This window comes from Salinifilum aidingensis, assembly GCF_054782015.1.
Map to the genome: position 1 here is coordinate 114469 of NZ_BAAGTH010000013.1, position 57159 is coordinate 171627.

Consider the following 57159-nt stretch of genomic DNA (forward strand, 5'->3'; position numbering starts at 1 on the left):
CATGGGCTCGGTCTGCGCCTCCACGCTGTCCCTGCTCAACGCCGGTGTGCCGCTGAAGGCCCCGGTGGCGGGCATCGCGATGGGCCTGGTCTCCGACGAGGTGGACGGTGAGCGGCGCTACGTCGCGCTGACCGACATCCTCGGCGCGGAGGACGCCTTCGGCGACATGGACTTCAAGGTCGCCGGCACGCGCGAGTTCGTCACGGCGCTGCAGCTGGACACCAAGCTGGACGGCATCCCCTCCGAGGTGCTCGGCCAGGCGCTGGAGCAGGCCCGCGACGCGCGGTTCACGATCCTCGGCGTGATGTCCGAGGCCATCGGCGAGCCGGACGAGATGAGCCCGCACGCCCCGCGCGTGACCTCGGTGAGCATCCCGGTCGACAAGATCGGCGAGGTCATCGGCCCGAAGGGCAAGATGATCAACTCGATCACCGAGGAGACCGGCGCCGAGGTCACCATCGAGGACGACGGCACGATCTACGTCGGCGCGGCGGACGGCCCCTCGGCGGACTCGGCGATCGAGAAGATCAACTCGATCGCGAACCCGCAGCTGCCGAAGGTCGGCGAGCGGTTCCTCGGCACCGTGGTGAAAACGGCCGCGTTCGGCGCGTTCGTCTCCCTGCTGCCCGGCAAGGACGGCCTGGTGCACATCTCCAAGCTGGGCAACGGCAAGCGCATCGGCAAGGTCGAGGACGTCGTCAACGTCGGCGACAAGCTGCGCGTGGAGATCGCCGACATCGACAGCCGCGGCAAGATCAGCCTCGTCCCGGTCGACGAGGGCGAGGGCGACGCCGAGGGCGATGCCCAGGCCGGCGCGGCGCAGGAGGAGTCCGGCGAGACCGCGGAAACCGCGCAGTGATCGGCTGACCCCGACGTGACCGGTGGAACACCGGACGGAACGGCCCGCTCGGAGCATCCGGGCGGGCCGTATCGTTCGACGGGACGATTCGGGTGAGCGCCAACCGCGGTGGACGTGACGGGACGATGGGGCGAGAAGAGCAGCGACCTGGCAGCGCACGGGTTGTGGTGCGCTCGGACACCGCTGCGGTGCGCCGCACCGTGCTGCCGAGCGGGTTGCGCGTGGTCACCGAGCAGGTGCCCGGTTCGCGGTCGGCCGGTGCGGGCCTGTGGGTCGACGTCGGTTCCCGGGACGAGACGCGCCCGCAGGCCGGCGCGGCGCACTACCTGGAGCACCTGCTGTTCAAGGGCACCGAGCGGCGTTCCGCGGCCGGGATCGCCGCCGAGGTGGACGTGGTCGGCGGTGAGCTCAACGCGTTCACCGCCAAGGAGCACACCTGCTTCTACGCGCAGGTGCTCGACGAGGACCTGCCGATGGCGGTCGACGTGCTCTGCGACGTCGTGTTCGCCGCCCGCAACACCGCGCGGGACGTGGAGCTGGAGCGCCGCGTGGTGTTCGAGGAGATGGCCATGCGCGACGACGACCCGGAGGACGCGCTCGGCGAGCTGTTCACCGAGTCGCTGTTCGGCGGCCACCCGCTCGGGCGCTCCGTGCTGGGCACGGAGGAGTCGGTGCAGGGCATGAGCCGCGCGCGGGTGCACGGCTTCTACCGGCGCCACTACCGGCCGGAGCGGATGGTGCTGTCCGCGGCGGGCAACGTCGACCACGAGCGGCTGGTCCGGCAGGTGCGGCAGGCCCTGGGCGAGCGCTTCCCGGCGGGGCAGGTCCCGCGGCCGCTGCGGACCGGTGGCGGCAGGTTCCCGCGGCAGCGCCCGCTGGTCCTGCAGCCCTCGGACACGGAGCAGGCCCACGTGCTCGTCGGCTGCCGCGGCCTCGACCGCTACGACGAGCGGCGCTACGCCCTCGGCGTGCTCAACGCCGCGCTCGGCGGCGGCATGAGCTCGCGGCTGTTCCAGCAGGTGCGGGAGCGCCGCGGCCTGGCCTACGCGGTGCACTCGGACAGCACCGCGTTCTCCGACAGCGGGATGTTCTCGGTGTACGCGGGGTGCGCGCCGGACCGCCTCGGCGAGGTGTGCGCCCTCGTCCGCGAGGTGCTCGGTACGGTCGCCCGGGAAGGGCTGTCCGAGGAGGAGGTCCGCCGCGGTCGCGGGCAGCTGCGCGGCGCGCTCGTGCTCGGCCTGGAGGACACCGCCGCGCGGATGGTGCGCGTCGGCAAGCGCGAGCTCAACCACGGGCAGCACGAGAGCGTGGAACGCGCGCTGGAGCGCATCGACGCGGTCACCGCCGAGCAGGTCGCCGCACTCGCCGGGGAGCTGCTCACCCGTCCGCTGGCGACGGCGGTCGTCGGTCCGTACGAGCGGGAGGCCGACCTGCCGGACGGGGCGGTGGGGCCGGCGCGGGGCGGTCGCCGCGGTGCGCGGCGGCAGGGCGCGGGAACAGCGCAGGCAGGACGGGTCAGCAAAGGAGACGTGACGTGAATTCCCCCCTCAAGGTCGGCGTGCTGGGTGCCCGCGGGCGCATGGGGTCGGAAGCGGTCCGGGCCGTGGGCGAGGCGCCCGACGCGGAGCTCGTCGCCGCGATCAACCGCGAGGACCCGCTGTCCGGACTGGTCGACGCGGGCGCGCAGGTGGCCGTGGAACTGACCCGCCCCGAGTCGGTGCTGGAGAACGTGCGCTTCTGCGTCGACAACGGCATCCACGTCGTCGTCGGCACGAGCGGGCTCGGCCCGGACGAGCTGGAGGCGGTCCGCGGCGTGCTCGGCGAGAACCCCCGGGTGGGTGTGATCGTCGCGCCGAACTTCGCCATCGGTGCGGTGCTGTCCATGCGCTTCGCCGAGATCGCGGCGCGCTACTTCGAGTCGGCCGAGATCGTCGAGCTGCACCACCCGAACAAGGTGGACGCGCCGTCCGGCACGGCCACCCGCACGGCGCGCCAGGTGGCGCAGGCGCGCGCCGAGGCGGGCGTGGGGCCGGCCCCGGACGCGACGAGCAGCCAGCTGGACGGCGCCCGCGGCGCCGAGGTGGACGGGGTTCCGGTGCACGCGGTGCGCATGGCCGGGCTCGTGGCGCACCAGGAGGTGCTGTTCGGCACGGACGGCGAGACGCTGACCATCCGGCACGACTCCTACGACCGGCGCTCCTTCATGCCCGGCGTGCTGCTGGCCGTGCGCGAGATCGGGCAGCGCCCGGGGCTCACGGTCGGCCTGGACGCCCTCATGGGGCTGTGAGCGGGGGATGCGCGTGAGTGAGCAGCAGGTGGGGCAGCGCCGGTGGTGGACGCCGCGGACGGCGGCTTTCGTCGCCGCGTTCGCCCTGGTCGTGTACCTCGTGCTCATGGGTGAGCGGGCGTTCGTGCTCATCACCAGCGGGCGCTGGGCGTTCGCCCTGTTCGGGGTGGGCGTGCTCGTGCTGCCGCTGATCGGTGCGCTGCTCGTGTACGACCAGCTGCGCTTCGGCGTGCGCACCGAGCGGCTCGCACGGCGGTTGGACGCGGAGGACGCGCTGCCGGACGTCTCCCACCTGCCCCGCCGCCCGTCCGGCCGCGTCGAGCGCGAGGCCGCCGACGCGTGGTTCGAGCAGAAGCAGTCAGAGCTGGAGCAGGACCCGCAGGACTGGCGCCGGTGGTACGCGCTGGCCGAGGCCTACGACCTGGCCGGTGACCGCAACCGCGGCCGGCGGGCGATGCGGCGCGCGATCGGGCTGGAGCGCGGCTCGTCCGAGCGGTGAAGTGGCGCGGCCCTCCGGGACGTGCGCCGCTCGGGGTGGTCGCGGAGCGCGGTGCCCGCGGGGCGCGCGTCCTCACGCCGCCGAGCCGTGCACCAGGGCGGGGGCGGCGGTGAGCACCCCGAACCGGACCAGGCGGCCGGTGAACCCGGTGACGAGGAACAGCGCCAGGGACACGCGCGCCCAGCCGGCGACCGCCGCGGTCGCGGCGAACGGCGGGACGCTGGCCGCCGCGCTGGCCAGCAGCACCCCGCCGCTCCAGGCCGGGCGCTGCCGGCAGGTGTCCCGGAACCGCTCGAGCAGCGCGGCCGCGCGCGTCCGCGCCCGCCGCCGGGGGAAGCGGCCGGTGCGGCGCAGCAGCCCCGGCAGGCGCACGGCGCCGCGGGCGGCCCCGTAGTGCAGCGTCTTGCCCGCGATCTGCCCGACAGCGATGACCAGCGCCAGCGCCCACCACGGCACGTCCGCACCGCCGAAGAGCACCCCGAGCGCGAAGATCTCGACGCTGATCAGGGGGAACACGGCGGAGACGACCGCGACGCCGAGGGCGGCGCCGAGCAGCCCGAGCACCGCGGCCACCGCACCCTCCTCACCTCGCGCCGCAGCGCCGAGCCCGCCGGGCGCGGCGCGCGGACCGCGTTCAGCACGCGCCGCCGCTGCGGCGGCGAGCACACCGCGGTGCTCACTGGCCGGGCAGGTCGAACAGGTCCTGCGCCGCCCCGACGGCGTCGATGTCGGCGGTGCCCGATGCCGCGGGGTTCCCCTCCCGCAGCGGGACGTCCCACCCGCCGGACAGGCGCATCTCCCGGACGATCTGGCCGTCGGCCTCCAACGTACGCACGGTACCGTCCGGCGCCCAGCCGAGGCGGCGGAAGAAGAACATCGACGCCGAGTCGGACTCGGCCGTCCACGTGATGCCGCGGGTGATCCCCTCCTGCCGCAGCACCTCGCCCGCGCGCGCGACGAGGCGCCCGCCGTGCCCCCGCCGGCCCCAGCGGGGTTCGACCAGCAGTGCGCTGAGCAGGGCCACCGCGGAGGCGTCCGCGGCCGGCGTGCCGTCGGCCGCGGCGGACTCCGACTCGGGGGCGGTGCCGGCGGCGCAGAACCCGACGGCCCACGGCCCTTCGGTGGCGAGGAGCACGTGGGCGGGCCCGTCGGCGATCGTCTCCGCCCAGTGCTGCGCGACCTCCTCCTCGTCGAGGCGTTCCCACGCGGTGGCGGGCAGCAGCTCGGCGTAGGCGGTGCGCCACGTCGACAGCTGGATGCGGGCGATCTCGGCGGCGTCCGCGGTCGTGGCGGTACGCACCTCGGCATCTGCCATGTGGTGAACCTAACGCGGACGGCCTCCCCGCGTCACCGCCCGGTCACCCCGGGTGCACCGCGGGGTGTCGGTGGACGGTGGCACGATCTGCGGCGTGCAGACGATGAACACCGGCACCGCGCGCCGCACCGCGCTCGCCGCGCAGGGGTTCGCCGATCGCCGCCCGTCCGGCTCGGTGGACCGGCGGCACCTGCGCCGGGTGCTGTCGCGGATCAAGCTCATCCAGCTCGACTCGGTCAACGTGGCCGTGCGCGCGCACTACATGCCGCTGTTCAGCAGGCTCGGGGCGTTCCCCGGTGAGCTGGTGGACGGGGCGGCCTGGGCGCACTCCGCGCGCCGCCCGCGGCTGCTGGTGGAGTACTGGGCGCACGAAGCCTCCCTGGTGCCGGTGGAGGACTGGCCGCTGCTGCGGTGGCGGATGCGGGAAGCCGGCGGGGCCTGGCGCACCCGCCTGGCGGAGGTCGCCGATCGCGAGCCGCAGCTGGTCGACGACGTGCTCGCCGCGGTCAAGGAGCGCGGGCCGGTCGGGGCGGGCGAGATCGAACGCGAGCTGGCCGGGCAGCAGCGGCCCCGGCGCGGCACCTGGTGGGACCGCAGCGACACGAAACAGGCCTGCGAGCTGCTCTTCGCCCGCGGGGAGCTGACAGCGGCCACCCGCACCGGCCGGGGTGCGGGCGAGGCCGCGGGTTCGGCGGGCGGGTTCGAGCGCAAGTACGACCTGCCCGAGCGGGTGCTGCCGCCGGAGGTGCTCACCCGCGAGGTCGCCGAGGGCGAGGCGGTGCGTGCGCTCGTCGACCGCGCCGGGCAGGCGCTCGGCGTCGGCACCGAGACCGACCTGCGCGACTACTACCGGCTGCACCCGGAGCAGTCGCGCCGCGCCGTGGCCGAGCTCGTCGAGTCCGGGCGGTTGGAACCCGTGGCGGTGCGGGGGTGGCGCAACCGCGCCTACCGGCACACCACCGCGCGCGCCCCGCGGGCGATCACCGGCCGCGCCCTGCTCGCGCCGTTCGACCCGGTGGTGTGGGAACGCGCGCGCACCGAGCGGCTGTTCGGCTTCCGCTACCGCATCGAGATCTACGTGCCCGCCGACCGGCGCGAGTACGGCTATTACGTCTTCCCGTTCCTGCTCGACGGCGAGCTGGTGGCCCGCGTGGACCTCAAGGCCGACCGCCGAGCCGGCGCGCTGCGGGTGCCGGCGGCCTTCGCCGAACCCGAGCGGCGGTGCGCCCGCGTGGCCGGTGAGCTCGCCGCCGAGCTCCGCGCCATGGCCGACTGGCTCGGGCTGGAGCGCGTCGCGGTCGGCGGGCGCGGGGACCTCGCCGGTCCGCTGGCCCGCGAGCTGCGGGATGCGGTGCAGTGATCCGCCCAACTGCGCCAGAGCACCCACCCGCAGCGGGCAGAACGACTCGACACCGTCCCGACCAACAGACCGCGGATCGGCGGTCGGGTGCTTGGCCGCAGCGGTCCGCCGGGTAAGCGGCGCAACCGCTTCCTCCCTCGCACGCAGACCGACCCGCCGGAGGTTCCCCACCCGACCCGCGGCGCCAGCCGATCCGCGGACTCCCCGACGCTCACAGCGCCGAGGTGAGCACGACGTCGCCCGTCCCCGTCCGCCCGTACACGTGCAGCTCCGGGGTCGTGGCGGGCGGTTGGTCGCGCACGTCGAGGTCGCTGCGCGCCGAACCGGCGCTGGAGGTCAGGTCGACCTCGGCACTGCGCCCGCGGCGCAGGGCCACCTGGATCTCCCCCGATCCGGTGATCAGCTCGAGCTCCCCGGCGGCGGCGTCGGTGACGCTGAGGTCGCCGCTGCCGGAGCGCACGAGCACGTCGGCGCCGACCTCGCCCAGCCACACGTCCGCGCTGCCGGTGACCACCGAGGACGCGGCGAGCACGCCCGCGATCTCCACGTCGCCGCTGCCGCTGCGCGCGTGCACCCCGCCCTTCATCAACCCGAGGCGGAGCTGGCCGGAACCGGTGCGCACCGTGGCGCGTTCGGTGGAGCCGGCCAGCGAGACCGCGCCGCCGCCGGACTGCACCTGGGCGCGCACGGCGGTGCCGGTCACGGTGACGTCGCCGGAGCCGGCCTGCACGGACAGCTCGGAGTGCGCCGGGGCCCGCACCCGCACGGCCACGGGAACGTTGCGCAGCGGGGCGCCGCTGGGGGTGCGCACGACCAGCCGGTTGCCGGTGAGCTCGACGCGGGTGTTGCGCACCGCTTCGGTCGCCGGTTCGCGCTCGCGACCGCGGTCGGGGTCCCGGCCGGTGCGCGCGCCCGCCTCGCCGAACTGCTCGGTGACCCAGTTGAGCAGGCCCGCGAGGCCGCCGCGCCAGTCGGGCGCGTCCGCGTCGGGATCGTGCCGCACCTCGACCTGGGTGACCGCGGTGTCGGTGAGCTCGACGGTGACGGGACCGTGGTTGTCGCCGATGTCGAGGGTCAGCGGCTGCGGCGTGTCGAAGTCGAGGCTGCGGACCAGGCCGGGGGACTCGCCGGCGTCGTCCGCGCGCGCCCCCGCGTCCTGCGGTTCGTCCGGGCCGGTGGGGTCTTCGTCGGTCATGGCCGTGTCCTTCCGTCTTCCCGGGGTTTCCGCCGTCCCGGCGTCAGTTCTCCACCCAGCCGTGGATGCGGGAACCCGCGCCGTCGGAGCCCTCGTTCCACCAGGTGCGGTCGGTGTGCGGGGCCCGCGCGGGGCGGCGGCCGGGACGGTGGTGGTCCCACGGGCCGCGGGGGCGGCCGCCGTGCAGCGCCTCCTGGACCGCCTGGGCGACCCACGCGTTCAGCGAGACGCCCTGGCCTGCGGCGGCCTGCTCGGCCTGCGACTTGATCTCGTCGAGCAGCCGCAGCGTGATCCGGCTGACGTCGCCGCCGTCGGCGCTGGGCGGCGGTGGCGGCGGTTCGCCGGGTCCGTCCTCCTCGGCCGGTACCGCTCCGCTGACGACGACGCGCACGTCGCGGCCGTCGAGGCGCAGCTCCACCACCGGACCGTCGAGCTGGGTGGTGATCTCGGCGGCGAGGTCGGACAGCGCGTTCATGATCGCCAGGCGCGCCGCGGGCTCGAGGCTCGCGGACAGCGCGGCGGCCGCGTGGCGCGTGTGGTCGTCACCGGCCGAGGCGGCCGAGCTGAGGTCCTCGCGCAGCTGGTTGATGTACGGGCTGAGGTCCATGACATCACTATGACGCTGCTCGTGACACCGCACAATCCCGCGGCGGCGTCACCGGACCGGCGCGGGCGGTCCTCGGCAACCGCGGCGGTGCCCGCCGCACGAGCAGCGGCGCGCGGTGGGGACCGGCGGTGCGCCGCGGGGTCTCCGCCCGCGGCGGTTACCCTCGACGAGGACGAAGGGGAGTCGACGCGCCTGCTCCTCGGGGGCGGCGCGGCGCCGTTGCGCCGCGCATCCCCGGCAGCCGCAGCGAAGGAAAGGGGTCCGCCCGCCGTGACCGAAATCGTGCCGCCGAAAGTGCAGCTCATCGGCAAGACCGAGTTCTTCCCGCCGGAGGACGTGGACTGGTCGACCGATGCCGACGGCGGACAGGCCCTCGCGGAGTTCGCGGGCCGGGCGTGCTACCAGTCGTGGCACAAGCCCAACCCCGCCACCGCGACCAACGCCGGGTACCTGCAGCACATCCTCGAAGTGGGGCACCTGTCCGTGCTGGAGCACGGCACGGCCACGTTCTACCTCACCGGCATGTCGCGTTCGCTGACCCACGAGCTCATCCGGCACCGCCACTTCTCCTTCTCGCAGCTGTCCCAGCGGTACGTCCCGGAGCGGGACGCGGCGATGGTGGAGCCGGACGTGATCGCCGAGGACCCGGAACTGCACGCCAAGTTCGAGGCGGCCACCCAGGCCAGCGTGGACGCGTACACCGATCTGCTGCGGGCGCTCAACGAGAAGTTCGCCGACGAGCCCAAGGCCACGTTGCGGCGCAAGCAGGCCCGGCAGGCCGCGCGGTCGGTGCTGCCGAACGCGACCGAGACCCGCATCGTCGTCAGCGGCAACTACCGCGCCTGGCGGCACTTCGTCGCGATGCGGGCCACCGAGCACGCCGACGTGGAGATCCGCGCGCTGGCCGTGGAGTGCCTGCGGCAGCTGCAGAAGGTCGCGGGCAACGTGTTCGGCGACTTCGAGATCACCGCGCTCGCCGACGGCAGCGAGGTGGCCTCCAGCCCCTACGTCAACGAGGGCTGACGCCGGTCGCGGCGGTGCCGTTGCCGGGGCGCTGACCGCGGTGGCCGGTGCGCCGTTCCTCGAGGAGCCTCGCGCGTGCAGCGGGGCGGAGGAGCCGCGTGCGGGGCTGACCGCATCGGGCTGCGCCGGTCCCCGACACGCCGGGTGGCGCCGGTGCGCTGCTGGTGGGGGCGGCAGCGGTGATCACCTGCGGCGTCCCGGTGGTGGTGCTGGCTACAGTGGTCCCATGGGTGTGGCCAGTGACGAACGTCGACAGCTCTGCGATCTCCTCGAACAGGTCGGGCCGGAGGCACCGACCCTGTGCGAGGGCTGGGCCACCAGGGACCTCGCCGTTCACCTGGTGGTGCGGGAACGGCGTCCGGACGCGATGGCCGGACGCGTGGTCAAGGCGCTGGCCGAGCGGGGCCAGCGGGTGGAGCGCGAGCTCCACGACCTGCCGTGGCACGACCTCGTCGACCGGGTGCGCGGGGGAGCTCCGAAGTGGCACCCGTTCGCCGTCGGCGCGGTCGACGAAGCGGTGAACTCCGCCGAGTTCTTCGTGCACCACGAGGACGTGCGGCGGGCCCGGGAGGGGTGGCTGCCGCGCGCGAGCGACCCCGAGCGGGAGGAGGTGCTGTGGAAGGCGCTCGGCCGCGTCGCCCGCGTCTTCTACGGGCGCAGCCCGGTCGGTGTGGTGCTGCGGCGGCCCGACGGCACGGAGATCGCCGCCAGGCAGGGCCCGCGCACCGTGCGGCTGCTCGGTGAGCCGGGCGAACTGCTGCTGCGCGCGTTCGGGCGCAAGCAGGCGCAGGTGGAGTTCGAGGGGAACGAGGCGGACATCGCCGCCGTCGAGGACCTGCGGCGCAGCTTCTGAGCGCCCCGCCGGCGGATGCGGGCGTGTGCCCGCTTCCGGGTGGTGTCCGCTTCCGGGGCGCGGTCGTCGCGGTACGGCCACCGGGACGCCGGTGCCGCGCCCCGGCCCGCCCCGCGGGTGCCGCGCGGAAACCTGCCGGACGAGGACGGTTGCGCCGCAAGAGAATCCGCGGTCGGGGCCGCTCGCCCGCGGAGTTTCCGGTGCCCCCGGGCAGCGGCCCCGGATCGGTCGACGCGGGTTGAGACGGGCGCGCTGACCTGCGGCCCGACCAGGTAGCGTCAGGAGTTATGACCGACAGCTCCACTACCACTCCGAGTGCGACCGCGGGGCGGCCGTTCGGTCGCGTGCTGACCGCGATGGTGACCCCGTTCGACCAGGACGGAAAGCTCGACGTTCCGGCTGCCCAGGAGCTCGCCACCTACCTCGTGGACCGGCTCGGCAACGACGGGCTCATCGTCAACGGCACCACCGGGGAAAGCCCGACCACCTCCGACGAGGAGAAGGAGCGCCTCGTGCGCGCCGTGGTCGAGGCGGTCGGTGACCGGGCGTCCGTCGTCGCCGGCGCGGGGACGAACGACACCGCGCATTCGGTGGCTCTGGCCAAGTCCGCCGCGAACGCCGGCGCGCACGGGCTGCTCGTGGTGACCCCGTACTACTCGCGTCCGCCGCAGGAAGGGCTGTACCAGCACTTCTGCGAGGTCGCCGACGCGACCGACCTGCCGGTGATGCTCTACGACATCCCGCCGCGCTCGGTGGTGCCGATCCAGGTGGACACGCTCAAGCGCCTCGGTGAGCACCCGCGCATCGTCGCGGTCAAGGACTCCAAGCACGACCTGCTCGCCGGCAGCGAGGTCATGGCCAACACGGACATCGTCTACTACTCCGGTGAGGACCCGCTGAACCTGCCGTGGCTGTCGGTCGGTGCGGTCGGCGTGGTCAGCGTGATCGGTCATGTCGTGGCGGACCGGCTGCGCACGTTGATCGACTTCCACGAGGCGGGCGACGTGGCCGGGGCGCGCCAGGTGCACAACGGCCTGCTGCCGGTGTACCGCTCGATGAGCGTGGCCGGCGGCGTGCTGTTCGCCAAGACCGCGCTGCGGTCCTGCGGAGTGGAGACGGGGCAGCCGCGGTTGCCGATCCCGGTGGCGACCGACGACCAGGTTCGCCTGATCACGAGCGACCTGTGGGAAGCTGGTCTCGTACTGGTGAATCCGGACACGGCGGCAGAGGGGACCCAGCGGTGAGCGAGAAGTCCACGGAGAGCGGCCAAACCGCGGCCGTGTCGAAGTCGGCGTCCGCGCCGGGCCCGCTGACCAGCGGGGGGCTGCGCGTGGTGGCGCTCGGCGGGATCGGCGAGGTCGGCAGGAACATGACGGTCTTCGAGCACGAGGGCCGCCTGCTGATCGTCGACTGCGGTGTGCTGTTCCCGGAGGACGACGCACCGGGCGTGGACCTCATCCTGCCCGACTTCGGGTTCGTCGAGGAGCGCCTCGACGACGTGGAGGCGATCGTGCTCACCCACGGGCACGAGGACCACATCGGCGCCCTGCCGTTCCTGCTGCGGCTGCGCCCGGACATGCCGATCGTGGGCTCGAAGTTCACGCTGGCCCTGGTGGAGGCCAAGTGCGCCGAGCACCGGCTCGACCCGGTGCTCGTCGAGGTCGCCGAGGGGCAGCGCGCGCAGCGCGGGGCGTTCGACCTCGAGTTCTTCGCGGTCAACCACTCCATTCCGGACGCGCTCGCGTTGGCGATCCGCACGCCCGCCGGGACGGTGCTGCACACCGGCGACATCAAGCTCGACCAGCTGCCGCTGGACGGCCGGCTGACCGATCTGGCGGGTTTCTCCCGCATCGGTGACGAGGGCGTGGACCTGTTCCTCGTCGACTCGACCAACGCCGAGGTGCCCGGCGTGGTGACCCCCGAGCGGGAGATCGGCCCGGTGCTCGACGGGGTCATCGGCAAGGCGCAGCAGCGCGTCATCGTCGCGTGCTTCTCCAGCCACGTGCACCGCGTGCAGCAGATCCTCGACGTGGCCGCGGCCCACGGCCGCCGCGTGTGCCTGGTGGGCCGGTCGATGATGCGCAACATGAACATCGCCGCGGAGCTGGGGCTGCTGCACGTGCCCAAGGGGCTGCTGGTGGACCTCGACGAGGCCATGGACATGCCCGAGCAGGAGGTCGTGTTCGTCTCCACCGGTTCGCAGGGCGAACCGCTCTCGGCGCTGTCCCGCATGGCACGCGGCGAGCACAAGCAGATCAGCATCCGGTCCGGGGACACGGTGGTGCTGGCCAGCTCGCTCATCCCCGGCAACGAGACCGCGGTGTTCGCCGTCGTCAACGGGCTCGTGCGGCTCGGGGCGCAGGTGGTGCACCAGGGCGGTGCGAAGGTGCACGTGTCGGGGCACGCCTCGGCAGGCGAGCTGCTGTACCTGTACAACGCGGTGCGCCCGGGCAACGTCATGCCGGTGCACGGCGAGTGGCGGCACCTGCGGGCCAACGCCGAGCTCGCCGAGCTCACCGGCGTCGGCAGCGAGCAGGTGCACATCGCCGAGAACGGCGTGGTCCTCGACCTGGTCGACGGCACCGCCGGCATCGCCGGGCGGGTCGAGGTCGGCCACGTCTACGTCGACGGGCTCTCCGTCGGCGACGTGGGCGAGTCCACCCTGTCCGACCGGCTCATCCTCGGCGAGGGCGGGTTCATCTCGATCACGGTCGCGGTGGAGTCGGGCACCGGTCGCGCGGTGTCCTCGCCGACGATCGCGGGCCGCGGGTTCTCGGACGACCCGAAGGCCCTGGACGAGGTCGTGCCGATGGTGGAGATGGAGCTGGCGCGCACCGAGGCCGAGGGAATCACCGACACGCACCGCATCGCCCAGGCGGTGCGCCGGGTGGTCGGCCGCTGGGTCGCCGAGACCTACCGCCGCCGCCCGATGATCGTGCCGAACGTGCTGCCCGTGCACGAGTGACACCTCGCCCGCCTCGCGGTGGCCCGCCGCTCCTGGGCGCGAGGTCCGGGCGCCAGGCGGTCGTGCTCACGGATGGTTCAGCGCACCGAGGGCGCGCCGCAAGCGGTCGAGCGCCTCGCTGATCCACGGCAGCGCGCACGGGTCGTCGCTGCGCAACGCCTGCCAGCGCTGCTCGGTCGTGCTGCCGTAGAGCAGGCTCGTGGCCGCGCGGAAGCGCAGCGCTCGGTCGGTGTCGCCGAACTCCTCGCCTGCGAGCACGCCGATGCCGTGCTCGGTGAGCAGGTGATCGGCCAGGTCCCGTCCCGTGCTGACCCCCCGTGCGGCCAGCGCCGGGCGCAGCGGTTCCAGGTCCGGGTAGAGGTAGAAGGCGGCGCGCGGGGAGCGGCAGTGCGCCCCGGCCTCGAGGAAGAGGCCGTGGACCCGGTCGACGACGCGTCGGTGGAGCGCCCGGGAGGCGGCGACGTGCTCGGTGATCTCGGGCGGTTCCCCGAGAACCCACGCAGCCACTTCCTGCATCGGGGCGGCCAGGCCGGACCACACCTCGCTGGCGAGCCCGACGAGGTCGTCGCGCGCGCCCTCCATGTGACCGGTGCGGGGAATGCGGGCGAAGCCGATGCGGTAGCCGCCGAGCGCCGTGCTCTTGCTCAGGCCGCTGGTGACGATGGTGCGTTCGGGCAACATCCACGCTGGGTCGGGGAAGTCCGGTGCGTCGGAGAGGTCCCGGTAGATCTCGTCCGCGAGGACGGTCAGCCGGTGGCGCGCGGCGACGTCGCAGACGCGGGCCACCAGCGTCCGCTCGGCTACCACGCCGGTGGGGTTGTCCGGGATGGTGAGCACGAGGCAACCGGGCGCGTTCCCCTCCCGCTCGGCGGCGCGGAGGACCTCGTCGAGCCGCTCGGGGTCGGGGACGCCGCCGCTGCCCTCGGCGACGGGCACGTCGAGCACGTTTTTGCCGGCCAGTGCGGACTGCGCCGCGTAGCTCACCCAGGAGGGGCGCGGCAGCGCGACGTCACCGGGAAGAACGGACAGCAGGCCGAACAGGAGGGCTTTGCTGCCGGGGGCGAGCATCACCTCGTCCGGTTCGGTGGGCAGGCCGCGGCGGGCGAAGTACCCGGCTGCAGCCGTGCGGGCGGTCACCGAGCCGGCTACGGGCCCGTAGGCGTTGTGGCCGGACGCCCCGGCGAGTCGAGCGGCCACGTCGGGGTGCACGGGCAGTCCGGCTTCGCCGAAGCCCAGGTGCAGGACGTCCTCTCCCGCTTCCCTGCGGGCGCGGAGCCGTTCATCGAGGGCGAGCGTCGCCGAGTGCCGTACCACCGTGCACCTCCCGCGCGTCTCGTTCGCGCCGAGCGTTGCACAATCTTATTTGCGTTTCAATAAATAAAAGCAACTACGGTTGCGTCAACGCTCCTCTTCGTAGGCGCCGAAGGTCTCCAGCAACTGCTCGTCCTCCAGCAGCTCGGAGCGGCTGCTGGTGCCCAGTTCGATGGCCGTGGCCGTGGCCAGGGCTTGCACGACGGAGGTGAACCCGGTGAGCGAGCGGAAGAGCGTGACCCCTTCGCATTCGACGAGGAGTACGTCGTCGGCGACCGCGGCCAGCGGTGAGGCCGCGTCGTCGGTCAGCGCCACCGTGTGCAGGCCCCGCTGGCTCGCCACCTCGAAAGCGCGCACCGTATCGGCGGTGTAGCGGCGGATCGAGGCGGCCAGGAACAGTTCCCCGGCGGCCAGATCGCGCACTTCGTCCACGAGGCCCCCGAGCGCCGGTGTCACGAGGTGCACGTCGCGCCGCACCATGTGCAGCAGGTAGCTCGCCAGTTGGGCCACCGAACGGCATTTGCGCAGTCCCATCACGTGCACCCGCGGAGCCTGCGCCAACCGCGCGACGATCCGCTCCCACTCCGCGGGGTCGATGCGGGAGAAGGTGCGGGTGAGGTTGTCCCGGTCGTGCTCGACGACGGCGGTCAGCAGCTCCTCGGCGGAGGTGTGCCGGCTGGCCTGTTCGAACCGGGTGACGAGGTGGGCCTGCTCGGTGAGCCGGTCGCGGCAGAGCTGGACGAGGTCGGGGTATCCGGCCAATCCGAGGGAGTTGGCGAAGCGCACGAGCGAGGACTGGTGCACCTCGGCGGCGCGCGCGGTCTCGCTGATGCTGCGGAAGGCCGTGCTCTCCGGCTCGGTCAGCAGCACGCGGGCGATGCGCTGCTGCCCGGGGGCGAGGGAGCTCATCCGGGTTTGCAGGGCCTCGCGCAGTTCCGTGTAGTTCCGCGGGGCGGTCACGACGACCTCCAGGGCTGTGCGCGCTGATCGTTCCAGCCTCGCACAGCGGTCGCGGGCGGCCGCGCCGCGCTTCCTCCCGGCGGGCGCAACCGAATCAGAGCGACGCATCTATTGTTGCACAACTCACGATTAAGGCAATCTGCATTGCATGCCTGAGACGACTTCCCCCGACGCGCCGCCGGGCGAAGCCCGGCTCGCGCGGGTCATGGGGCCGAAACTGCTGCTGCTGTTCGTCGTGGGCGACATCCTCGGCGCGAGCATCTACTCGCTGACCGGGAAGGTCGCCGGCCTCGTCGGAGGCGCCCTGTGGGTGCCGTTCGTCGTGGCCTTCGTCGTGGCGTTCCTGACCGCGTTCAGCTACTTGGAACTCGTCGGCAAGTACCCGCGAGCCGCGGGGGCTGCGCTGTACACGCACAAGGCCTTCGGCGTGCACCTGCTCACCTTCCTCGTGGCCTTCGCCGTGATGTGCTCCGGGATCACCTCGGCGGCCTCGGCCGCCGACGCGTTCAGCGGCGACTACCTGCAGGAGTTCATCAGCGCACCGGAAACGCTGGTTTCCTGCGCCTTCCTCGCGCTGCTGGCGTGGGTGAACTACCGCGGCGCGAACGTCTCCGTGAAGCTCAACGTGCTGCTCACCTGCGTGGAGATCACCGGTTTGCTGATCGTCGTCGCCCTCGGTCTCGGCGCGATCGCGCAAGGAGCGGGCGAACCGCACCGGCTCGTCGAGTTCAACGGCGAGGCCGGGGCGTTCTTCGGGGTCACCTCGGCCACCGCACTGGCCTTCTTCTCCCTGGTCGGCTTCGAGGACTCGGTGAACATGGTCGAGGAGACGCACGATCCCGTGCGCACCTTTCCCCGCGCCGTCCTGCTCGGCATCGCCGTGTGCACCGGCGTCTACGTGCTCGTCGCCACCACCTCCGCGGTGCTCGTGCCCACCTCGGTGCTCGACGGCTCGACCGCGCCCCTGCTCGAAGTCGTGCGCGCGAGCGCGCCGTGGTTCCCGCTGCTGGCGTTCGCCGCGATTGCCCTGATCTCGGTCGTCAACTCCGCGCTGATCAACATGATGATGGCCAGCCGACTGCTCTACGGGATGGCGCGCGAGCACCTCGTCCCCCGCCAGTTCGGGCTCGTGCACCGGCAGCGCCGCACGCCGTGGGTGGCGATCCTGTTCACCAGCCTGCTCGGCGTCGGACTCGTCGCGGCGTTGGACATTTCCGTGCTCGGCGGGACCACCTCGTTGTTGCTGCTGATCGTGTTCACCGTGGTCAACGTCGCGGTGCTCGTGCTGCGCCGAGACCCGGCGGAGCACGAGCATTTCCGCGCCCCCACGGCCGTGCCCGTGCTCGGTGCGGTGTGCTGCGCGTTCTTCGCGAGCCCGTTCACCGGCCGCGACACCACCGAGTACGTCGTCGCCGGTGTGCTGCTCGGTTCGGGGCTGGTGCTCTGGGTGGTCAACAACCTCGTGCTGCGGTGGTGGTCCTCCGCGCGCCCGGCCGAGCCCGCCGCCCCGGAGCGGATGCCCTGAGCCGGGCGGCAGCGGCCCCGGCGTCACTCCCGCCAGGGGCAGGGTTTCCCGGTGGCCGGCCGGGTGGGATCCCGGTGGCGCGGCCGTTCGGGTTCGTCCGCGCGCAGCCGCGCCACGCCCGCGGTGAGCGCGCGCATGATCCGCGCGTGCGCGCGGGCGGCGTCGCCGGCCCGGCCGGGGTCGAGCCCCTCGAGGTCCACCGCGGGCCCGAACCGCACGCGCAGCGCGGGGCGCCGGCGCACGCCGCGCAGCCAGCTGCGCACCACCGTCCAGGCCTCGGCGGCGGTGGCGACGTGCGGGAGCTCGTAGGGCAGGATCTCGTGCGCGCCCCACTGGCTGACCGGCACGACCGTGGCGCCGGTGGCCAGGGCCGTGCGGGCCGCGCCGGTCTTGCCGCGTTCCGGCCACATCCCCGGTTCGGTGGTGATCCGCCCCTCCGGGTAGACCACGATCGGACGCGGGTCCCGCCGCAGCGTCTCCACCACGACCGCCAGCGCGGCGGTGACGTGCCGGCTCCCCCGGTCGGCGCGGACGTGCCCGCAGCGCCGGAGCACGGTGCCGAGCACGGGGAAGTCGAACAGCCCGCCGGTGGCGAGGAACCGCGGTGCCAGTCCGCGTCGGTGGCAGGCGGCGAGCACGACCAGCGCGTCGGCGTTGCCGATGTGGTTGGGCACGAGCAGCAGCGGCCTGCCCGGGCTGGGTTCCGGCGGGGAACCGGTGATGTCGAGCCGCCCGGTCGCGGCGACGATCCCGCGGTCGAGCCGGGTGAGCGCCCGCCACAGCAGCGGCGCCTCGGCACGGCCCCGCGCTGCGCGGCCGGGGCGGCTCCGGTACTGCTCCTCCGCCGCCGGGCGGGTCGGTTCATCCGGTGCGGGTGGAACGGCCACCATGCCCACAGGATCGCACGCCGGCCGGCTCCGGGTGACCTGCCAGCCGGGGTCCGCGGCCGACGTGCCGCGGCGCGGTCCTCCGCGCGCGGGCGCGGTTGCGGTGGTCGACGAACCCCGCGGCCTGCTCCCACCGACACCTCCGCGCGCGGGCGGGGTTGTGGAGCTGCCGCAACGCCGCCGCGATCCGTTCGGGCTGGCACCTCCGCGCGGGCGGGGTTGTGGCTGGTGTGACGGCAGTGGTGCAGCGGGATACCGTGTGGGGCATGGCGAGCCGAACTTCGGGAAGCGCGACGCGTTCCACCGGCTCCCGAGCGAAGGGCACGGGGCCGTCGAAGAGCGCGGGGTCGTCGCAGGGCGCGGGGTCGAAGAGCACCGGCGGGAGCGGCGGATCCGCGCGCGGCCGTTCCACCGGTGCGAAGGGCGGTGGCTCGTCGTCGAAGGGCGGCTCGTCGGCGCGGAAGTCCCCGCCGAAGAACTCCCCCGCGAAGTCCTCCGGGGGCGGTGGGCGGTCGCGGAGCTCCGCGCCGAAGAGGACGCACCGCCCGAGCGGTGCCGCGCGCGCCGCGGGCCGGGTGCTGCGCGCGCTCGGCCGCACCCGCGACATCGACCCGGCGCACCGCCGGGACGGTCTGGCGCTGCTGTTCCTGACCGTCGCCGTGATCGCGGCGGCGGGCGTGTGGGCGCACGCGGGCGGACCGGTCGGCGAGTGGATGGATGGCGGTCTGCGCGCGGCCGTGGGCTCGGCGGTCGTGGTGCTGCCGATCGTGCTGGCGCTGACCGCGGTGCTGCTGATGCGCACCGAGACGGACCCCGAAGCGCGCCCGCGCGTCGTGGTCGGCTCCGCGGTTCTGGTGCTGGCCACCCTCGGCGTGCTGCACATCGTCCGCGGCAACCCCTTCCGGCCGGAGCTGTGGCCCGAGGCGGGAGGTGCGCTCGGTTTCGTGGCCGGCGGCCCGCTGGCGCGCGGGCTGTCCGGGTGGGTGGCCGTGCTCGTGCTCGTGCTCATCGGCCTGTTCGGACTGCTCGTGCTCACGGGAACTCCGGTGCGCGAGGTGCCGCGTCGGCTGCGGCAGCTGGCCGAGCCGGAGGAGGAGACCGGTGGTTCGCCGCGCCGCGGGGACGGCGGGCGCGGCGAGCTCGAGGAGGCCGACCCCTCCGCGGTCTCGCTGCGCCGCCCTTCGCGGCGCCGCCAGGCCGCCATGGCCGAGGACCGCGAGGGCGCCGGGGACACCGCCGCGGCCGAGGAGCACGCGGCGACCGCGCGCACCGCTGCGGCGGAGGACGCCGGAGCGGCCGCGGCGAAGGGGAAGCAGAGCGCACCCGTCGCCGAGGGCGCCGGTGCCGAGGGGACCGGTGCCGCGGACGACGGCGCGGACGACGGGGGCAGCAAGCTCCGCATCAGCCGGACGGTCGAGGGCGACTACCAGCTCCCGCCGCTGGACATGCTCGAGGAAGGTGCCGCGCCGAAGACGCACAGCAAGGCCAACGACGCGGTGATCGAGGCCATCACCGGGGTGCTGCAGCAGTTCAAGGTGGACGCCCAGGTCACCGGCTTCACCCGGGGGCCGACGGTCACCCGCTACGAGGTCGAGCTCGGGCCGGGGGTGAAGGTCGAGAAGATCACCCAGCTGACGAAGAACCTCGCCTACGCGGTGGCCAACGACAACATCCGGCTGCTGACCCCGATCCCCGGCAAGTCGGCCGTCGGCATCGAGGTGCCCAACTCGGACCGCGAAGTGGTGCACCTGGCCGACGTGCTGCGCTCGCCCGAGGCCGCCAAGGACCCGCACCCGCTGGTGATGGGCCTGGGCAAGGACATCGAGGGGCAGATGCTCACCGCGAACCTGTCGAAGATGCCGCACCTGCTCGTGGCGGGCTCGACCGGTTCCGGCAAGTCCAGCTTCGTCAACTCGCTGCTGGTGTCGTTGCTGGCCCGGGCCACCCCGCAGGAGGTGCGGGCGATCCTCATCGACCCGAAGATGGTCGAGCTGACCCCCTACGAGGGGATTCCGCACCTGATCACGCCGATCATCACCCAGCCGAAGAAGGCGGCGGCCGCGCTGGCGTGGCTGGTCGAGGAGATGGACCAGCGCTACCAGGACATGCAGGCCAACCGGGTGCGGCACATCGACGACTTCAACGCGAAGGTCCGCTCCGGGGAGATCACCGCGCCGCCCGGCAGCGAACGCGAGTACCGGCCGTACCCCTACATCCTCGCGATCGTCGACGAGCTGGCGGACCTGATGATGACCGCGCCGCGCGACGTGGAGGACGCGGTCGTGCGGATCACGCAGAAGGCGCGCGCCGCCGGGATCCACCTGGTGCTGGCGACGCAGCGGCCGTCGGTGGACGTGGTGACCGGTCTGATCAAGACGAACGTGCCGTCGCGGCTGGCGTTCGCGACCTCCTCGCTGACCGATTCGCGCGTGATCCTGGACCAGCCGGGAGCGGAGAAGCTCATCGGCATGGGCGACGGGCTCTACCTGCCGATGGGGGCGTCGCGTCCGATCCGCGCGCAGGGCTCCTACGTCTCCGACGAGGAGATCAACCGCCTGGTGGCCTTCGCCAAGGACCAGGCGGAGCCGGACTACGCCGACGGCGTCACCACCGCCAAGGCGAGCGGGGAGGGCAAGCAGGTCGACTCGGACATCGGCGAGGACCTGGAGGTCCTGCTGCAGGCCGCGGAACTGGTGATCACCAGCCAGTTCGGGTCGACGTCGATGCTGCAGCGCAAGCTGCGGGTCGGGTTCTCCAAGGCGGGGAGGCTGATGGACCTGCTCGAATCGCGCGGTGTCGTCGCCCCTTCCGAGGGGTCGAAGGCGCGCGAGGTGCTGATCAAGCCGGAGGAGCTGGACAGCGCGTTGACCGCGATCCGCGGCGGCCCGGCCGAGGATTCCGGGGAGTGAACCGGAGGTCGGCCGGGCCCGCCGTGCGGTGGCCTCAGCGCGCGGTGAAGGTGACGGGATCGCCGGACTCGTCGACGGCCCGGAAGCCGACGATGCGGCCGTCGGCGTGCACCGGCCGGATGCGCGCCCGCTCGACGGCGTCCGATGTGGACGTGGCGACGTCGCCGAACTCCCGCACCGCCCAGTAGTAGACCTGCGCGGTGCCGTGGCACAGCGGGTTCACGCCGCACGTGCCGGTCATGTCCGCGCGGAAGTTCTCGTCGATGCGGGCGCGGTTGTCCTCGCTGAACCGCTGCTGCAGCTGGTAGTTGCGGTAGCCGAAGTCGTGGCGCCAGCAGCTGGCGGTGAAGTCGAAGCCCAGCGGCTCGTCGGGGGCCACCGAGCACCCGTCCGAGGACCAGTCGAGCTGGTCGGCGTGCGGAGCTCGTTCGTGCGCGGCGGCGAAGTCGTCGAGTCCGGTGTGGAACAGGTACTCGTCGGTGGCGGCCCGCAGCTGCGGCGGGTCGAGGGCGGCGGAGGCGACGGGGCCGGTGACGGGCAGGCTCGCGGCGGCGGCGACGGCGACCAGGCCGCGGCGGAGGCGTCCGCGCGTGCGGGTGCTTCGCTGAGTGGTCGTGATCACGGACGGTGTTATACCGCGTCGCGATCATGCTGTCTGCGTGTTCGCGGCCGAGATCGCCGGAACGCGGGATGCGCGGCCGCGTCGAGCTGGTCCGCCCGGGTGATCGCGCGGTTCCGCGCTCACCCGCCGTCGAGGTCGAGCAGCATGCGCGTGTTGCCGAGGGTGTTGGGCTTCACGTGGGCCAGGTCGAGGAATTCGGCCACGCCCTCGTCCTGGGAGCGGCGCATCTCGGCGAAGACCTCGGGGCTGACCGGGGCGCCCTCGATCGGCCGGAAGCCGTGCCGCGCGAAGAACGCGGTTTCGAAGGTGAGCACGAACAGGCGGGGGAGGCCGAGTTCCTCGGCCAGACCGATGAGCCGTCCGACGAGGTGGTGGCCCACGCCGTGCCCGCGGGCGGCGGGGCTCACCGCGACGGTGCGGATCTCCGCGAGGTCCTCCCAGAGCACGTGCAGGGCACCGCAGCCGAGGAGGGCGTCGCCGCGCTCGGCGACCCAGAACTCCTGGACGTCCTCGTAGAGGGTGACGAGCTCCTTGGCGAGCAGGACGCGACCGGCGTAGGAGTCGACGAGGTCCTTGATCCCGGGGACGTCGTGGATCCGCGCACGCCGGATGTTTATGTCTGACCCTGCATAGTCATTCATGCGCTCATCGTAGACCTCGCGTCGAGCCTCCTCCCGGCGCGTCCCGGCACGCGCTCCGGCGCGGGGGTCTCGGTGCGCGTCCCGACGCGCGGGCGGCCCCGTGCGGATGTGGCCCGGTGCGCGCGCTCCGGGGCCTTCGGAGGTGGCAGGGGTGCGCCTGCCGCGCGGCCGCTACGCCGCGTCGAGTTCGAGCAGCATGCGCGTGTTGCCCAGCGTGTTGGGCTTGACGCGGGTGAGGTCGAGGTACTGCGCCACGCCTTCCGAGTGTGCGGGCTCCGTGGCGCCGTCGGCGGGCAGCGGCGTTTCGCGCACGGACTGGAAGCCGTGCCGGCCGAAGAACCGGGTCTCGAAGGTGAGGGCGAACAGCCAGCGCAGGCCCCGTCCGCGGGCGCGCTGCAGCAGCAGGTCCAGCAGCGCGCGCCCGATGCCGGCGCCGCGGTGCTGCGGGTCGACCGCCACCGTGCGGATCTCGCCGAGCTCGGGTCGGAGCACGTGCAGCGCGCCGCAGCCGACGAGGGTGCCGCGGAGCTCGGCCACGGAGAACTCCCCGAGGTTCTCGTGCAGCGTGGCCAGGTCCGCGCCGAGGACGGCCGTGCCGGCGTAGTGGTCGACGAGCCCCTTCACGGCCTCGACGTCAGCCGCTCGCGCTGGCCGCACCTGTACCGATTCATTCACGTTTTTCCAGGGTAACGTGCCGAATGGCGGGCGATGCGGGTGGTCGGAACTGCGGCGGCGGGCCCCGCGCCCGGCAGCGGCGCGGTCCGAGGAGGACCCCCGACGTGGACGCTCCGGGACCCGTGCTCGATCCTGGGAGGGTCGCCGATGGGCGAAGTGTCACGCTGCCGCGTGATCGCCGGCGACGCGGCGTGATCACGGAAGGGCGAGCGGCACCCGTCGGAGCACGAGTGGTGACCGCGGTCCCAAGAGCACGGTTCGGGGAGTGACGATGACGGCCGACCGCGCGGCATCCGACCCAGCAGCCGGAGGGGCTGGTGGGTCCGGGGCGTCTCCCGTGCCGCTGCTCAACATCGCCAACGTGCTGACCGTGGTGCGGCTCGTGCTCGTGCCGGTGTTCCTCCTCGCGCTGTTCTGGGCGGGCGGGCACGACGCGCTCTGGCGCGTCGTGGCCACTGCCGTGTTCGTGCTCGCCGCGATCACCGACCGCGTCGACGGCGACCTCGCCCGCAGGCGGGGGCTGGTCACCGACTTCGGCAAAGTGGTCGACCCCATCGCGGACAAGGCGCTGACCGGCTCCGCCCTGCTCGGGCTCAGCGTGCTCGGCGAGCTGTGGTGGTGGGCCACCGCGGTGATCATCGGGCGCGAGGCGCTGGTCACGGTCCTGCGCTTCTGGGTCATCCGGCACGGTGTGATCCCCGCCAGCCGGGGTGGCAAGCTCAAGACGCTGCTGCAGACCGTCGCGATCGTGCTCTACCTGGTCCCCGTGGACGCGCTGGACCCCGCGCGCTGGGCGCTGCTCGCGGCCGCGTTGCTGGTGACCGTCGGCACGGGCGTCGACTACGCCGTGCAGGCGGTGCGCCTCCGCGCCGCGAGCCGGCGGGGCGGGGAGGGCCGATGAGCCCGGAGGCCCTCGGGCTCGACCCCGCAGCGGTGGCGCGCGTGCTCGACCGGTTGCGCGCGCGGGGCGAGACGGCGGCCACCGCCGAGTCGCTCACCGCGGGACTGGTGACCGCGGCGCTGACCGGCGTCGCCGGTGCGAGCGAGGTCGTCCGCGGTGGACTCGTGGTCTACGCGACGGACCTGAAGGCCGAGCTCGCCGAGGTCGACCGCGCGGTGCTCGACGAGCACGGCGCGGTGCACCCGCAGGTGGCCCGGATGCTCGCGGCGGGAGCGCGCCGTCGCTGCGCAGCGGACTGGGGAGTGGGGCTGACCGGGGTGGCCGGCCCGAGCGAGCAGGACGGCGTCCCGCCGGGCACGGTGCACGTCGGCGTGGCAGGTCCGGACACGAGCGCGGTGCGCAGCGTCCGCCTGCCGGGAGATCGGCACGAGGTCCGCGCTGCCGCCGTTCGGGTGGCGTTGGAACAGCTGGACCGGTCGGTGCGTTCTACCCAGTAGTGTGGGCGGGACGGGGCACCGCCTCCGCCGCCGTGCCGAGGTGGTGGGGCCTGCCGAGGTGGTGCCGTGCGGAGTCGACCGACGCCGCAGCGAGGATCGCGAGACGGAAGGGTTGTGCACGCGTGCGAGTCGTTCGCCCTCGGCGGACTTGGCTTGGATCGTTCTCGTTAAGGCCGCTGGATGAGTAACGTAGGGTGCGTTCACACGTCGCGACGGAGGCGACGGACGAAGGGAGGCGCGCGATGACCGTGATGTTGCGGGAAGCGGTCGGAGAACGGCTGCGCCGCGCCAGGGCCGCTCAGTCCCGCACCCTGCGGGACGTCTCGCACGCGGCTCGGGTGAGCCTCGGCTATCTCTCCGAGGTGGAGCGAGGACGCAAGGAAGCCTCCAGCGAGCTGCTCGCGTCCATCTGCGACGCGCTGGACCTCCCACTTCCGGAACTCCTGGTGACCGTCGCCGGCGATCTGGACAAGGGCGTGGTCGCGCCGGAGGTCGTCGGCCAGGGCGCCACCGGGGGCGACCAGCTCGTGCCGAGCCTGCTCGGTGCGCAGCTGCCCGAGGGGGAGCTGGCCGGTGCCGCCGCCCGGTCCGGAGCGGCCGGTTCCGACTGGGCCGACGAGCTCGTCGATGCGGAGCCACGGGCCACCGCGGACGGGAGCGCCGGAGACCTGTACCTCCAGTCGATGCTCAGCCACCGCATCGACGCACCGGTGCGCAAGGACGTCGTCGTCGCCGCCTGAGCGGCGGCACCCGGCGCGGGGCGCGCTGCGTCCCGCGCCGGGAAGCGCCCGTGCCGGGCGTGCGTTCCGCCCGGGGCGGTTCCTGCGGGGAGTTCGGCGGGCCTTCGCGCTGCGGGCTGTCGCTCCGCGGTGCGGGGCTGTCGCACTGACGAGCGAAACGAGGCCCCTGCGGGCGCGCAGTGGTGATCCTCGTTAAGCTCGCGGCAAATTTCCGAAGATCTTCCCGGCTCGGTGGAAGCGGTGGCGGTCACCTGACACGATGGACACGTGGGGCAGCCCACGTGCACGGGGTCGTGCTGTGGTCCGGCGACGGCAGCCGAGCAGGGGACAGAAGGCAGGCGGAGGAGATGGCCAACCCGTTCGTGAAGTTCTGGAAGTACCTGATGGCGTCGTTCTCGTCGAAGGTCGACGAGCACGCCGATCCGAAGGTGCAGATCCAGCAGGCCATCGAGGAACTGCAGCGGCAGCACCAGGACCTCTCGCAGCAGGCCGCCTCGGTCATCGGCAACCAGCGGCAGCTGGAGATGAAGCTCAACCGCCAGCTCGGCGAGGTGGAGAAGCTCCAGTCCTCGGCCAAGCAGGCGCTGCAGATGGCCGAGGACGCCCGGGCGCAGGGCGACGAGGAGCAGGCGCAGAAGTACGAGCAGAGCGCGCAGCAGTTCGCGAGCCAGCTGGTCAGCGCCGAGCAGAGCGTCGAGGACCTCAAGTCGATGCACGACCAGGCCCTGCAGGCCGCCGAGCAGGCCAAGCAGGCCGTGGAGCGCAACTCCCAGCAGCTGCAGCAGAAGATCGCCGAGCGGACGAAGCTGCTCAGCCAGCTGGAGCAGGCCAAGATGCAGGAGCAGGTCTCGTCCTCGCTCAAGCAGATGAACAACATGAACACCGCGGACAGCAGCACGCCGACGCTCGACGAGGTGCGGGACAAGATCGAGAACCGCTACAGCACCGCCCTCGGTGAGGCCGAGCTGGCGCAGAACAGCGTCGAGGGCCGGATGGCCGAAGTCGAGCAGGCCTCGATCGACGCGGCGGGGGCGAACCGGCTCAACCAGCTGCGCGCCTCGCTGGGCAGCAGCGGGACGAAGGACCAGCAGCAGGTCACCGGTGGCGCGAGCGGCGCTGCGGACGAGCCGGCGGCGCAGCCGCAGCAGCGGCAGAACCCGCAGGCCGACCAGGCCTGAGGGGAGTCGTCGTGGGCCGGGGTAAGCGCGAGCTGGTCGAGTGGGGGTTCTCCACGGCCACCCGCGTCGGCCAGGAGGTGCTGCCCGAGGTGCGCAAGCGGGTCGCGCGGTGGCGCGACCCCCGCGCGCGCTTGCTGCGCAAGCGCCGCTGGGCCAAGCGCACGGCCACCGGTGGCGGTCTCGCGACGGGTGTGTTCGGCGCGGGCGCGGTCGGTTCGGGGATGGCCGACTTCGTCCCGGCCCTCCTGCAGTACTCCGCGGCCACGGGTTTCGGCGGTCTGGCCGTGCTCAGCGGCGCCGGTGCCGTGGGGGCGGGCCTGCGCTACCGCAGGCTCAAGCGCGAGCCGCTGCCCGAGGCCGCGCCGGAGCCGGTGGAGCTGCCACCGAGCGACTCCGCGGCGCGGGAGCCGATGCGCCGGCTGCGCGACGCGGAGCAGAGCCTGCACCAGGCCTTGGAGCGGTTGCGCGGGGCCGCTGTCGTCTCCGACAGCGTCGCGGTCACCGAGGCGCGGGGCACGGCGGACGCCACGGCCCGGGAGTTGCGGCACGGTGCGGACCGGCTCGTCGCCGTGGAGGCCGCGCGCGAGCACGTCCCGGACGAGCAGCGGGCGCAGCTGGACGAGGACGTGCGGCGGCTGCGCGGCGAACTGGACGAGGGCGTCGAGGAGTACGGCAAGCTCGTGGCCGCGGCCGGGCGCGCGGTCGCGGCCAGCGACGCGCCGGAGCAGCGGGACCTGCTGCAGGACGCCACCGACCGGTTGGCCGGTCTCGCCGCGGGGTTGCGCGAGGTCCTCGGCGATGCGGGCGCGGGAGGAACCGCGCCGCCGCTGGAGCGTCCCCCGCGGGGGGAGCCGCTGGAGCGGCCCTCGCAGGAGGACGAGTCCCGCTGAGTCGCCGCAGGGGCTCCGGCACCAGGGCCCCGGCATTCGGAGGCCGACGCGCTCGGTCACTCGTCGTAAACCAGTGTGGTTCTCCTCGCCTACCTCAATGGCTTGATTGTGTGAGCTGATCGAGTAATCTCCCCGATGTCGCTACTAGGCGTGACAGCTCGTCGTTCTGATGCCTGGAATGTGTCGGGGGAGGCAACGTGGCGTTGTGGACCGTGCACGGCAACGGTCGGCGCCCGCTGCGCGATGCTGTCGTCGCTACCGAGGAGCGGCTGAGCTGGCCGGTCACGATCGGTTTCGGGATCCAGCACGCGGTGGTGATGTTCGGCAGCACGATGCTGGTGCCGCTGCTGACGGGCTTTCCCGCGTCCACCGCGCTGCTGTTCTCCGGACTGGGCACGCTGCTGTTCCTGGTCCTCACGCGCTACCGCGTGCCCGCCTACCTCGGTGCCTCGCTGGCGTTCGTCGTGCCGCTGAACGCTGCGGTGGAGCACGGGCGGGCCAGTCCGGCGGCGCTGCTCGGCGGCATCGTGACGGTGGGGCTGGCCGTGGTCGCCGTGGGCGTGGCCGTGAAGGCGCTCGGGGTGCGCCTGCTCGAAGCCGCCCTGCCACCGGTGATCACGGGGACCGTGGTGCTCATGTTCGGGGCCAGCCTCGCCCCCCGCGCGGTCTCCGCGTTCGACGGCCGCGCCGCTCCGGGAGTGGTCACCGTGGGCACCATCCTGCTCGTCACCGCGTGCAGCCGGGGCGTGCTGCTCCGCAGCGGCGTGCTGCTCGGCGTCGCGGCGGGCTGGGCCCACGGCGCGCTCACCGGAGCGGTCCCGGCCGAGCGGGCGGCGCGGCTGGACGCGGCGCCCTGGGTGGGGCTGCCGGAGTTCGTCGCGCCGGAGATCCACCTGACGGTGATGCCCTACCTGCTGCCGCTGGTGATCGTCCTCGTCGCCGAGCACGTCGCGCACATCAAGGCGGTCGCGGTCAGCAGCGACCGGGACCTCGACCCGCACATCGGCAACGCGCTCATCGGGGGCGGGGCGGCCACGGCGCTCTCCGCCGCGGGCGGTGGTGCCGCGCTGAGCAACTCCGGGCCGAACGTGGGGCTCATGGCGGCCACGCGCGTCTACTCCACGGCCGCGTGCTTCGCCGCGGCCGTCGTGGCGGTGCTCGTGTCGTTCTGCCCGAAGGTCAGCGCGCTGCTGAACACGATCCCGCCCGGCGTGGTGGGAGGCGTGCTGCTCGCGCTGGGCGGTCTGCTGGCGCTGGTCGGGGTGCGGGTGCTCGCCGAGTCCGGAGCGGACCTGGCCGATCCGGTGAACCTCCTCGTGCTCGGGACGGCGCTGCTCGCCGCGGTGGGCGACCTGACGCTGTCGCTCGGCGGGCTGCGCATCCCCGGACTGGTGTGGGGCTCGGTCGGCATCGTCGTGCTCTACCCGCTGCTGCGCCGGATCGCCGACCTGCGCGGCTGAGCCGCACCGCCCCCTCGGCGCCCCGGCACGTCAGACCTCGAGGTCCTCCTCGTCGGGTTCGTCGTCCTCCGGCGCGGCCTCGGAAGCGGGCCGGCCGCCGGCGCGCAGGGTCCGGGCGAGCAGCAGGTTGAAGCCCAGCGCGATCTCCCGGGCCCCGGGGGTGTCCCAGCGGTGGATCGGCACGCAGGCGCCCTGGGTCTGCTGCACGGCGAGCCGGTCCGGCAGCGACACCGGCATGACGAGCGGGCCGAAGATCTCGCGCAGCTCCTCCACGCGGAACTGGTGCTCCTGCGAGCGCGCGCGGATCCGGTTGACCACGACCCCGAGCGGCTGCAGGTCCGGGTTGCGCGCCTCCCGCTCGGCCTGCACCGCTTCGAAGGCGCGCTGGACCCCGGACACGGCGAAGATGGTCGGTTCGGTGACGAGCAGCGCGCGGTCGGCGGCGACGAGCGCCGCGCGGGTCGTCCGCTCCAGCGAGGGAGGGCAGTCCACCAGGACGAGCTGGTAGGGCGGTTCGTCCTGCTCGGCGGCCAGCGCCGACAGCGCCGCGGTCAGCCCGGTGAGGTGCGCGCCGCCGTCGCCGTCGTGCTGCGCGCCGCCCTCGGAGCCGACGAGGACGTCGACGTCCTCGTCCCACGAGGTCGGGCTGATCGCGGCGCGCAACGTCGCCGCGCCGGGATCGGCGAGGACGTCGCGGAGGTCGGCCTCGGTCTCCCCGGGTTCCAGGCACGCCGTCGCGTTGCACTGCGGGTCGAGGTCCACCACGAGGGTGCGCACACCGCGGCGCATCGCGGCCGAAGCCAGTCCGAGCGTCACGGTCGTCTTGCCTACGCCGCCTTTGAGGCTGAGCACTGCCACCGTCTGCACGGTTCCGCAGCCTACGGGCCGCTCGGGAGTGTTGGGCAGGCGTCGTGATCGCACCGGCACGCCGCCGCCAGGTGCGCTGCGGGCTCGGATTACGCTCGGGCCATGCGATCCGACGCAGTCCACCGCGTGCTGGAAGACGAACTCGCCGAGGCGCGGCACCGCAGGGGAGGTGACCCGCCCCAAGTGCTCGACGTCGGTGGTGGCAGCGGCGTGTGGGCCGTGCCGCTCGCAGCGACGGGCTGCGTGGTCACGGTCGTCGACCCCAGCCCGAACGCGCTGGCGATGCTGCAGCGCCGCGCGGCGGAGGCGGGCGTCTCCGAGTGGATCAACCCGGTGCAGGGGGACACCGATGCGCTGGAGAACCCGCCCCTGCAGGGCGGGGCGGACCTCGTGCTCGGCCACGGGCTGCTGGAGTACGTCGACGACGTGGCTGCTTCGCTGCGCACCATGATCGCGGCGACCGCGCCCGCGGGTGCGGTGTCGGTCCTCGTCGCCAACCGGTACGCGGCCGTGCTGGGGCGCGCTCTCGCGGGGCGCCTGCCGGACGCGCTGAGCCTGTACCGCAATGCCGACGGACGGGTGCCGGACTCGGCCGAGCCGCTGCAGCGGCGGTTCGACACGGAGAGCCTCACCGCGGCGCTGACGGAGTCGGGGCTGGACGTGGAGCTGATCCAGGGGCAGGGCGTGCTCAGCGACCTGGTCCCGGGTTCCACCGTTGAGACCAACCCGAAGGCGCTCGAGGCGCTGCTGGAGCTGGAGCGCGCGTCCTCGGCGCAGCCCCCGTTGCGGGACATCGCGACCCGGTTGCACGGCATCGGACGCGTGGTCGGCTGATCCCGGGCATCCCCCGGTTGCGCTGGCGTACCGCCGCGATGGCAAGATCATTGCCCCGAGGGGATGATGTCGGCAACCTCGCACCGCCTCGGCACCGGGACCGGGTAGTCGTCGCGTCGCGGGCACCGTATCCTCGTAAATGACGCCCCCAAGCGTTCGCCGGACCGGCTCGCACCCAGCTGGTGGTGCGGGTTACCGGCGCCACCGACAGACCTGTGCCGGAGGAGGAGCCATGCCACTCTCCGAGCACGAGCAGCGAATGCTCGACCAGATCGAGCGCGCGCTCTACGCCGAAGACCCGAAGTTCGCGTCCACCGTCCGTGGACGAGTGCACCGGCCGTCCCGCCGGCGCCGCCTGCAGGGCGGCGTCGTGTTCGCGCTCGGCCTGGTGCTGCTGGTGGTCGGTGTCGTGATACCGGTCAAACCGGCAGACATCCCCGTCGTGAGCGTGGTCGGCTTCCTCGTGATGTTCGCCGGAGCGGTGTTCGCCTTCACCGCCATGCGCGGTGGTGGCGACGAGGAGAACGGCGCACAGGGAACAGGTGAGCGAGAGGGCGGGGGTGGACGAAAAAAACGTGAGCCACGTGCTCGCGGTTCGCTCTCGCAGCGGATGGAGGACCGCCTCCGACGGCGGTTCGAGCAGTAGGGCCCCGGCGGCAGCAGGAACCCCGACGACAGCAGAGCCCCGGTGACAGCGGAGTCCCGGTAGCGCCGTCCTCGCCGGCCGCGCCGAGTCGCGGCCGGCGAATTCGTGCGCGCGGCGAGCGCTCCAGCACCGCGGGAGGCCGGCACCGCGGGAGGCCGGCACCGCGGGAGGCCGGCACCGCGGGAGGCCGGCACCGCGGGAGGGATCAGCGCCGGGGGAGGAGACCGCGCCGTCCCACCAGCACCGACCGGGGGAACAGCCGCCGGTGCCACGGCAGCGGTGCGGCCCGGTGCAGCCCGTCGAGGACCGCGTCCACCGCGGTCCGCAGCTCGTCCGGGGCGGGCTGCGGCACGGCGGGCGTTCCGGCCGGGGCGTACCAGGCGTGCTCGGTGACGTGGACCAGCTGCCGCAGCGCGCGCCGGCTCGGCTCGTCGAGCCCGTGCTGCTCGGCGAGCCGAGCCGCGGCCGTCCGCGCCGTCTCCGAGGAACCGAGCACCGACCCGCGGTCGGCGAACGCGTCCTCCACCTCGCGCCACGCCTGCCCCGCGGCCTCGGCACCGCCAGCTGCGGCGTCGCGGCGCCGCCGCTCCCGCCGCAACCGCCGCACCCCGGCGGGAACGCCGCACGCGGCAGCGGCGAGCACGAGCACGCTGGCGAGCACCGCAGGCCAGGCGGGCGCGTCGCCGCGCCCTCCCGCGGCGTCCGGCTGCGGAGGCTCGGGGCGGTCCTGGGGCGCGGGGGTGCCGGTCTCCTCCGGTGGGGGGGAGTCCTCCCCGCTCGGCGGGGTGCCGTCCGGCGGGGGCGGCGGCTGCTGGTCGAGGTACTGCGGCACGTCGGTGCGCCCGTCGTCCAGCGGTGTCGGGTCGAACGTCTGCCACCCCCAGCCGGGGAAGTAGGCCTCCACCCAGGCGTGCGCGTCCTGCGTGGTGATGCTGCGCTCACCCTCCCCGTTCGGCGTTCCGGGGGTGAAGCCGACGGCGACGCGCGACGGGATGCCCACTTCCCGCAGCATCGCCGCCATCCCGGAGGCGTACTGCTCGCAGTAGCCGCGCCGGTTGCGGAACAGGAACTCGCTCAGGCCGTCGGTCCCGGAGGCCGGTCCGGTGCTCTCGTCGTAGGTGAAGCCGTTCCGCGAGTCGGTGAAGAACCGGTTGAGCGCGACCGCGCGGTCGAAGTCGGTGGGCGCGTCGGCGGTGATCCGCCGGGCGAGGTCGCCCGCCCGGCGCGGGATCCCGCGCGTGTCCAGGTACGCGGGCGCGACCGCCACCGGGCCGTCGGCGTTGCGCAGGTCCTCGGCGCTGGGAGCGGGCAGCACCATCCGCTCGGTGTAGGCCTGGCTGTCCTGCTTGCGCTGGGTGAACACGATCCCGGCGGCGGGGTCGTAGCGCCACCCGGGCCCCATGCCGGACACGCCGGTGGGGGTGCCGAAGACCGGCAGCCACGGGTCGCGGTAGCTGACCGGCTGGATCCGCACCCGGGCCCGCTCGCCCTCGGTGATCGAGGTGCCCTCGGGCGTCGGCAGCTGCGGGCCGGCCGGGACGCCGCGGGTGAGCCCCGCCAGCGACCAGCCCCGGCGCGGGTCGAAGTTGCGCAGCGTCATCGCGCGCAGGTACGTGCCCTCCGGAAGTCCGCGCACGCGGAACAGCTCGGTCGGGTCGTCCTGGGTGAGCTGGCCGCGCAGCGAGGTGAACGGGCGCAGCCCGATGCCCTCGGTGCGGGTCGTGCTGTTGGGGCCACCGACGGGGAACCGGCCCTGCGTGCCCACTCCGGTGAACACCACGCCGCTGAGGAGGCCGAGGACGGCGGCGATCGCCACCGCGCTCAGCCCGGCGGGGCCGAGCAGGCCGCGGAGCACGCGACCGGGGCGCTCCCGCGCGCGCCAGTGGTGCTGCCGCGGGTCGGCGGTGAGCAGCAGGGAGAACCCCGCGGCGGCCAGCGCGAAGGTCCACCACGGCAGCAGGTCGCCCGACAGCGCCGAGGGGATCGCGAACACGCACAGCAGCACCAGCCCGGCCACGGCCGCGGAACGGGCGGCGACGACGATCGCGTCCACCGCGACCGCCACGATCCCCAGGCTCAGGCACAGCAGGCAGCGCAGCGCGCGCTCCGCCGGGACCGGGGGTGTTCCGGTGCGCACCACCTCGCCCGCCCGGCCGAGCAGCTCCGCGAACTCGCCGAGGCTGTCCGCGGTGGGCACGAACCCGAGCAGCGCGCGGTCGGAGAACAGCGCGCTCAGCAGCAGCGCCAGCCCGACGAGCTGGGCGAGCACGACCAGCGCCGGGTGCCAGTGCAGGGCGCGGGCGAGCACGCCGACGAGCACGACGCCGAGCACGGTGCCGAACGCCGGGGCCACCCAGGAGACGTCGGCCAGCACACCGGCGAACGCCGCCGAGGCGCACAGCACGGCCGCCGCGCCGGCGAGCGCGGCCAGCAGCGACGTGTCCAGCCGCCACGAGCGCGGGTTCACAGCGTCACCCCTTCCGCGGCCTCGGCGCCCTCGGCCGAGCACAGCAGCTGCCACGCCGCCGCCACGGACGTGCCGGGCGTGGCGACCACCGCGGTCCAGCCGCTCGCCCGCAGCCGGTCCGCGGCGCGGTACGGATCGGCACCGCCGAACGGCTGCCCGGACCAGCGGCCCACGTCCAGCAGCAGCGCCAGGCTCTGCGTCCCCTCCGGGCGCAGCCGGCTGAGCTCGGCCACACCGGGGGCGGTGAGCTCGCCGAGCACGGCGATGAGCTCCTGCCCGTCACCGGGGTCGTCGGTGAAGCCGAGGTCGCGGTGCGCGCTGGTGCGCACCCCGGCCAGCGCGTCGAGGACGCGGTCGTCGCCGTTCGGTCCGGCGGCCGCGGTGTCCAGCTGCTGGTCGTCCTCGGTGATCAGCTGCACCGGGCGGCCCGAGGCGCGCAGGTGCAACCAGATGCTCGCGGCGGCCGAGACGGCCCACTCGACGCTCGACTCGGCGCCGCTGCCGCGGTGGGCGGGGCCCCGGCGGTCCAGCAGGACGGTGGTGCCGCCGTGCCAGGGGTGCTCGTCGACCCGCACCATCAGCTCCTGGCGGCGCGCCGTGGACTTCCAGTGCACCCGGCGCATGTCGTCGCCGCGGCGGTACTCGCGCACCATCGCGTCCTCCACGCCCTGCCCCGGGTGCGGGCGGCTGCGCCCGCGGGCTCCCTGGCCGTGGCCCGCGCCGGGCGACATCCCCCGCAGCGGCACGGTCCGCGGCAGCACCGTCAACCGCGAGGGCCCGGCGATCTCCTCGCGCGCCTCGGACATGCCGAGCGGGTCGGCCACGCGGGTGGTCAGCGGCCCCAACAGGTAGTGGCCCCGCAGCCGGGGGTGCACGGTGTAGTGCACCGCAGCGGGGGCGTGCCGGGGCAGCGCGTCCAGCCGGAAGTGGCTCGCCGCGGGCAGGCCGTGCGGGGTGTGGTCGGACAGGACCAGTCCGCCGGAGGGCAGGCGGCTGGTGGCGGTGATCTCCAGGCGCACCCGCACCGGCTGCCCCGCTTCCACCCGCGCCGGTGCGACCTCACGCCGGGCGCGCAGCGCGCGCCGGGTGCGCAGGGTCCACGTCGCGGCCAGCAGCGGGAGGGCGAGCACGAAGGCGGCCACGCGCAGCAGGTCGCGCTCGTCGAGCAGGAGCGCGCTCACCACCGCGGCCAGTCCGGCCGCCAGCAGGCAGCGCCCGCGGAGCGTCAGGCCCGACAGCATCAACGATCAGTCTCGCCCCTCATTCGGATCGCACGCGGTGGGATGGTGGTGACGCCGCCGGAGCCCGGCACGCGCACTCTATCCCGCGTTGCGCGGCACCGGGACATCCCGGAGCATCCGCCGCACCAGCTCCGCTGCCGACTTGCGCGCGGAGCGGGCCTCGCTGGTGAGGACGAGCCGGTGCGCCAGCACCGGCACGGCGATCTCGTGGAGGTCGTCGGGGATGACGTAGGAGCGCCCCGACAGGGCGGCGTGCGCGCGGGCGGCGCGCACGAGGTGCAGCGTGGCGCGGGGGGAGGCGCCCAGGCGCAGCTCGGAGAGCGACCGGGTGCCCGCGACGAGCTCGACGGCGTAGCGGCGCAGCTCGGTGCTGATGTGGATCACGCGCACGGCCCGCGCGAGCTCGTGCACCCGCTCGGCATCGGTCACCGGCGAGAGATCCTCGAGGGGCTGGTGGCCGGAGTGCTCGTCGACCATGGCCAGTTCCGCCTCGGCGGTCGGGTAGCCGACCGACACGCGGGCGGTGAACCGGTCGCGCTGGGCTTCGGGCAGCGCGTAGGTGCCTTCCAGCTCCACCGGGTTCTGCGTGGCCACCACCATGAACGGCGCGGCCAGCGGGTACGTCTGGCCGTCCACTGTGACCTGATCCTCCTCCATGCACTCCAGCAGCGCCGACTGGGTCTTGGGGGAGGCGCGGTTGATCTCGTCGCCGACGACGATGTTCGCGAAGACCGCACCCGGGTGGAACTCGAAGGAGTCCGAGTTGCGGTCGTAGACCGACACGCCGGTGACGTCGCTGGGGAGCAGGTCGGGTGTGAACTGGATGCGGCTGACCGAGCAGTCGATCGAGCGCGCCAGCGCCTTCGCCAGCGAGGTCTTGCCGACCCCGGGCACGTCCTCGATGAGCAGGTGTCCCTGGGAGAGCAGGGTGATCAGGGCGATGCGCACGACCTCGGGCTTGCCGACGACGACGCGTTCCACGTTCGCGGCGATGCGGTGGATCGTGTCGGCCAGGGCCGCCGCGTCCGGTTCGACGCCCCGGTCGGTGCGGCTGCTGCCGGTCCCGGTGGTGCTGCCGGACTCCGCGTTGTGCCCGGACCCGGCGAGGGGTTCGGTGCTCTCGCCGCGGGCGCGACCGCCGGAGGGCGCCGACTGCCCGCTCGTCTCGGCGAGACGGGAGGGGAACGGGTCGCGCATGGGTGGCCTCCAAGGACGGGTCGGACTCGGGCGGTCGTGCTCGGCGAGGGTGCTCGCGGCCGCGCTGGTGCACCGGGCGTGCTGCGTTGTGCTGTTGCTCGGCCGGTGACGCGGCGTCCCCGCCGTCCGCCGGCGACCGGTCCGAGGGCGACAGCCGAGCATAACCGCCGGAGGTGCCGCCCGGATCATGCCGTCGGCTCCGCGGGGGCGCGGCGCTCGGGTCCCGCGCCCGCGGTCGCGACGCGCCGGGCGGCGGAGCTCCCCACCGCCGCCCCGCTGTCTCCCACCTGCTTTCACCAGCACAAATGCCTCGAAGGAGTGCGCTCGTGCCGCGGTGTTTCGTGTTGACGGTGGAGCGAAGTGGGGTACTGTGGTGCGCAGTGGGGAGATCGAATCGCAGGCTGTCGGTTCACGGGGTGGGTGCCGGTTCACGAGGTTCCGGTCCAACCGGGAGTGATCGAGGTTCCCGCGGACGGTAGTCGGTGCGTCCGCCGTGCTCGGGTCGTCCGGGGCGCCCCGGGTGGTCGGCGCGTTCGTCCGGAGCGGTGCGGAGTGTCCTCACTGTGGGGAGGTGGCCCGGGATGTTCCTCGGAACCCACCACCCACGACTCGACGACAAGGGCCGGCTCACGCTGCCGGCGAAGTTCCGGGAAGCGCTCGCAGGGGGGTTGATGGTCACCAAGGGGCAGGACCACTGCCTGTTCGTGTTCCCCCGCGCGGAGTTCGAGCAGATGGCGCGCAAGCTCGCCGAGGCCCCGTTCACGAACGAGACCGTGCGGGCCTACCAGCGCTACCTGTTCGCCGGGACCGACGAGCAGCAGCCCGACGGGCAGGGCCGCATCTCCATCGCTGCGGAGCTGCGGCGCTACGCCGATCTCCACAAGGAGTGCGTGGTGATCGGCGCGATCAACCGCCTCGAGGTCTGGAACGCCGAGCGCTGGCAGTCCTACTTGGACGAGCACGAGGAGGCGTGCGCGCAGGCGCAGGAGGAGGTGTTGCCCGGCGTGTTCTGAGGCCGGGACTTCCGGCGCGGCGCCACCGTTTCGGGTGCCGTTAGGCCTCGGTCCGCTCGGTTATCGCACGCCTGACGCACCTTCCCCGGCGTCAGGACGCGACGAGCGGGCGGGGACCTGGCGGTATCCGTCACGCGAGGACGAGGGCGCCGGCACGCCATCGGCGTGCGCGCAGGTGGGAGGTTCCGCGTGCAGGCGTGTTCGGTGGGTTGCGCGGCTCCGGGTGCAGCGTCCCGCGAGCACGCCGCGGAGCACGTCCGGAAGTCGCGCCCGCCGCGCGGGAGCGCCGCGGCAGGGCGCGTCCGCGAGCCCGCGGGGGAGCGTCGCGGGCCGAGCCGAACAACAGCGCACCGCACCGGCGAGGGGCCGGCAGGTGCACCGCATTCCGGCGCACGGGAGAGAAGGGGGACAGCCGTGGCCGAACGACGAGACGAGGGGGGATCCGGCGCCTCTCCTGCGGACCGGCACGTTCCGGTCCTGCTGGAGCGCACGCTGGAACTCCTCGCGCCGGCGCTGCGGCGGGAGTCCGCCGTGGTCGTCGACGCGACCCTGGGCATGGGCGGGCACGCCCTGGCGCTGCTGCAGGCGCACCCCGGTGTCACGCTGCTCGGGCTGGACCGCGACCCGGCGGCGCTGCGGATGTCCGAGCAGCGGTTGCGCGGCTACGCCGACCGGACGCGCCTGGTGCACGCCCGCTACGACCGGCTGGCCGAGGTGCTCGCCGAGCACGAGGTGTCCACGGTGGACGCCGTCCTGTTCGACCTCGGCGTGTCCTCGCTGCAGCTCGACGAGGCCGAGCGGGGTTTCTCCTACGCCCAGGACGCGCCGCTGGACATGCGGATGGACACCACGGCTGAGCGCACCGCTGCGGAGGTGCTCAACACCTATTCCGCCGGGGAGCTCACCCGCGTGCTCAAGACCTACGGCGAGGAGAAGTTCGCCGCGCGCATCGCGCAGGCGATCGTGCGGGGGCGCGCCGAGGAGCCGTTCGAGCGCAGCGAGCGCCTCGTGCGGCTGATCTACGACGCCGTGCCCGCCGCAGCGCGCCGCACCGGTGGCCATCCGGCGAAGCGCACGTTCCAAGCGCTGCGCATCGAGGTCAACGGCGAGCTGGAGGTGCTGGCCGAGGCGCTGCCGGCGGCCGTGGACGCGCTGGCGCCGGGCGGTCGGATGGCAGTGCTGTCGTACCACTCGCTCGAGGACCGGGCGGTCAAGCGCGAGTTCGCCGAGCGCTCCCGGTCCCGCACGCCGGTGGACCTGCCCGTCGAATTACCGGGGCACGGCCCGGAGCTGCGGTTGCTGACCCGCGGCGCCGAGCAGGCCGGCGAGGAGGAGAGAGCGGCCAATCCACGAGCGGCGTCAGTGCGGCTCCGTGCTGTCGAGCGCATTCCGCCGGACGCCGACGACGCTACGGAGGCGTGATGACCGCACCGACGCGGAACAACCGGACCGGGCAGAAGCGCTCCCAGTCAGCCCGGAGCACCACCGAGGACACCGCTCCCCGCGAGGAGCGCCGGTCCCGCGCGAACGCGGGGCAGCGCACCTCGCGCCGCGGCGGGCGGAGCGCGCCCTCGGGGAAGGGGCGGGGAGCCAAGTCCGCGGAGCGGACGGCGCAGGGCACCAAGTCCGCGGGGCGGACGGGGCGGGGAGCCAAGTCCCGGCAGGCGGTGAAGGGGACGCCGCAGGGCGCGCAGCGGTCGGCGCGGTCCCAGCGCGCGGCCCCGCAGTCCTCCCCCGCGGTGCTGCGGCTGCGCAGCGCGGTTGACCGCATCCCGCTGGTGGGCGTGGTCATGACGCTGCTCGGCGTGGGGCTGGCCGCCACGCTGTGGTTGTCGATCGCCGCGGTCAGCGGCAGCTACCACCTGCAGCAGGGGCAAGCCGAGTTGAACTCGTTGAGCGAGCGCAAGGAGGAGCTGGTGCGCGAGGTCAACACGCTCAACTCGAGTCCGATGATCCAGCGCCGCGCCGAGCAGCAGGGCATGGTTCCCGGTCCGATGCCGGCGCACCTCGTGCAGCGCCCGGACGGTTCCGCGCAGGTGATCGGTGAGCCGGAGCAGGCGCAGGCCCCGGCACCGCCACCACCACCGCGCGAGCCCGCCGGTCAGCGGGGCGAGCAGAGCGGTCGCGGGGGCGGGCCGCAGTCCGATCAGGACGGTGGACGACCTGCGCAGGACGCGCCGGACCAGGCCGCCGGGCCCGCCGGCGACGGCCGGGGCGCCGACGGCGGGAACGCGCGGGGCGCTGCGCGGTCCGCCTCGGGTGCGCAGGAGACCCCCGGGACGCGTTCCGCGGGAGCTCCGTGATGGCGCGTGGCAGGCGGGGTTTCCCGCGGCGCAAGAAGTCCGGCCGGCCCGAGGTCGGGGGCAGCCGGCTGCGGCTGCGCACCGCGTCCGTGGTCATGGTGACGCTGCTCGCGCTCACCACGGTCAAGCTCGTGCACGTGCAGGCCTTCGAGGCCAGCGCGCTGTCCGAGCAGGCCGAGCAGCAGCGGGTCAGCAAGCAGGACGTCCCGGCCGAGCGCGGCACGATCAGCGACCGCCACGGCGCGGTGCTGGCGTTCAGCGGGGAGAGCCAGCAGCTGTACGCGAATCCGCAGCAGCTGACCGAGACGCTGCGCGAGGAGCGCGCCAAGGACCCGTCCTCGCCCACGCCGAAGCAGTACAAGGACGAGATCGCGCGGTTCGTCGCGAAGGTGACCGGCGGCCGGATCCCGGTGAAGGAAGTGCGCACGGCGCTGTTCAACGACGACCAGTTCACCTACTTCGGCACGCCGATCGACTCCGGCCAGGCCCGCAAGATCACCGAGGAGTACCCGCAGATCGGCTCGGAGTACCGGGCTTCGCGGGAGTACCCGGCGGGCAGCGTGGCCGGGGACATCATCGGTGGCGCGAACTGGCGCATGGACGAGCGCAAGATCCGCGGGCTGATCGGGTTGGAGATGTCCCTGGACGACGAGCTCGCGGGCAAGAACGGGGTGCAGATCGCCGACACCGCGCGCGGCACGTCGGACGTGGTCATCCCGGGGACCCAGGAGTTGGAACCCGCGGTTCCGGGGTCGGACTTCCGGCTCACGATCGACGCGGACCTGCAGTTCATGGTGCAGCGCAAGCTCGCGGACTACGCGCGGCGGGTGCAGGCCGAGAGCGGCAGCGCGGTGGTGCTGGACGCCGAGACGGGGCAGGTGCGCGCGCTGGCCAACGACCGCACCTTCGATCCGAGCTCGAACGACTGGGGCGGGGACGGCCTGGGCAATCCGGCGGTGAGCTCGCCGTTCGAGCCGGGATCGGTGAACAAGGTGATCACGGCGGCGGCGGCGATCGAGAACGGCATCGTCCGCCCGAACCAGGTGCTGCAGGTGCCGGGGAAGATCAAGGTGGCGGACCGGACGATCGGCGATGCCTGGCAGCACGGCACGATTCCGCTGACGTTCACCGGTGTGCTCGGCAAGTCCTCCAACGTGGGCACGCTGCAGGTGGCGCAGGAGCTGGGGCCGGAGCGGTTCAACGAGATCGCCGAGAAGTTCGGGCTGGGGCAGAGCACCGGCATCGAACTGCCCGGCGAGTCCGCGGGCACGTACCCGGACCGCGAGGACTGGTCGGGCACCACGTTCGCCAACCTGCCGATCGGGCAGGGGCTGTCGATGACCGCGCTGCAGATGGCGAGCATGTACCAGGCGATCGCCAACGACGGGGTGCGCGTGCCGCCGCGCATCATCCGCTCCGAGGAGAAACCGGACGGCACGACGGTGCGGCACCAGCCGCCGGAGGGCGTGCGCGTGGTGAGCCCGCGGACGGCGAGCACCGTGCGGGACATGCTGCGCGCGGTCGTGCAGTCCCCGAACGAGGTGCAGGAGGGCACCGGGTCGGACGCGGCGCTGCCCGGCTACCAGGTCGCGGGCAAGACCGGCACCGCGCAGCAGGTCGACCCGGAGTGCGGCTGCTACAGCCAGTCGAAGCACTGGATCACGTTCGCGGGGATGCTCCCGGCGGACAACCCGCGGTACGTCATCGGGATCATGCTCGACAACCCGCGAGCGGGCGGCCACGCCTCGACGACGGCCGCGCCGCTGTTCCACGACATCGGCGCCTACCTGGTGCAGCGCCACCACCTGCCGCTGTCACCGCCGGCGCCGGAGCAGAAGCTGCGCGCGGACAAACCTCTGTGAGGCCCGGTCGCCGCGGCGGCGGGGCTCAGCCCTCGTCGCCGAGGTAGCGCGGTCGGCACATCGCGGGATCCGGCAGCCCGTGCTGCCGGCACCGTTCCCGGGTCCGCGACGCATCGGGGAAGGGACCCGGGTGGTGCAGCAGCGTGCCGTCCCCGGTGGACAGCTGGTTCACCGGGGCGTCGAGCTCGTGCTCGAGGCGCTGCTGCCGCTCGGCCAGGCGGTGGGCGGTCCCGCCGCCCGCCGCCTCGCTGTTCGTGATCGCGTTCAGCATCCGAGGACACGAACATTTTTGCCGCGCGCTCTTGCCGCGCCGGGTGCGCTCCTGGTTGTCTCGCCGTGCACAACGGGTCCGCCGGAAGCAACGGAGAGGCAACGGATGAGCACCTCGCGGCGCAGCGCGGAATGGTTCGGCGCGTTCGGACGTGCCGGGATGCACGCGCGGTCGTGGTTGAAGAACCAGGGCCACACCGACGACGTCTTCGACGGCCGCCCGGTCATCGGCATCGCCACCACCTGGTCCGAACTCGCGCCGTGCAACGCGCACCAGCAGCGCATCGCCGAGTCCGTCAAGCAGGGCGTGTGGCAGGCCGGCGGGTTCCCCCTCGAGTTCCCGAACATGGCCCTCGGCGAGACGCTCATGCGTCCCACCGCGATGCTCTACCGCAACCTGCTGGCCATGCAGGCCGAGGAGACCATCCGCGCCAACCCGCTCGACGGTCTGGTGCTGCTGTCCGGTTGCGACAAGACCACTCCCGGGCTGCTCATGGGTGCGGCCAGCGTCGACCTGCCCACGGTCGTGCTCACCGGCGGGCCGATGCTCAACGGCAAGTACCGCGGTGGCGAGATCGGCTCCGGAACGGCCGTGTGGCAGGCGGAGAACGACCTCATCGCCGGGCGGATCACCCAGCAGGAGTGCTACTTCCTCGAGGGGTGCATGTCCCGCTCCAACGGGCACTGCATGACCATGGGGACCGCCTCGACCATGGCGAGCATCGTCGAAGCGCTCGGCATGCAGCTGCCCGGCGCCGCGGCCTGGCCCGCCGTCGACGCGCGCCGCTACGCCACGGCCCGGCGCACCGGCCAGCGCATCGTCGACGCGGTCGACGAGGACCTCAAGCCCTCCGACCTGCTGACCCGCAGCGCCTTCGACAACGCCGTCCGCGTCAACGCCGCGATCGGCGGCTCCACCAACGCGGTCATCCACCTCATCGCCATCGCGCACCGCGTCGGCGTCGACCTCGGCGTCGACGACTTCGACCGCCTCGCCCGCGAGGTGCCCACCCTGGTGAACCTCATGCCCAGCGGCGAGCACCTCATGGAGGACTTCTGCTACGCGGGCGGCGTGCCCGCGGTCATGCGGGAGATCGAGGACCTGCTCGACACCGGGGCGCGCACGGTGACCGGAGCGACGATCGCCGAGAACATCGCCGACGCCGAGGTCCACGACCGCCGGGTGATCACCTCGCGCTCCGAGCCGTTCCAGCCGGAGGGCTCCGGCACGGCCGTGCTGCGCGGCAGCCTCGCCCCGGACGGCGCGGTGGTCAAGCAGTCCGCCGCCTCGCCGCGGTTGCTGAAGCACGAGGGCGCGGCCCTCGTCTTCGACGACGTCGACGACTACTACGCCGTCTGCCGCGACGACGACCTGGACGTGGACGAGAACAGCGTGCTCGTCGTGCGCAACCTCGGGCCGAAGGGATTCCCCGGCATGCCCGAGCTCGCCAACGTCCCGGTGCCGAAGAAGGTGCAGGACCGCGGGTTCGACGACATCGTGCGGATCTCCGACGGGCGCATGAGCGGGACCGCCTACGGCACCGTCCTCCTGCACGTCACGCCCGAGTCCGCAGCGGGCGGTCCGCTGGCGTTCGTCCGCACCGGTGATCGGGTCGTCATCGACGTGCCGGGCCGCACGCTCGACCTCGACGTCCCCGCCGAGGAGCTCGAGCGGCGGCGGGCCGCGTGGCGCGCTCCGGAGAACCCCTACCCCCGCGGTTACCAGCGGCTGTACTGGGACCACGTGATGCAGGCCTCCGACGGCGCCGACCTGGACTTCCTGCTCGGCGGGTCCGGCAGCTACGTCCCCCGCGACGGGCACTGAGGCGGCACCTCGCTCGGGTGATCCCCGGTGACTTCTGCGGTGACCTTGCGCAGGTGCTGCCGAGGTCGACCGGTAGTCTTCCCAGACGTGCCATCCCCGGTCGCGACAGCCCCGCCCAGGCCCCGTCACGTCGTCCCCGTCGACGTCTCGGCCCTCGCCGAGACCGTCGGCGCGCGCCTCGTCCCGCCCGAGGGCGGCCCGGCCGGAACCGCGCGCGCCGTCACCGGGGCGACCCTGCGCGCCCAGCACGTGCAGGGCGGCGATCTCTTCGCCGCCCTGCCCGGCTCCCGCGCGCACGGGGCGGACTTCCTCGCCGACGCCGTGCGGGCCGGCGCCGCGGCGGTGCTCACCGATCCGGCCGGCGCCGAACGCGCCCGCGGCAGCGACGCGGTGCGCTCGGGCGAGGTCGCGCTGCTGGTGCACGAGGACCCGCGCGGCGTGCTGGGACGCGCCGCTTCCGCCGTCTACGGCGACCCCTCGCACCGGCTGAGCGTGGTCGGTGTCACCGGAACGTCCGGCAAGACCACGACGACATACCTCGTGGAGTCCGTGCTGCGGGCGGCCGGGCACACCACGGGGCTCGTGGGCACCGTGGAGACCCGGGTCGCAGGCGAGCGGTTGGACAGCGCGCTGACCACGCCGGAAGCACCGGACCTGCAGGCGCTGCTCGCCGTCATGGTCGAACGCGGGGTGACACACGTGCCGATGGAGGTCTCCAGCCACGCGCTGGCTCTCGGCCGCGTGGACGGAACGCGCTTCGCCGTCGGCGCGTTCACCAACCTCTCCCAGGACCACCTGGACTTCCACCGCGACATGGAGGACTACTTCGCCGCGAAGGCGCTGCTGTTCGACGGCCGCGCCGCCCGCGAGGTGGTCGCGGTGGACACCGGGTGGGGCCGCAGGCTCGTCGGGCCGGAGACCACCACCGTCACCGCGCGGGCCGCGGAGGGGCCGGAGGACGACGGCCGGACGGCCGACTCCCCGGAGGGCTCCGCCCCGCGGGCCACGTGGTCGGTCTCCGACGTGACCGCCTACCCCACCGGGGAGCAGACCTTCACCGCGCACCACCGCGCGGGCCGCTCCCTGGCGGTGCGCCTGCGGCTGCCGGGGACGTTCAACATCGCCAACGCCGTGCTGGCCGTGGCGGTGGTGGACGCGCTCGGCGTGCCGTCCGAAGCGGTCGCCCGCGGGCTGGCCGAGGTCGACGTGCCCGGCCGGATGGAGCGTGTCGCGGTCGGGCAGGACTTCACCGCGGTGGTGGACTACTCGCACAAGCCCGGTGCCGTGGCCGCCGTGCTCGAAGCCGCGCGGGCGCAAGTGGCCGGGCGCGTGCTCGTCGTGCTCGGCTCGGGCGGCGACCGGGACACCGCGAAGCGGCCGCTGATGGGCGAGGCGGCGGCGCGGCGGGCCGATGTGCTCGTGGTGACCGACGACAACCCCCGGGGGGAGGACCCGGCCGCGATCCGCCGCGCGGTGATCGACGGGGCGCACGCGGTGCCGCGGGCCGAACGTGGTGAAGTGTGGGAGATCGGTGACCGGCGCGCGGCGATCGCCGAGGCGGTCGAGCGCGCCGCGGCCGGCGACATCGTGGTCGTCGCCGGCAAGGGACACGAGACGGGGCAGGAGGTGGCCGGCGTGGTGCACCCGTTCGCGGACCGCGACGAGCTCGCCGCGGCGCTGCGGCGAGCCACCGGCCCGGCCGCCCCGCACACCGCCGGGGACGGCCCCGAGCTGCTCACCCGGGGGCAGGGCGATGAGGAGGCAAGGTGATCCGGCTCAGCCTCGCGGAGATCGCACGGGCGGTCGACGGAGAGCTCGTGCACGCGGACGGTTCCGAGACCGTCACCGCGAGTGTGGAATTCGACTCCCGCGAGATCCGGCCCGGCGGCCTGTTCGTGGCCGTGCCGGGTGAACGGGTCGACGGGCACGACTTCGCCGCGCGGGCGGTGGCCGACGGCGCGGCCGGGGTGCTCGCCGCGCGCGCGGTGGATGCTCCCGCCGTGCTGGTGCCGCCGGTGCCGTCCGGCAGCGCGGACGTGATGGCGCTGGCGGGGGACGCCGATGGTTCCGGCGCGGCCGTGCTGCACGCGCTGGCGAAGCTGGCCCGGTACGTGGTGGACCGGCTCGACGAGCTGACGGTCATCGGTCTCACCGGTTCGTCCGGGAAGACCTCCACGAAGGACCTGGTGGCCCAGCTGACCGAACCGCTGGGGCCGACCGTGGCCCCGCCCGGCTCGTTCAACAACGAGCTCGGCCACCCGTGGACCGTGCTGCGCTCCGACGAGGACACGCGGCACCTGGTGCTGGAGCTGTCCGCGCGCGGCGTGGGGCACATCGCGGCGCTGACGCGGGTCGCGCCGCCGAAGATCGGCGTGGTGCTCAACGTCGGTCACGCCCACGTCGGCGAGTTCGGCTCCCAGGAGGCGGTGGCCCGCGCCAAGGGGGAGCTGCCCGAGTCGCTGCCCGCCGACGGCGTGGCGGTGCTCAACGCCGACGACCCGCTGGTCGCGCCGATGGCCGAGCGCACCGCCGCGCGGGTGGTGCTCTTCGGCGAGTCGCCGCAGGCGCGGGTGCGCGCCGAGGACGTCCGCATCGACGAGCAGGCGCGGCCGCGGTTCACGCTCGTCGTCCCGGACGGCCGGGCCGCGGTCGCGCTGCCGCTGCACGGCGAGCACCACGTGAGCAACGCGCTCGCCGCGGCGGCGGTGGCCACCGAGCTCGGTGCGAGCGCGGAGTGGATCGCGCAGCGGCTCGGCGAGGTGCGCCCGGTGTCGGCGCGGCGCATGGAGGTCGTCGAAACGCCGGGCGGGGTGACCGTCGTCAACGACGCCTACAACGCCAACCCGGAGTCGATGCGGGCCGCGCTGAAAACCCTCGCGGAGATGACGCGGCACGGTCCGGGCCGGTCGTGGGCGGTGCTCGGACCGCTGGCCGAGCTCGGCGAGGAGGAGACCGAGGCCCACGACGGGATCGGCCGGTTGGCCGTGCGGCTCAACATCGAGCGCCTGGTCGTCGTCGGCGAGCAGGCCCGGGCGATGCACCAGGCCGCCTGCCACGAGGGGTCCTGGGGAGAGGAGTCCGCACTGGTGCCGGATGTCGACGCGGCACTCGAGCTGCTGCGCAACGAACTGCGCCCGGGTGACGTCGTGCTCACCAAGGCGTCGAACTCCGCCGCGCTGTGGCGGGTCGCCGACGCGCTGCTCGCGAACCAGGAGGGCTCGGCGTGAAGGCAATTCTGGTCGCCGCCGCGGTCTCGCTGGTGGTGTCGATCCTGTTCACCCCCTACCTGATCCGGCTGTTCTCGAGGCAGGGCTTCGGGCAGGAGATCCGGGAGGAGGTGCAGGCCTCGCACTCCTCCAAGCGGGGCACGCCCACGATGGGCGGCATGGCGATCATCGTCGCCATGTGGGCCGGCTACATCGTCACGCACCTGAGCGTGAGCATCGAGCCGCCCAGCGTGACGGCGCTGCTCGTGCTGGGGCTGACCACCGCGCTCGGCCTGGTCGGCTTCCTCGACGACTTCATCAAGATCCGCAAGCACCGCAACCTGGGGCTGAACAAGACGGCGAAGCTCCTCGGGCAGCTGGCGGCCGCGGTGCTGTTCGCGGTGCTGGCGATGCGGTTCCCGGACGCCAACGGGGTGACCCCGGCCTCGGAGCACCTGTCGTTCATCCGCGACATCGCGGTGATCTCGTTCGGCGCGGTCGGCTTCGTCATCTTCGCCTACGTGGCCATCAGCGGCTGGTCGAACGCGGTGAACTTCACCGACGGCATGGACGGGCTGGCCGCCGGCACCGCGGCGATGGTGCTGGCCACCTACGTGCTCATCTCGTTCTGGCAGCTGCGCAACTCCTGCTCGCCGCCGTCCGGGCCGATGCCCGCCTGCTACACGGTGCGCGACCCGCTGGACATCGCGATCGTGGCGGGCGCGGCGATGGCGGCGTGCGTCGGCTTCCTGTGGTGGAACGCGGCGCCGGCCAAGATCTTCATGGGCGACACCGGCTCGCTGGCCCTCGGCGGGCTCATGGCGGGGCTGTCCATGGTCACCCGCACCGAGCTGCTGATGATCATCATCGGCGGGCTGTTCGTCGTCGAGGCCCTGTCGGTGGTGCTGCAGATCGTGGTGTTCCGCACCACACGCAGGCGGTTGTTCCGCATGGCGCCGTTCCACCACCACTTCGAACTCGCCGGGTGGGCCGAGACCTCGGTGATCATCCGGTTCTGGATCCTCGCGGCGATCAGCTGCATGTTCGGCGTGGGGCTGTTCTACGCCGACTGGTTGGCCGGGGCGGGCGCGACGTTCTGACCCGGGCTGCGGCCCGCTCGGCGGGAACGCCGGGGCGGTGGCCGGGCTCGCTGATCCGCCCGGCACCATGGCGGTGCGGGCGGCGCACCGGCGCCGCACCGGGGGCCGGGCGTTCCCGGCGCCGCGGACGGCGACCGCGCGGCGGTCGCTCGAACCCCGCCGCGTGCTGCGGCGCGAGCACCGTACGAGGAGGCGACGAGGTGGCGAGTCTCAGCGGCAGCCGGGTGGTGGTCGCCGGCGCGGGCATCTCCGGCAGGTCCGCGGCGGAAGCGCTGGTCGCGGCCGGGGCCTCGGTGACGGTCACGGACGAGTCCAGCGAGCGGCTCGCCGCGCTGGCCTCGCTGCACGCGCAGGACGTCCGGCTGGAGCCCGGGCTGGGCGAACCGCCCGCGGGCACCGACCTGGTGGTCACCAGCCCCGGCTGGCGCCCGGACGCACCGCTGCTGCACGCGGCCGCGCAGGCCGGCGTCCCCGTCTGGGGCGAGGTGGAGCTCGCCTGGCGGCTGGACCGCGAGTCGGCGCGGCCGGCCACGTGGCTGGCGGTGACCGGGACCAACGGCAAGACCACCACCGTCGGCATGCTGGAGGCGATCCTGCGCGCCGCGGGGGTCGACGCGGTCGCCTGCGGCAACGTGGGCCTGCCCGTGGTCGACGCGGTGCGCTCGGAGCACCGGGTGCTGGCCGTGGAACTGTCCAGCTTCCAGCTGCACTGGTCGCAGACGCTCGCCCCGCGGGTCGGCGCGGTGCTCAACCTCGCCGAGGACCACCTCGACTGGCACGGCACGCTCGCCGAGTACGGCGCGGCGAAGGCCCGGATCTACCGGGGCAACGACGTGTCCGTGCACAACGCCGACGACGCGCGCGCGTCGCAGCTGGCACCGGTCCCGGACGGGGGGCGCGCCGCCGGGGTCACCCTGTCCGAGCCGGAGCCCGGCATGCTGGGCGTGCTGCCCGGCGGGCGGGACGGGCGCGGCCTGCTCGTCGACCGCGCCTTCGGCGACGGGAGCGTGCTTGCCGACGTGGCCGATGTGCACCCGCCCGGGCCGCACAACGTGGTCAACGCCCTGACCGCGGCCGCGCTCGCCCGCGCCCACGGGTGCGCGTCCGCGGACGTCCGCGCCGGGTTGCGCGCGTTCGACCCGGGGGCGCACCGCTCGGTTCCGGTCGCCGAGTCCGGTGGTGTGTCCTACGTGGACGACTCCAAGGCGACGAACCCGCACGCCGCGGATGCCGCGCTGCGGGCGCACCCGCGGGTAGTGTGGATCGCGGGCGGGCTGCTCAAGGGCGCCGAGGTGGACGACCTCGTCGCGACGAACGCGGAACGGCTCGACGCGGTCGTGCTGCTGGGCCGCGACCGCGCGCGCTTCGCCGAGGCCCTCGCCCGGCACGCGCCGGACGTACCGGTGCGCGAGGTGGCAGAAGGGGGCGAAGCCGGCATGGCGCAGGCGGTGCGGTTGGCGAGCGAGCTCGCGCGGCCGGGGGCGGTCGTGCTGCTCGCACCCGCGGCCGCGTCGATGGACATGTTCACCGACTACGCCCACCGCGGCCGGGCGTTCGCCGAGGCGGTCCACGCGATCGCGGGTGCCCCTGACGAGGTCGCGCGGCCGGCGCACGGCGGGTGAGTCCCGTGGTGGCCACCGGGACCGACTCCAGCAAGCGCCGCCGCTCCGCGCGCGGCGTGCTCAACCCGCTGACCGCGTGGCTGACCCGGCCGCTGGCCTCCTTCCACCTGCTGCTGGCCGTGTTCGGCCTGCTGACGGTGTTCGGGCTGCTGATGGTGCTCTCGGCGTCCAGTGTGGATTCGTACACTCAGGACGGTTCGTCGTACACCATGTTCGGCAAGCAGGTGCTGTACTGCGCGGTGGGGCTGGTCCTGTTCTACGCCGCCCTGCGCACCCCGGTGCGGATCGTCCGCAGGCTGAGCCTGCCGCTGCTGGTGGTGTGCCTGGTCCTGCTGGTGCTCGTGCTCACGCCGCTGGGCACCAGCGTCAACGGTGCGCAGAGCTGGTTCGTCGTCGGCGGTGTGTCGTTCCAGCCGGTGGAGTTCGCCAAGATCGCCTTCGCGCTGTGGGGCGCGCACGTGCTGGTCACCAAGCGGGCGCTGCTCAACCAGTACCGCCACCTGCTCGTGCCCGTGGTGCCCGCGGCGCTGGTGATGTTCACGCTCGTGGTCATGCAGCCGGACCTGGGCTCGACGATCACGCTGTTCGTCGTGCTGCTGGCGCTGCTGTGGTTCGCCGGCGCGCCGCTGCGGCTGTTCGGCGTGACGCTGCTCGGCGGGCTCACCGGCACCGTCGTGCTGGCCCTGCTGGAGGACTACCGCGCCGCGCGGCTGACCACGTTCCTCAACCCGGCCTCGGACCCCTCGGGCAGCGGCTACCAGTCGATGCAGGCGCTGTTCGCGCTCGCCGACGGCGGGTTCGTCGGCCGCGGCCTCGGCCAGGGCTGGTCGAAGTGGCAGTACCTGCCGTACGCGCACAACGACTTCATCTTCGCGGTGATCGGCGAGGAGCTCGGCTTCGTCGGCTGCGCCGTCGTCATCGCCCTGTTCGCCACCACCGGCTACGTGGGCATGCGCATCGCGCGGCGCAACACCGACCCGTGGATCCGCATGGTCGCCGCTACGCTGACGCTGTGGTTCGTCAGCCAGGCGGCGATCAACATCGGCTACGTCGTGGGCCTGCTGCCCGTGACCGGCCTGCCGCTGCCGCTGATCTCCTCCGGGGGTTCCTCGGTGGTGACGAGCATGCTCGTGTTCGGGTTGCTGGCGAACTTCGCCCGCAACGAGCCGGAAGCGATCGCCGCGCTACGGTCCCTGGGACCGGGCCGGGTGGGCAAGCTGCTGCGACTGCCGACTCCCGAGCCGTACCGGCCGCCGGCCCGGCGGCGGCAGGGACGCGCCGGTGCCCCCGCCCGCCCCGGCTCCGGTGCGAAGGCGCGGCCCGGTGGCGAGCGGCGACCGCGCAACGGCCCCGGGACCCGGACACAGAAACGAGGAGGACACCGGTGACCGGTGACGACACGGTCAGGATCGATACGGGTGCGGCGGTGCGGAAGGCCCCGTCCGTCGTCGTGGCGGGCGGTGGGACTGCCGGGCACATCGAGCCCGCGCTGGCGCTGGCCGACGCGGTGCGGCGGCAGCGGCCGGACGCCCGCGTCACGGCGCTGGGCACCGAGCGGGGCCTGGAGAACCGCCTCGTTCCCGCCCGCGGCTATCCGCTGGAGCTGGTGCCGCCGGTGCCGATGCCGCGCAGGCCCACGCCGGAGCTGCTGCGGCTGCCGTGGAAGGTGCGCGACGCCGTGCGGCGCACCCGCGAGGTGCTCACCCGCGTCGAGGCCGACGTCGTGGTCGGCTTCGGCGGGTACGTCTCGCTGCCCGCCTACCTCGCCGCCCGGGGCAAGCTGCCGATCGTCGTGCACGAGGCGAACGCGCGCGCCGGGTTGTCCAACAAGCTCGGCGCCCGCGTCGCCGAGCGCGTGCTCGCCGCCACCCCGGACAGCGGCCTGGCCGGCGCGGAGGTCATCGGAATCCCGCTGCGGGAGACGATCACCCAGGTCAACCGGGCCCAGCTGCGGGCGCAGGCCCGCGCCCACTTCGGGCTGCACCCGCACGCGCCGACGGTGCTCGTGTTCGGCGGGTCGCAGGGCGCGCGCACGCTGAACACCGCGTTCTCCGGCGCGGCCGACGCGCTGGGACGCGCGGGGGTGGGCGTGCTGCACGCGCACGGCCCGAAGAACACCGTCGCGGTGCAGCAGGTGCCCTCGGCCCCGCCGTACGTCACGGTGCCGTACCTGGAGCGGATGGACCTGGCCTACGCCGCCGCGGACCTCGTGGTCTGCCGGTCCGGGGCGATGACCGTCGCCGAGGTCTCCGCGGTGGGGCTGCCGGCGGTGTTCGTACCGCTGCCGCACGGCAACGGCGAGCAGGCGCTCAACGCGCAACCGGTGGTCTCCGCGGGCGGCGGGCGCCTCGTCCCCGACGAGGAGCTGACGCCGCAGCGCGTGGTCGACGAGGTGCTGCCGCTGGTGCGGGACCCGCAGCAGCTGGCGGCGATGAGCCGGGCCACCCTGGGCAGCGGGCACCGCGAGGCGGATCAGGTGCTGGCGCGGACTGTGCTGGAGGTGGCGGGACGGTGACTGCTGACACGCCGGTGGGGGCGGAGAACCTGCCGCGGACCCGGGACGGGGCCGCGGAGCTGCTGCGCCGGGTGCACCTGGTGGGCATCGGCGGCGCCGGGATGAGCGGCATCGCCCGCATCGCCCTCGCCCGCGGGTGCGCGGTGTCCGGTTCGGACGCGCGGGAGAGCCGCACGCTGCTCGCGCTGCGCACCCAGGGGGCGCGCATCGCCGCGGAGCACCGGGCCGAGAACCTCGACCAGTTCGACGCGCAGGAACCGCCGACGGCGGTGGTGACGTCGACGGCGATCCGCGCGGACAACCCGGAGGTCGCCGCGGCGCGCCGGCGCGGCATCCCGGTGCTCGCCAGGGCGGAGGCGCTGGCGACGCTCATGCTGGGCCACCGCGTGGCCTGCGTGGCCGGCACGCACGGCAAGACCTCGACCACCTCGATGCTCACGATCGCGCTGCAGCACTGCCGGTTCGACCCGTCCTTCGCCATCGGCGGGGACCTCAACGAGTCCGGGGCGAACGCGCACCACGGCGGCGGGGACATCTTCGTCGCCGAGGCCGATGAGAGCGACGGGTCGTTCCTCGTGTTCTCGCCCTCGGTGGCCGTGGTGACCAACGTGGAACCGGACCACCTGGACCACCACGGCACGGCCGCGGCCTACACGGACGTGTTCGGGGAGTTCCTCGAGCGCATCGATCCGGGCGGGGTGCTGGTCGCCGGCGCGGACGATCCGGGGGCGGCGGTGCTGGCCGACCGGGCCGAGGCCGCGGGGCTGCGGGTGCGCCGCTACGGCAGCAGCGCCTCCGGGGACGGGGACGCGCGGGTGGTGGACTACCGCACCGAGGACGGGACCGGCGTGGTGACGGTGCTGCTCCCCGCGCTGTCCGAGGAACCGGTGCAGGTGCGGGTCGCCGCGCCCGGGAGGCACATGGCGGACAACGCCGTGGCGGCGCTGCTGACCGGCCTCGAGCTCGGCGCCGATCTCGACGGGTTGCGCGCCGGGCTCGTCGCGTTCGGCGGGGTGCGGCGCCGCTTCGAGTACAAGGGGCGAGCGGGCGGTGTGCGGGTCTTCGACGACTACGCGCACCACCCGACCGAGGTGGCCGCGCAGCTGGCCGCGGCCCGGTCGGTCGCCGGGGCGGGCCGGGTGGTCGTGCTGTTCCAGCCGCACCTGTACTCGCGCACCCAGGCGTTCGCCGAGCAGTTCGCCGAAGCGCTCGGCGCGGCGGACGAGGTCGTGGTGCTCGACGTCTACGGCGCCCGCGAGGACCCGGTTCCGGGGGTGAGCGGTGAGCTCATCGCCGAGCAGGTGCCGCTGGCGCGCGAGCGCGTGCACTACGTGCCGTCCCTGGCGGACGTGCCCGGCAGGACCGCCCGGCTGGTGCGGGCCGGCGACCTCGTCGTCACGATGGGCGCCGGGGACGTGACGATGCTCGGGCCGGAGCTGCTGGCCGAACTGGACCGGGTCGGGGACGAGGACGCCGTCGAGGAGGAGCGCGGGTGAGCGAGGCGCCCCGCCGCAGCACGAACCGCCCCGGCGCCCGCACCACGCGCGGGCGGCCGGTGCGGGGAGGATCCCAGCGCGGCCCGTCGTGGCGGCGCTGGGTCGTGGTCGGCGCGCTCGCCACCGTGACCGCGCTGGTCCTGGTCGGGTACCTCACCCCGGTGCTGGGGGTGCGCGAGATCCGCGTCACGGGCACCCGTGCGCTGTCGGAGCAGCGCGTGCTCGCCGCCTCCGGGGTGCGCACGGGGACGCCCATGCCGCGGGTCGACGTCAGCGGGGCGCAGCAGCAGGTCGCGCGGCTGTCCCGGGTGGCGGGCGCCGAGGTGTCGCGGCAGTGGCCGTCCACAGTGGATATCCGCGTGCGGGAGCGCCGGGCCGCGGCGTACCAGAAGCGCGGCGGGGCGGTCGACCTCGTCGATCTCGAGGGGGTGCGGTTCGCGCGGGAGGACCGGCCGCCGCCCGGTCTGCCCGAGTTGCGGTTGCCCGCTGCTCGGGAGGGCAAGACCCGCGCGGTGATGGGGGTGCTGCGCTCCCTGCCGCAGGACCTGCGGGGCGAGGTGCGGCGGATCGTGCTGCGCAGCCCCGGTGACCTGCGGATGCGGTTCGCCGACGGCCGCGAGGTGCAGTGGGGTGCGCCGCGTGACTCGGCGCGCAAGGCCCAGGTGCTGGTGCCGCTGCTGACGCAGCCCGGTCGCGTGTACGACGTCGCGACGCCGGATCTGCCGACCATCGCCGAATGATCCTCTCTTCACTCCAAGGTGTGATACCTAGTGGAGCGAGAGGGGGTTGACGTGATCGAACCGGTTGATCTCGGCGAGGCCGAGGAGTTCCTCCGGCTGTTCTACGCCGAGAGTCGCAGCCCCGGACCGCTGTCGCTGGGCGACCGCCTCGCACAGGTCCGCAGCGCCGTCGAGGAGGACGGCTGGTACCGGCACACGCCGGAGGAGCTCACCTTCGGCGCCCGCGTGGCCTGGCGCAACAGCGCCCGCTGCATCGGCAGGCTCTATTGGCAGAGCCTCGTCGTCCGCGACCTGCGCCACGTGCACGGCGTCGACGACGTGGCCCGCGAGTGCGTGCGGCACCTGCGCCGGGCCACCAACGGCGGCAAGATCCGCCCGGTGATCAGCGTCTTCCCACCGGAAACGCCCGAACGGCCCGCCCCGCGGATCTGGAACGAGCAGCTCATCCGCTACGCGGGGCACGAGCGCGACGACGGCGGCGTGCTCGGCGATCCCGCCCACAGCGAGTTCACCGCCGCGGTGCGCGCCTACGGCTGGCGACCGCCGGCGGAGCCCAGCGCCTTCGACGTGCTGCCGCTCGTGGTGGAAACCGCGGCCGAAGGCCCGCACATGTACGCGCTGCCGGACAGCGCGATCACCGAAGTCCCGCTGCACCACCCCGACCACCCGTGGTTCGCCGAGCTCGGACTGCGCTGGCACGCCGTGCCCGTGATCAGCCACATGCGGCTGACCATCGGGGGCGTGTCCTACCCGGCCGCGCCGTTCAACGGCTGGTACATGGGCACGGAGATCGGAGCGCGGAACCTCGCCGACACCGACCGCTACGACCTCGTCCCCGTGGTGGCCGAGCGGTTCGGCCTGGACACCTCGCACGCCGACACGCTCTGGCGCGACCGGGCGCTGGTGGAGCTCAACCGCGCCGTGCTGCACTCCTTCCGCGTCGCGGGCGTGACCATCACCGACCACCACACCGAATCGCACCGGTTCCTGCGCCACCTCCAGCGCGAGGAGGACGCCGGGCGGCGCTGCCCGGTGGACTGGAGCTGGATCGTGCCGCCGATGTCCGGTGCGCAGACACCGGTGTTCCACCGCTACTACGACACCGAGCCGCAGCGCCCGGACTTCCTGCAGGACGACGACGCGGTGCAGCGCGCGCAGCGGGGCGGTCCGCCCCGGTTCGAGGTGGCCGGCACCGCGACTTCCGGCGCCGCGACTTCCAGTGCGGGGGCCTCCAGCCCGGGGGAGGATGTCCTCCGCTGAACGCGTCCGCCGGACTCCCCGGCGGGCACAGCGCCCCGGGAACGACCCGGAGTCGCGCTGCCCCCCGGGCTTCCCCACGCCCTCGGGAGTCGCGCTGCCCGGGAGTCCCGACGCTCCCGGGGCCCACTGCCCCCGGGCGTCCCCCTCCCCTGGGAGCCCCGCCGTCCGCCGGGAGCGCACCGCGAGTCCTACCTCCCGCTGGCCAGTGCCCGGCGGATCGTCTCCACCGGCGCCGGCCCGTCCGGGGTCTCGTGCTGCACGCCCTCCGCCGCGTGCCACCAGCGCAGGGGGAACGGCCCCGAGTCGGGGAACCGCTCGATGAGGCCGGTGTGCGAGACCTCGCCACCGGCCAGGTACCGGTGCTTGTGGTCGGCGGGGGAGCCGGTGTCCACAGCGGAGCCACCGCTGACGTTGGCGTCGGAGTCCGAGCCCACGAGCGTCCAGTCGGTGCCGGACGCCCACGCGCGGTCCAGGAGGTTGGCCGGCTCGTGCAGCCTCCTCAGCAGTTCGGAGCCGGCGTGCATGGATTCCCACTGCACGTCGCGGGAGCGGTTCGGATCGGTCACCCCGCGGTGCGGTGCGCCGAGCGCGACGATCCTGCCCACTCGCAGTTCGCCCTCGGGGAATCCGCGCCAGTCGCGGGCGGTTCCGAGCACGGCCAGCCGCGCGAGGAGGCCGCCCATCGAGTGGCCCAGGACGTCCACCGCCTCGCCGTTGCTGGTGTAGCGGCGGTGGATGTGCCGCGCCAGGCGCGCGGCGAGTTCCGGGATCGGCGTGCTCGTGGTGGCGCGGGCGATGCCGGTGTCGCAGTTCCGGTCGCCGCGGTAGTACCCGATCGTGCGCATCGACTCCCGCGGATGCCCGTGCTCGGCGAGGTGCTGTTCGGCGCGCCCCCACACGGCGGTGCAGTCGAGCCCCGCGTCCGCGGCGTGCCCGTGCACGAGCAGCGTGGTCCGGTGGGCTGGTTCGGGCACGGCGCTGCCGGTGAAGATCCCCAGGCAGAGCACGACCGCCGCGGCCAGCGCACCCGCGCGGCCCCTTCCGTTCCGTGCCATGTTCCCCTCCCCCGCTCGGTGTTCGGCCCTCCGATCTCCGCCGCCGCGGTGTCTTCCCGCAGCGGTTCCTCCCGCAGCGGTTCCTCCCGCTGCGGTGTCCCGGCGCTCCGGGCGGCGCCCGGAGCTCATCGTGCGCGAACCGGGGCGATCCTGGCGGGTCCGACACGTCCCGGCGAGTCGGTCACCACCGGCCGATCCGCGCTCCGATCCGCGTTCGGGTGGCGAGTGGCTCCACCGCGCTGGGATGATCGCGATACGGTGTGCGGTGTGATCACGTTCGTGTGATCGGAGCGTGATCACGCTGCAAGGGGAGGAACTGTTCTGTTCGGTGTGCCGCTGGGGGTTCGGCAATCCCGGACCGGGGGCGGTCCGGGCGGGGAGCTGCAGGGCGGGAACGGCGCGACACGCCGGGAGAACCCATCGGCGTGGCTGCTGGACGCGGGGCCGAGGACGTGCCTACGGTCCGCTAGCAGGCTCGGTATCGTTCACGCAGGCGACGCCGCGGGCGACCCCCTCGACGGGTCGTCGACGTCACCGAAGTGCGCGAGTGCCCGAAGCCCCACCGTGATCGTTCCGGCGGTCGCAGTACAGAGCACAGAGCCAAGATCAGGAAGGCGGATCCGATGACGCCCCCGCACAACTATCTCGCGGTGATCAAAGTCGTCGGCATCGGAGGCGGCGGCGTCAATGCCGTGAACCGCATGATCGAGGTCGGGCTCAAGGGTGTCGAGTTCATCGCGGTGAACACCGACGCGCAGGCCCTGCTGATGTCCGACGCCGACGTCAAGCTCGACATCGGCCGCGAGCTCACCCGCGGCCTGGGTGCCGGCGCGGCGCCCGAGGTGGGGCAGAAGGCCGCGGAGGACCACCGCGAGGAGATCGAGGAAGTCCTCAAGGGCGCCGACATGGTCTTCGTCACCGCCGGCGAGGGCGGTGGCACCGGTACCGGTGGGGCGCCGGTCGTCGCCTCCGTCGCGCGCAAGCTCGGAGCGCTGACCATCGGCGTGGTGACCCGCCCGTTCTCGTTCGAGGGCAAGCGGCGAGCCACGCAGGGCGAAGAGGGCATCAAGACGCTCCGGGACGAGTGCGACACGCTCATCGTGATCCCGAACGACCGCCTGCTGCAGCTCGGCGACCTGGGCGTGAGCCTCATGGACGCGTTCCGCGAGGCCGACGAGGTCCTGCTCTCCGGTGTCCAGGGCATCACCGACCTGATCACGACTCCCGGTCTGATCAACCTGGACTTCGCCGACGTGAAGAGCGTGATGTCCGGTGCGGGCAGCGCACTGATGGGCATCGGTTCGGCCAGAGGTGAGGGCAGATCGGTGCAAGCGGCGCAGAAGGCCATCAACTCACCGCTGCTGGAGGCCTCGATGGAAGGGGCCCACGGGGTGCTGCTGGCGATATCGGGCGGTTCCGACCTGGGCCTGTTCGAGATCAACGAGTCGGCTTCGCTCGTGCAGGAGTCGGCGCACCCCGAG

General features: G+C 73.8%; 50 protein-coding genes (2 of these 50 cut by a window edge). 34 read left to right on the top strand and 16 right to left on the bottom strand.

Annotated features, from left to right (window positions below):
* The 4 genes from ACYVJE_RS17690 to ACYVJE_RS17705 form a co-directional block, all read left to right on the top strand.
* Positions 1–859: the end of a polyribonucleotide nucleotidyltransferase gene (locus ACYVJE_RS17690; protein WP_461145322.1), read on the top strand. Its footprint begins 1415 nt before the window's first position; only the last 859 of its 2274 coding nucleotides appear in the window; its start codon lies off the left edge, out of view; it ends in the stop codon at positions 857–859.
* A 125-nt stretch (positions 860–984) separates the two neighbouring features.
* Entirely contained in the window at positions 985–2397 is a 1413-nt protein-coding gene (locus ACYVJE_RS17695) for a M16 family metallopeptidase (protein WP_461145323.1), read from the top strand.
* The gene (dapB, locus tag ACYVJE_RS17700) at positions 2394–3146 is read left to right on the top strand and encodes a 4-hydroxy-tetrahydrodipicolinate reductase (RefSeq protein WP_459156815.1); all 753 of its coding nucleotides are present in this window, start codon (positions 2394–2396) and stop codon (positions 3144–3146) included. The genes ACYVJE_RS17695 and dapB overlap by 4 nt, the downstream gene beginning before the upstream one ends.
* Positions 3147–3252: 106 nt before the next feature.
* Positions 3253–3645, top strand: coding sequence for a hypothetical protein (locus ACYVJE_RS17705; RefSeq protein ID WP_461145371.1), 393 nt, complete (start codon positions 3253–3255; stop codon positions 3643–3645).
* A gap of 72 nt (positions 3646–3717) precedes the next feature.
* Here the strand turns inward: ACYVJE_RS17705 and ACYVJE_RS17710 are convergent, their stop codons facing one another.
* Both ACYVJE_RS17710 and ACYVJE_RS17715 read right to left on the bottom strand, forming a co-directional pair.
* On the bottom strand, positions 3718–4218 hold the full coding sequence (locus ACYVJE_RS17710; protein ID WP_459156814.1) for a hypothetical protein: 501 nt from the start codon (positions 4216–4218) through the stop codon (positions 3718–3720).
* A 103-nt stretch (positions 4219–4321) separates the two neighbouring features.
* A complete protein-coding gene (locus ACYVJE_RS17715; RefSeq protein WP_459156813.1) occupies positions 4322–4960 on the bottom strand; it encodes a GNAT family N-acetyltransferase in 639 nt (212 codons plus the stop codon).
* Positions 4961–5054: 94 nt separating this feature from the next.
* Here ACYVJE_RS17715 and ACYVJE_RS17720 point away from each other — a divergent pair, with 94 nt between their 5' ends.
* Positions 5055–6320: a winged helix-turn-helix domain-containing protein gene (locus ACYVJE_RS17720; protein WP_461145324.1), complete on the top strand. Its 1266-nt coding sequence runs from the start codon at positions 5055–5057 to the stop codon at positions 6318–6320.
* A 211-nt stretch (positions 6321–6531) separates the two neighbouring features.
* On the opposite strand, the gene ACYVJE_RS17725 is transcribed toward ACYVJE_RS17720, so the two are convergent.
* Both ACYVJE_RS17725 and ACYVJE_RS17730 read right to left on the bottom strand, forming a co-directional pair.
* A complete protein-coding gene (locus ACYVJE_RS17725) occupies positions 6532–7515 on the bottom strand; it encodes a DUF4097 family beta strand repeat-containing protein (protein ID WP_461145325.1) in 984 nt (327 codons plus the stop codon).
* 43 nt (positions 7516–7558) lie between these two features.
* The gene (locus ACYVJE_RS17730) at positions 7559–8122 is read right to left on the bottom strand and encodes a YlcI/YnfO family protein (RefSeq protein ID WP_461145326.1); all 564 of its coding nucleotides are present in this window, start codon (positions 8120–8122) and stop codon (positions 7559–7561) included.
* Positions 8123–8392: 270 nt separating this feature from the next.
* Here ACYVJE_RS17730 and thyX point away from each other — a divergent pair, with 270 nt between their 5' ends.
* From thyX to ACYVJE_RS17750, 4 genes are all read left to right on the top strand, one after another.
* Positions 8393–9145 (top strand): FAD-dependent thymidylate synthase, encoded by a 753-nt coding sequence (gene thyX / locus ACYVJE_RS17735; protein WP_459156810.1) that lies wholly within the window; start codon positions 8393–8395, stop codon positions 9143–9145.
* 226 nt (positions 9146–9371) lie between these two features.
* Positions 9372–9998, top strand: coding sequence for a TIGR03085 family metal-binding protein (locus ACYVJE_RS17740; protein ID WP_459156809.1), 627 nt, complete (start codon positions 9372–9374; stop codon positions 9996–9998).
* A 287-nt stretch (positions 9999–10285) separates the two neighbouring features.
* Positions 10286–11242, top strand: coding sequence for a 4-hydroxy-tetrahydrodipicolinate synthase (gene dapA / locus ACYVJE_RS17745; protein ID WP_461145327.1), 957 nt, complete (start codon positions 10286–10288; stop codon positions 11240–11242).
* A gap of 35 nt (positions 11243–11277) precedes the next feature.
* Positions 11278–12963 (top strand): ribonuclease J, encoded by a 1686-nt coding sequence (locus tag ACYVJE_RS17750; RefSeq protein ID WP_461145372.1) that lies wholly within the window; start codon positions 11278–11280, stop codon positions 12961–12963.
* A 66-nt stretch (positions 12964–13029) separates the two neighbouring features.
* Here ACYVJE_RS17750 and ACYVJE_RS17755 read toward each other — a convergent pair whose 3' ends face one another.
* Both ACYVJE_RS17755 and ACYVJE_RS17760 read right to left on the bottom strand, forming a co-directional pair.
* Positions 13030–14277 carry a pyridoxal phosphate-dependent aminotransferase gene (locus ACYVJE_RS17755; protein WP_461145328.1) on the bottom strand — a complete coding sequence of 416 codons (1248 nt, stop codon included), beginning with the start codon at positions 14275–14277 and terminating at the stop codon, positions 13030–13032.
* An 84-nt stretch (positions 14278–14361) separates the two neighbouring features.
* On the bottom strand, positions 14362–15234 hold the full coding sequence (locus ACYVJE_RS17760; protein WP_461145329.1) for a MurR/RpiR family transcriptional regulator: 873 nt from the start codon (positions 15232–15234) through the stop codon (positions 14362–14364).
* A gap of 148 nt (positions 15235–15382) precedes the next feature.
* Between ACYVJE_RS17760 and ACYVJE_RS17765 the strand changes: the two genes are divergently transcribed.
* A complete protein-coding gene (locus tag ACYVJE_RS17765; RefSeq protein ID WP_461145330.1) occupies positions 15383–16759 on the top strand; it encodes an APC family permease in 1377 nt (458 codons plus the stop codon).
* Between the two features lie 23 nt (positions 16760–16782).
* On the opposite strand, the gene ACYVJE_RS17770 is transcribed toward ACYVJE_RS17765, so the two are convergent.
* Positions 16783–17649 carry a lysophospholipid acyltransferase family protein gene (locus ACYVJE_RS17770; protein WP_461145331.1) on the bottom strand — a complete coding sequence of 289 codons (867 nt, stop codon included), beginning with the start codon at positions 17647–17649 and terminating at the stop codon, positions 16783–16785.
* Positions 17650–17912: 263 nt separating this feature from the next.
* On the opposite strand from ACYVJE_RS17770, the gene ACYVJE_RS17775 reads away from it, so the two are divergent.
* On the top strand, positions 17913–20555 hold the full coding sequence (locus ACYVJE_RS17775; RefSeq protein ID WP_461145332.1) for an FtsK/SpoIIIE family DNA translocase: 2643 nt from the start codon (positions 17913–17915) through the stop codon (positions 20553–20555).
* A gap of 34 nt (positions 20556–20589) precedes the next feature.
* Here ACYVJE_RS17775 and ACYVJE_RS17780 read toward each other — a convergent pair whose 3' ends face one another.
* The 3 genes from ACYVJE_RS17780 to ACYVJE_RS17790 form a co-directional block, all read right to left on the bottom strand.
* Positions 20590–21177, bottom strand: coding sequence for a phospholipase (locus ACYVJE_RS17780; protein ID WP_459156802.1), 588 nt, complete (start codon positions 21175–21177; stop codon positions 20590–20592).
* A 119-nt stretch (positions 21178–21296) separates the two neighbouring features.
* Positions 21297–21818, bottom strand: coding sequence for an amino-acid N-acetyltransferase (locus ACYVJE_RS17785; protein WP_459156801.1), 522 nt, complete (start codon positions 21816–21818; stop codon positions 21297–21299).
* A 171-nt stretch (positions 21819–21989) separates the two neighbouring features.
* A complete protein-coding gene (locus tag ACYVJE_RS17790) occupies positions 21990–22493 on the bottom strand; it encodes an amino-acid N-acetyltransferase (protein ID WP_459156800.1) in 504 nt (167 codons plus the stop codon).
* A gap of 271 nt (positions 22494–22764) precedes the next feature.
* Here ACYVJE_RS17790 and pgsA point away from each other — a divergent pair, with 271 nt between their 5' ends.
* The 6 genes from pgsA (at position 22765) to ACYVJE_RS17820 (ending at position 28159) form a co-directional block, all read left to right on the top strand.
* On the top strand, positions 22765–23394 hold the full coding sequence (gene pgsA / locus ACYVJE_RS17795) for a CDP-diacylglycerol--glycerol-3-phosphate 3-phosphatidyltransferase (RefSeq protein ID WP_461145333.1): 630 nt from the start codon (positions 22765–22767) through the stop codon (positions 23392–23394).
* Entirely contained in the window at positions 23391–23891 is a 501-nt protein-coding gene (locus ACYVJE_RS17800) for a CinA family protein (RefSeq protein ID WP_459156798.1), read from the top strand. The genes pgsA and ACYVJE_RS17800 overlap by 4 nt, the downstream gene beginning before the upstream one ends.
* Before the next feature lie 242 nt (positions 23892–24133).
* A complete protein-coding gene (locus tag ACYVJE_RS17805) occupies positions 24134–24631 on the top strand; it encodes a helix-turn-helix domain-containing protein (RefSeq protein ID WP_459156797.1) in 498 nt (165 codons plus the stop codon).
* A gap of 347 nt (positions 24632–24978) precedes the next feature.
* Positions 24979–25809 carry a PspA/IM30 family protein gene (locus ACYVJE_RS17810; protein WP_459156796.1) on the top strand — a complete coding sequence of 277 codons (831 nt, stop codon included), beginning with the start codon at positions 24979–24981 and terminating at the stop codon, positions 25807–25809.
* Positions 25810–25820: 11 nt separating this feature from the next.
* On the top strand, positions 25821–26699 hold the full coding sequence (gene pspM, locus ACYVJE_RS17815) for a phage shock envelope stress response protein PspM (protein WP_461145334.1): 879 nt from the start codon (positions 25821–25823) through the stop codon (positions 26697–26699).
* A gap of 197 nt (positions 26700–26896) precedes the next feature.
* Positions 26897–28159 carry a uracil-xanthine permease family protein gene (locus tag ACYVJE_RS17820; RefSeq protein WP_461145335.1) on the top strand — a complete coding sequence of 421 codons (1263 nt, stop codon included), beginning with the start codon at positions 26897–26899 and terminating at the stop codon, positions 28157–28159.
* A gap of 30 nt (positions 28160–28189) precedes the next feature.
* Here the strand turns inward: ACYVJE_RS17820 and ACYVJE_RS17825 are convergent, their stop codons facing one another.
* Positions 28190–29026, bottom strand: a complete 837-nt coding sequence (locus tag ACYVJE_RS17825) for a ParA family protein (RefSeq protein ID WP_459156793.1) — start codon at positions 29024–29026, stop codon at positions 28190–28192.
* 102 nt (positions 29027–29128) lie between these two features.
* Here ACYVJE_RS17825 and ACYVJE_RS17830 point away from each other — a divergent pair, with 102 nt between their 5' ends.
* Both ACYVJE_RS17830 and ACYVJE_RS17835 read left to right on the top strand, forming a co-directional pair.
* Positions 29129–29860, top strand: coding sequence for a class I SAM-dependent methyltransferase (locus ACYVJE_RS17830; protein WP_459156792.1), 732 nt, complete (start codon positions 29129–29131; stop codon positions 29858–29860).
* 232 nt (positions 29861–30092) lie between these two features.
* The gene (locus ACYVJE_RS17835; protein ID WP_459156791.1) at positions 30093–30506 is read left to right on the top strand and encodes a DUF3040 domain-containing protein; all 414 of its coding nucleotides are present in this window, start codon (positions 30093–30095) and stop codon (positions 30504–30506) included.
* Between the two features lie 205 nt (positions 30507–30711).
* Here the strand turns inward: ACYVJE_RS17835 and ACYVJE_RS17840 are convergent, their stop codons facing one another.
* The 3 genes from ACYVJE_RS17840 to ACYVJE_RS17850 form a co-directional block, all read right to left on the bottom strand.
* Positions 30712–32973, bottom strand: coding sequence for a transglutaminase family protein (locus tag ACYVJE_RS17840; protein ID WP_461145336.1), 2262 nt, complete (start codon positions 32971–32973; stop codon positions 30712–30714).
* Positions 32970–34214 carry a DUF58 domain-containing protein gene (locus tag ACYVJE_RS17845; protein WP_461145337.1) on the bottom strand — a complete coding sequence of 415 codons (1245 nt, stop codon included), beginning with the start codon at positions 34212–34214 and terminating at the stop codon, positions 32970–32972. Before ACYVJE_RS17845 ends, ACYVJE_RS17840 begins: the two co-directional genes overlap by 4 nt.
* A gap of 78 nt (positions 34215–34292) precedes the next feature.
* On the bottom strand, positions 34293–35411 hold the full coding sequence (locus ACYVJE_RS17850; protein WP_461145338.1) for an AAA family ATPase: 1119 nt from the start codon (positions 35409–35411) through the stop codon (positions 34293–34295).
* A gap of 581 nt (positions 35412–35992) precedes the next feature.
* Here ACYVJE_RS17850 and mraZ point away from each other — a divergent pair.
* The 4 genes from mraZ to ACYVJE_RS17870 all read left to right on the top strand — a co-directional run bounded on the left by mraZ (position 35993) and on the right by ACYVJE_RS17870 (position 40589).
* Positions 35993–36424, top strand: a complete 432-nt coding sequence (gene mraZ / locus ACYVJE_RS17855; RefSeq protein ID WP_459156787.1) for a division/cell wall cluster transcriptional repressor MraZ — start codon at positions 35993–35995, stop codon at positions 36422–36424.
* 414 nt (positions 36425–36838) lie between these two features.
* A complete protein-coding gene (gene rsmH / locus ACYVJE_RS17860; RefSeq protein WP_461145339.1) occupies positions 36839–37846 on the top strand; it encodes a 16S rRNA (cytosine(1402)-N(4))-methyltransferase RsmH in 1008 nt (335 codons plus the stop codon).
* Positions 37846–38727, top strand: coding sequence for an FtsB family cell division protein (locus ACYVJE_RS17865; RefSeq protein WP_461145340.1), 882 nt, complete (start codon positions 37846–37848; stop codon positions 38725–38727). Before rsmH ends, ACYVJE_RS17865 begins: the two co-directional genes overlap by 1 nt.
* The gene (locus ACYVJE_RS17870) at positions 38727–40589 is read left to right on the top strand and encodes a peptidoglycan D,D-transpeptidase FtsI family protein (protein WP_461145341.1); all 1863 of its coding nucleotides are present in this window, start codon (positions 38727–38729) and stop codon (positions 40587–40589) included. Before ACYVJE_RS17865 ends, ACYVJE_RS17870 begins: the two co-directional genes overlap by 1 nt.
* 25 nt (positions 40590–40614) lie before the next feature.
* Here ACYVJE_RS17870 and ACYVJE_RS17875 read toward each other — a convergent pair whose 3' ends face one another.
* Entirely contained in the window at positions 40615–40860 is a 246-nt protein-coding gene (locus ACYVJE_RS17875; RefSeq protein WP_461145342.1) for a hypothetical protein, read from the bottom strand.
* Positions 40861–40965: 105 nt separating this feature from the next.
* Between ACYVJE_RS17875 and ACYVJE_RS17880 the strand changes: the two genes are divergently transcribed.
* The 10 genes from ACYVJE_RS17880 (at position 40966) to ACYVJE_RS17925 (ending at position 54623) form a co-directional block, all read left to right on the top strand.
* Positions 40966–42684, top strand: a complete 1719-nt coding sequence (locus ACYVJE_RS17880) for an IlvD/Edd family dehydratase (RefSeq protein ID WP_461145343.1) — start codon at positions 40966–40968, stop codon at positions 42682–42684.
* 87 nt (positions 42685–42771) lie between these two features.
* The gene (locus tag ACYVJE_RS17885) at positions 42772–44454 is read left to right on the top strand and encodes a UDP-N-acetylmuramoyl-L-alanyl-D-glutamate--2,6-diaminopimelate ligase (RefSeq protein ID WP_461145344.1); all 1683 of its coding nucleotides are present in this window, start codon (positions 42772–42774) and stop codon (positions 44452–44454) included.
* Positions 44451–45911, top strand: a complete 1461-nt coding sequence (locus tag ACYVJE_RS17890; RefSeq protein ID WP_459156781.1) for a UDP-N-acetylmuramoyl-tripeptide--D-alanyl-D-alanine ligase — start codon at positions 44451–44453, stop codon at positions 45909–45911. Before ACYVJE_RS17885 ends, ACYVJE_RS17890 begins: the two co-directional genes overlap by 4 nt.
* Positions 45908–46990: a phospho-N-acetylmuramoyl-pentapeptide-transferase gene (gene mraY, locus ACYVJE_RS17895; protein WP_459156780.1), complete on the top strand. Its 1083-nt coding sequence runs from the start codon at positions 45908–45910 to the stop codon at positions 46988–46990. Before ACYVJE_RS17890 ends, mraY begins: the two co-directional genes overlap by 4 nt.
* Positions 46991–47190: 200 nt before the next feature.
* On the top strand, positions 47191–48612 hold the full coding sequence (gene murD, locus ACYVJE_RS17900; RefSeq protein ID WP_461145345.1) for a UDP-N-acetylmuramoyl-L-alanine--D-glutamate ligase: 1422 nt from the start codon (positions 47191–47193) through the stop codon (positions 48610–48612).
* Between the two features lie 8 nt (positions 48613–48620).
* Positions 48621–50000, top strand: coding sequence for a putative lipid II flippase FtsW (gene ftsW / locus ACYVJE_RS17905; protein ID WP_461145373.1), 1380 nt, complete (start codon positions 48621–48623; stop codon positions 49998–50000).
* Entirely contained in the window at positions 49997–51127 is a 1131-nt protein-coding gene (murG, locus tag ACYVJE_RS17910) for an undecaprenyldiphospho-muramoylpentapeptide beta-N-acetylglucosaminyltransferase (RefSeq protein ID WP_459156777.1), read from the top strand. Before ftsW ends, murG begins: the two co-directional genes overlap by 4 nt.
* 101 nt (positions 51128–51228) lie before the next feature.
* The gene (gene murC / locus ACYVJE_RS17915; RefSeq protein WP_459160046.1) at positions 51229–52623 is read left to right on the top strand and encodes a UDP-N-acetylmuramate--L-alanine ligase; all 1395 of its coding nucleotides are present in this window, start codon (positions 51229–51231) and stop codon (positions 52621–52623) included.
* Positions 52620–53363 (top strand): cell division protein FtsQ/DivIB, encoded by a 744-nt coding sequence (locus ACYVJE_RS17920; protein WP_459156776.1) that lies wholly within the window; start codon positions 52620–52622, stop codon positions 53361–53363. The genes murC and ACYVJE_RS17920 overlap by 4 nt, the downstream gene beginning before the upstream one ends.
* A gap of 51 nt (positions 53364–53414) precedes the next feature.
* Entirely contained in the window at positions 53415–54623 is a 1209-nt protein-coding gene (locus ACYVJE_RS17925; RefSeq protein ID WP_461145346.1) for a nitric oxide synthase oxygenase, read from the top strand.
* A 188-nt stretch (positions 54624–54811) separates the two neighbouring features.
* On the opposite strand, the gene ACYVJE_RS17930 is transcribed toward ACYVJE_RS17925, so the two are convergent.
* Complete coding sequence (locus tag ACYVJE_RS17930; protein ID WP_461145347.1) at positions 54812–55678, bottom strand: esterase/lipase family protein; 867 nt, start codon at positions 55676–55678, stop codon at positions 54812–54814.
* A 623-nt stretch (positions 55679–56301) separates the two neighbouring features.
* On the opposite strand from ACYVJE_RS17930, the gene ftsZ reads away from it, so the two are divergent.
* On the top strand, positions 56302–57159 hold the 5' portion of the coding sequence (gene ftsZ / locus ACYVJE_RS17935; protein ID WP_461145348.1) for a cell division protein FtsZ. Its footprint extends 804 nt past the window's final position; the window shows 858 of its 1662 coding nt (coding positions 1–858); it begins with the start codon at positions 56302–56304; its stop codon lies off the right edge, out of view.

Excerpts from the sequence above, each read along its gene's own strand:
- ACYVJE_RS17765 (WP_461145330.1), top strand. The coding sequence starts at position 15,383 with ATGCCTGAGACGACTTCCCCCGACGCGCCGCCGGGCGAAGCCCGGCTC.
- ACYVJE_RS17730 (WP_461145326.1), bottom strand. The coding sequence starts at position 8,122 with ATGGACCTCAGCCCGTACATCAACCAGCTGCGCGAGGACCTCAGCTCG.
- ACYVJE_RS17775 (WP_461145332.1), top strand. The coding sequence starts at position 17,913 with ATGGCGAGCCGAACTTCGGGAAGCGCGACGCGTTCCACCGGCTCCCGA.
- ACYVJE_RS17830 (WP_459156792.1), top strand. The coding sequence starts at position 29,129 with ATGCGATCCGACGCAGTCCACCGCGTGCTGGAAGACGAACTCGCCGAG.
- ACYVJE_RS17850 (WP_461145338.1), bottom strand. The coding sequence starts at position 35,411 with ATGCGCGACCCGTTCCCCTCCCGTCTCGCCGAGACGAGCGGGCAGTCG.
- ACYVJE_RS17870 (WP_461145341.1), top strand. The coding sequence starts at position 38,727 with ATGGCGCGTGGCAGGCGGGGTTTCCCGCGGCGCAAGAAGTCCGGCCGG.
- ACYVJE_RS17740 (WP_459156809.1), top strand. The coding sequence starts at position 9,372 with ATGGGTGTGGCCAGTGACGAACGTCGACAGCTCTGCGATCTCCTCGAA.
- ACYVJE_RS17695 (WP_461145323.1), top strand. The coding sequence starts at position 985 with ATGGGGCGAGAAGAGCAGCGACCTGGCAGCGCACGGGTTGTGGTGCGC.
- ACYVJE_RS17865 (WP_461145340.1), top strand. The coding sequence starts at position 37,846 with ATGACCGCACCGACGCGGAACAACCGGACCGGGCAGAAGCGCTCCCAG.
- dapA (WP_461145327.1), top strand. The coding sequence starts at position 10,286 with ATGACCGACAGCTCCACTACCACTCCGAGTGCGACCGCGGGGCGGCCG.
- ACYVJE_RS17715 (WP_459156813.1), bottom strand. The coding sequence starts at position 4,960 with ATGGCAGATGCCGAGGTGCGTACCGCCACGACCGCGGACGCCGCCGAG.
- ACYVJE_RS17930 (WP_461145347.1), bottom strand. The coding sequence starts at position 55,678 with ATGGCACGGAACGGAAGGGGCCGCGCGGGTGCGCTGGCCGCGGCGGTC.
- ACYVJE_RS17845 (WP_461145337.1), bottom strand. The coding sequence starts at position 34,214 with ATGCTGTCGGGCCTGACGCTCCGCGGGCGCTGCCTGCTGGCGGCCGGA.
- ACYVJE_RS17805 (WP_459156797.1), top strand. The coding sequence starts at position 24,134 with ATGACCGTGATGTTGCGGGAAGCGGTCGGAGAACGGCTGCGCCGCGCC.
- ACYVJE_RS17800 (WP_459156798.1), top strand. The coding sequence starts at position 23,391 with ATGAGCCCGGAGGCCCTCGGGCTCGACCCCGCAGCGGTGGCGCGCGTG.
- ACYVJE_RS17875 (WP_461145342.1), bottom strand. The coding sequence starts at position 40,860 with ATGCTGAACGCGATCACGAACAGCGAGGCGGCGGGCGGCGGGACCGCC.
- ACYVJE_RS17785 (WP_459156801.1), bottom strand. The coding sequence starts at position 21,818 with ATGAATGACTATGCAGGGTCAGACATAAACATCCGGCGTGCGCGGATC.
- murC (WP_459160046.1), top strand. The coding sequence starts at position 51,229 with ATGAGCGGCATCGCCCGCATCGCCCTCGCCCGCGGGTGCGCGGTGTCC.
- ACYVJE_RS17835 (WP_459156791.1), top strand. The coding sequence starts at position 30,093 with ATGCCACTCTCCGAGCACGAGCAGCGAATGCTCGACCAGATCGAGCGC.
- ACYVJE_RS17810 (WP_459156796.1), top strand. The coding sequence starts at position 24,979 with ATGGCCAACCCGTTCGTGAAGTTCTGGAAGTACCTGATGGCGTCGTTC.
- pgsA (WP_461145333.1), top strand. The coding sequence starts at position 22,765 with ATGACGGCCGACCGCGCGGCATCCGACCCAGCAGCCGGAGGGGCTGGT.
- ACYVJE_RS17705 (WP_461145371.1), top strand. The coding sequence starts at position 3,253 with ATGGGTGAGCGGGCGTTCGTGCTCATCACCAGCGGGCGCTGGGCGTTC.
- mraZ (WP_459156787.1), top strand. The coding sequence starts at position 35,993 with ATGTTCCTCGGAACCCACCACCCACGACTCGACGACAAGGGCCGGCTC.
- ACYVJE_RS17770 (WP_461145331.1), bottom strand. The coding sequence starts at position 17,649 with ATGGTGGCCGTTCCACCCGCACCGGATGAACCGACCCGCCCGGCGGCG.
- ACYVJE_RS17725 (WP_461145325.1), bottom strand. The coding sequence starts at position 7,515 with ATGACCGACGAAGACCCCACCGGCCCGGACGAACCGCAGGACGCGGGG.
- ACYVJE_RS17880 (WP_461145343.1), top strand. The coding sequence starts at position 40,966 with ATGAGCACCTCGCGGCGCAGCGCGGAATGGTTCGGCGCGTTCGGACGT.